We start from the raw sequence: 56,418 nt of genomic DNA on the forward strand, positions 1-56,418 counted from the left end.
GTGGACGGGCCGACGGAGACGACGACGATTTCAGTCGCAACACCCTTTTCTTTCAGGCGTACGGCTTCTTCCACTGCGATTTCGCAGAATGGGTTCATCGACATCTTGACGTTGGCGAGGTCAACGCCGGAATTGTCCGCCTTGACGCGAACCTTGACGTTGTAATCAACAACGCGTTTGACAGCTACAAGAACCTTCATGGATTCCTCGTTACTCTCCGGTGAAAAGAAAGCCGCCTAGGCGAACCTGGCGGTTGATACTCATCGGGCGCAAGGGCACCTCTAAAAACGCCGGCATAAGTGTCAAGTGACCATCGCTCATAATGTTGATGACCGTTGGTCAGGGGTGACCGACGAGTCATTCATTATCGCGGCGTGTAAACTGCGCGCCAAACCCGCGCTGCGCATCACCTTCTACTGCCATCGCCCTGTCTTTAGAGGTGCTCTTGAAACCAACAGCCAGCCTACGGCGAGCGCAAAACCGACCGTATCTTGACCGGAACACCTATTCCGGTCAATACGGCAAAATGGCCGTTCATAAGCCGCGTGACTTTGATTTCTCTGGGTTTGAGGCAATTCAAACAAACGTTTGTATTGGACGCTGAGAGTGGTGTAGATATAATGCGCCACCCAGAGAGAAAGGTGGTCAATCGATTGTCCTGTTCGGCGCATTGCGCAGAAATTCATGGATGCGACACCAAACCTCCAATTAGAAAAAAAACTGTTGAGCCTTGAGTAGGAGATAACCTGTGGAACGCGAATACATGGAATTCGACGTCGTCATCGTCGGTGCCGGCCCCGCTGGTCTTTCCGCCGCCTGCCGGTTGAAGCAGAAAGCCGCTGAAGCCGGTAAGGAAATCAGCGTCTGCGTGGTCGAAAAAGGCTCCGAGGTCGGTGCACACATTCTCTCTGGCGCGATTTTCGAACCCCGCGCCCTGAACGAATTGTTCCCGGACTGGAAAGAACTGGGTGCGCCGCTTAACACGCCTGTCACGCGCGACGACATTTTTGTCCTGAAGAACGCCGACAACGCGCAGAAAATTCCTGACTTCTTTGTGCCCAAGACCATGCACAACGAAGGCAACTACATCATCTCCCTGGGTAATCTGTGCCGCTGGTTGGCCCAGCAGGCCGAGAACCTTGGCGTGGAAATCTACCCGGGCTTCGCCGCACAGGAAGCGCTGTTCGACGAAAACGGCGTGGTTCGTGGGATCATCACTGGTGACCTGGGCGTTGACCGCGAAGGTCATCCGAAAGAAGGCCTGTACACCCCGGGCATGGAGCTGCGTGGCAAATACACGCTGTTCGCCGAAGGTTGCCGTGGCCACATCGGCAAGCAACTGATCAAGCGCTTCAACCTCGACAGCGAGGCAGACGCCCAGCACTACGGCATCGGCTTGAAAGAAATCTGGGAAATCGACCCGGCCAAGCATCAGCCAGGCCTGGTGGTCCATACTGCCGGTTGGCCGCTGGACATCATGGGCACTGAAAACACTGGTGGCTCGTTCCTGTATCACCTGGAAAACAACCAGGTGGTTGTCGGCCTGATCGTCGATCTCTCCTACAGCAACACCTATCTGTCGCCGTTCGACGAGTTCCAGCGCCTCAAGCATCACCCTGTGCTGAAGCAGTACCTGGAAGGCGGCAAGCGCATCAGCTACGGCGCTCGCGCCATTTGCAAAGGCGGCCTGAATTCGCTGCCGAAGATGGTCTTCAAGGGCGGCGCGCTGATCGGCTGCGACCTCGGCACCCTGAACTTCGCCAAGATCAAGGGCAGCCACACCGCGATGAAGTCCGGCATGCTCGCCGCTGAATCCGTGGCTGAAGCGCTGTTTGCCGAAAAAGACGGCACTGAGGAGCTGACCAGCTACGTCGATGCCTTCAAGCAGAGCTGGCTGCACGAAGAACTGTTCGCCAGCCGCAACTTCGGTCCGGCGATTCACAAGTTCGGCGCCATCGTGGGTGGTGGTTTCAACTGGCTGGACCAGAACATCTTCGGCGGCAAACTGCCGTTCACCTTGCACGACACCAAGCCGGACTATGCGTGCCTCAAGCTCGCGGCTGACTGCAAGAAGATCGATTATCCCAAGCCAGACGGCAAGATCAGCTTCGACAAGCTCAGCTCGGTGTTCATCTCCGGTACCAACCACGAAGAAGAGCAGCCTTGCCACCTGAAGCTGACCGACCCGAGCATCCCGATCGGCAAGAACCTGCCCCTGTACGACGAACCAGCCCAGCGCTACTGCCCGGCCGGCGTGTATGAAGTGGTGACCAGGGAAGACGGCGAGAAGCGCTTCCAGATCAACGCCCAGAACTGTGTGCACTGCAAGACCTGCGACATCAAGGACCCTGCGCAGAACATCACCTGGGTGGCGCCGGAAGGTGCCGGTGGCCCGACTTACCCGAACATGTAAGTCACGCGCCTGAACATCAAGGCTCCCGGAATGGGGGCCTTTTTGTTGCCTGCGATTTTCAACAACAACCTGTAGGGGGATCTATGGGGGTCAAGCGGCGCGTTCTTCGCCGGGATTGCGCTCGAAGTAGCGCTTGTACTCGCGGCTGAACTGCGAAGTGCTCTGGTAACCCACGCGATGCGCCACTTGCGCCACGCCCAACCCTTCGGCCATCAGCAAGGCCTGGGCCTTGAGCAAGCGCAAGCGCTTGAGATACTGCACCGGGGACAACAGCGTGCTGCGCTTGAAATGCTCGTGGAAGGTCGACGCACTCATGTTCGCGCAACTGGCCAGGGTCTCGACGTTCAGCGGTTCGGTGTAGTGCGCATGCAGATGACTGAGCGAGGCGGCAATTCGCGCGAATTGCCCCTGTTGTTCAACCAGCGCCCGCAGCACATCGGCCTGAGGCCCGCGCAATGCCACGTACAACAACTCACGCAACCGCGCCTGGCCCATGATCTGGCATTCCAGCGGATCGTGCAGGCAGCGCAACAGCCGCTCCACGCAACCGCGCATGGCATCGTCGAGCACCGCAGAGGTCATGGACTCTGGTGTCTGTGCCGGAATATGCCGCCCCGACGCCAACCCCATGGCCAGCACCAGCTCACCGAGCAGCACCCGGTCAATGGCGATGGAAACCCCCAGCATAGGCCCATTCGGCGCCGAAAATGTTTCGCACTCAAACGGCACCGGCAATGCCTGGATCAGATAATGCCCGGCACCGTATTCCAGCGTACGCGGCCCCAGGTACGCCAGTTTGCTGCCTTGGGCGATGATCACCAGGCTGGGCTCGTAGATCTGCGGACCGCGCGCGACGTCACAACTGGCCCTTAGAACCTGGACGCCCGGCAACGGCGTAGGGGCGAAACCATCGCGAGTGGTCAGGGGCTCAATCAGCGAAACCAGCGTGGCATTGGCATCGAGATGACGGGTTAACAGCATGGGCATTCTTCACCAAAAAAGTCGCGAAAAAAGGTATGAAACCATCATCGCAGGTCTGGTTGGCCAATTGATCACACGACCATTGATATCGGAGGAATAGGCATGACACACGGAGGAATCGCCATGGCCGGTGACAGGTTGGGCGGCCAAAATGCGTCGCCTCACTTGTCACTGCTTTGCGAGGTTCCTCATGTACACCGCTATCGGATATGCCGCCCAGTCGGCCTCCACTCCCCTCGCCCCGATGAAATTCGAACGTCGCAGCCCGCGCCCCGACGACGTGGCCATCGACATTCTCTACTGTGGCGTCTGCCACTCCGACATTCATCAGGCCCGCAACGAATGGGGCATCGCCGTTTACCCGTTGATGCCCGGCCACGAGATTGTCGGCAAGGTTACCGCCATCGGTGCGAACGTCACCCGGCATAAAGTCGGCGATCTGGTCGGCGTTGGCTGCATGGTCGATTCCTGCCGTAGCTGCGAAGCCTGCCGGGCGAATCTGGAGCAGTATTGCCTGGAAGGCCCGACCATGACCTACGCCACCCCTGACCGGGTCGATGGCAGCAATACCATGGGCGGCTATTCCGACAGTATCGTAGTCAGCGAGCACTTTGTGGTGCGCATCCCGCAAAAACTCGACCTTGCCAGCGCTGCGCCGATCCTCTGCGCCGGCATCACCACGTATTCACCGCTCAAACACTACGGGGTGAAGGCCGGCGACAAAGTCGGGATTCTGGGCATGGGCGGCCTGGGCCATATGGGCATCAAGTTCGCCAAGGCCATGGGCGCCGAAGTCACGCTGTTCACCCGTTCGGCGAGCAAGGCCGAAGAAGGTCGTCGCCAGGGTGCCGACCACGTGATCGTGTCCACAGATGCCGAACAGATGAAGGCGGCCGCAGGGCATTTCGACTTCCTGCTGGACACCATTCCGGTGCAGCACGACCTCAATCCCTACCTCGACACCCTGAGATTCGACGGCGTGCACATCCTGGTGGGCCTGATCGAACCGGTGGAACCGCCGGTCCACGCCGGCAAGCTGGTGATGAGTCGTCGGGTGCTGGCCGGCTCGCTGATTGGTGGCATCGCCGAAACCCAGGAAGTGCTGGATTTCTGCGCCGAACATGACATCACCTGCGACATCGAAATGCTCGACATCCGCCAGATCAATGAGGCTTACACCCGCATGATTGCCGGTGACGTGAAGTACCGCTTCGTGATCGACATGGCCACCCTGAAGGTGTAATCAGACCTTGGCACCCAGCTCGGCCGACAGCCGGGCTGTGACCCCTTTGATCAGGGGAATCAGCTCGGCCATTTTTTCCAGCGGCATGTACGGCACGGTGCTGGCGATGCTGATGCCGGCAACGATACGCTTGCTGGCATCACGAATCGGCGCCGCGACACAGCGGATCGATGGCTCGTTGTCCTCCAGATCGAAGGCATAACCGCCTGCCACGTATTCCATCATGCGCTGCTGAAACTGCTCCCAGGATTGCTCAGGGTGCTGCGGCCAGAACAGATTTTTCCCACCCACCGGCAAGCTGACTTCGTACAGCCGTTGCCATTCTTCCTGGCTGTCATCGAGCATCAGCGCCTTGCCGATGCCGGTGCGCGCCAACGGCATGCGATGGCCCACCCGCGAACGCATTTCCGGACCATTGCGGCCCGGATTCTTGTGCAGGTACAGCACCTCGTCGCCTTCGCGAATCGCCAGGTGAATGGTGTCGCCAGTCAACGCCGACAACTCGTCCAGATAAGGTCCGGCCAGGGTCACCAACGGCAGCTCTTCACGCGCCTGGAAACCCAGCTCGATCAGCTTGGGCCCCAACAGATAGCCGACTTGCGGCACCACGCGCAGATAACGCTCGTCCACCAGGCAGCTGGCCAGGCGATGAGTCGTGCTGCGCGTGGTCCCGATCAGCCGGGCAATTTCCTTGAGATCCCGGGCGCCACTGGCCACGGCCTGGACCACACCCAGGCCGCGAAGCAACGTCTGGGTGCCGGTCGGTGCGGCGTCCTTGGCGATTTTTGCGGAGTCTTCCTGCATATCCAGCCTTTACCGTTGAGCGAGTGACGGGCGGCATTATGGTCGCCCGATGGTGGTCACTACAACTTGATGCGCTCGACCTTGCCTACCAGCAGCACATAGGACAGTGCGCCGATCAGCGCCAGGACCGAGATATAGGTGATCGCTGGAGCAAAGGAATCTCCGGTAGCCAGGAAACCGATGACGATCGGCGTGGTAATCGCCGACAGGTTGCCGATGAAATTGAACACGCCACCGGTCAAGCCGAGCAACCGCGCCGGGGCCAGGGTCGAGACCAGGGACCAGGTGATCGACGCCAGCCCGTTTCCGAAAAATGCCAGCGCGAGGAAGGCGATAACCAGCGGCGTAGACTCGACGAAGTTGGCGCCAATGATCGAGGTGGAAATCAGCAGGCCGCCAATGATCGGCAACTTGCGCGCGAACCCGACGGTGTAGCCGCGCCGGATCAGCAAGTCCGAGAAGAACCCCGAACACAACACGCCGACGAACGCGGCAAGAAACGGCAGCGACGCCAGCAGGCCGGACTTGATGAAGTCCATTCCGCGATATTTCACCAGGTAGGTCGGGAACCACGTCAGGAAAAACCACAGGGTAGAGTTGAGGCAGAACTGACCGAGGTAGATGCCCCACAATTTGCGTTTGGTCAGAACGATGCCCAGGTCAGTCCAGCTGAATTTCGCCTTGACCCTGGCCTGCTCGGCCTGGATGTCCACCAGCCCGCCACCTTCGCGGATCAGCTCGATCTCGGCGGCGTTGGCACCCTTGAAGTCCCGTGGTTCGCGATACACCGCGTACCAGATCACCGCCCACAGAATGCCGACTGCACCCGTGCTGACGAACACCATGTGCCAGCCATACTGGTGTTGCAACCACGCCAGTACCGGTGTCAGGAAGGCCAGGCCAACGAACTGTCCAGAGGTGTAAAAGCCGATGGCCGTGGCACGCTCGCGCTCAGGAAACCAGGTGGTAACCACGCGGCTGTTAATGGGATAGGCCGGCGCCTCAAGCGCACCAACGGCCATGCGCAGGACGAACAGCGCGATGAAGCTGGCGGCGAAGCCGAGCATCACAGTGGCAATCGACCACAACAACAGGGCAACGCTGTAGAGAATGCGCGGCGGCACGCGATCCACCAGCCAGCCGCCGGGGATCTGCATGGCAGCGTAGGTCCAGCCGAAGGCGGAGAAAATCAGTCCGACGTGAATGGGGTCGATGCCCAGCTCGCTGGTCAGCGCCGGGGCGGCGATCGACAGGTTGCTGCGGTCCAGGTAGTTGATGACCACGGTGATGAACAGCAGCACCATGATGAAAAAACGCTTACGGCTGGGTGCCACCAACGACGCCTGCCCGGTGAGGGTTTGCGGTTGCATGGGGGATGCCTCTTTTTATGTTTATTGAGGTCGATGTGAAATCGGGGTTTGCCGCAAATCTCCCTGTCCATGGAGATCAAACTGTGGGAGCCAGCCTGCTGGCGATAGTGGTGAGTCAGTCACCAAAAATACCGGGGGTGCCGACCAAATCGCCAGCAGGCTGGCTCCCACAGGGATTTGCGGGGGATCAGAGAGCACTCACCACTCGGCAAAACTGCCATCGGCGTGGCGCCAGATCGGGTTGCGCCAGCGATGGCCGACGGCTGCGCGCTCGATCACGTACTCCTCGTTGATCTCGATCCCCAGGCCCGGGCCGTTGGGGATTTTCACGAAGCCTTTGTCATAGTCGAACACCCGCGGATCCTTGACGTAATCCAGCAGGTCGTTGCTCTCGTTGTAGTGGATGCCCAGGCTCTGCTCCTGGATGAACGCGTTGTAGCAAACCGCATCCAGCTGCAGGCAGGCGGCCAGTGCGATCGGGCCCAGCGGGCAATGCAGCGCCAGGGCGACATCGTAGGCTTCAGCCATGTTGGCGATCTTGCGGGTCTCGGTGATACCGCCGGCATGGGACGCATCCGGCTGGATGATGTCGACATAACCTTCGCTGAGCACGCGTTTGAAATCCCAGCGCGAAAACAGCCGCTCGCCGAGGGCAATCGGGGTGCTGGTCAGCGGCGCGAGCTCTTTGAGCGCTTCGTAGTTCTCACTGAGCACCGGTTCTTCGATGAACATCAACTTGTACGGATCCAGCTCCTTCATCAACACCTTGGCCATGGGCTTGTGCACCCGGCCATGGAAGTCCACCCCGATGCCGACGTTAGGCCCCACCGCGTCACGCACGGCAGCAACGTTGGCCAATGCCAGGTCGACTTTCTCGAAGGAGTCGAGGAACTGCAATTCTTCGGTGCCGTTCATTTTCACCGCAGTGAAACCACGTCCCACCGCTTCTTTGGCCGCACGGGCAGTGTCCGCCGGGCGGTCACCACCGATCCAGGAATACACTCGAATCTTGTCGCGAACCTGACCACCCAGCAAATCGCTGACAGACACGCCCAACGCCTTGCCCTTGATGTCCCACAGCGCCTGGTCGATACCCGCCAGTGCGCTCATGTGGATGGCACCGCCACGGTAGAAGCCGCCGCGATAGAGCACAGTCCAGATGTCCTCGATGTTGCGTGGGTCTTTGCCGATCAGGTAGTCGGACAGTTCTTCGACGGCTGCGGCGACGGTGTGGGCGCGGCCTTCGACCACGGGTTCGCCCCAACCGGTCACGCCCTCGTCAGTTTCGATCTTGAGGAAGCACCAGCGCGGCGGCACGATGAAGGTGGTGAGTTTGGTGATTTTCATCTGTATCTCTCTCTTATTGGATGCAGCGCTAGCAGCGCCAAGAAGTCTTAGCGAAGGGCTTTCCAGGCAGCCACATAGGCCTTGGCGTTGTTCGCCACCTGCTCTGGCGTCATGCCCGGCTTGAACAGCCCGGAACCCAGGCCGAAACCTTTGGCGCCGGCGTCGATAAACACCTGCATGTTGTCGGGCGTGATCCCGCCAACCGGCGCCAGGACAGTCCCTGCCGGCAGCACGGCGAGCCAGGCTTTCACCACGGCGGGGCCCATTTGCTCGGCGGGGAACATCTTGAGTACGTCTGCGCCTTCGGCCAGCGCGGCGAACGCTTCGGTCGGAGTGGCGACACCGGGCGACAGGAACAGGCCGGCCGCTTTGGCCGCACGCAGCACCTTGGGATCGCTGTGGGGCATGACGATCACCTGGCCGCCTGCGACTTTCACCTGTTCGACCTGTTCCGGCGTCAGCACTGTGCCTGCGCCGATCAGGCAATCGGCCGGCAAGGTGCTGCGCAGGATGCGAATGCTGTCGTACGGCTCGGGGGAATTGAGCGGCACTTCGATGACGCGAAATCCGGCGGCATACAGGACTTCGCCAATGGCGGCCGCTTCTTGCGGACGCAGGCCACGCAGGATCGCGATGAGACCGTTTTGCGCCAGGGCTTGCTTGAGCATGTCAGACCTCCAGTGGGGGGGTTAACGGGAAAGGGTTGGCGGGATGAGGCCGGCGGCAAGCGCCAGTTGCCACAACCCGCGCTCGGTGGCCTGCTCGGCCAGGGACACCCGGGCAAATCCACAGGCGTCCAGGGCCCTGCAGTAGCGACTGCAGAGTTGGGAATTGCCAATGAGGATGATTGAGGGCAGATGCACGCTGTTGCGTCGATGACGCTGGGCATGTGCCAACGCGCAAACTTCGTGGCCGATCAACAGCCCGGACAGGTAGTCCGGCTGGGCGCTGGCACTCAGTTCGCCGGTCAGGCCGAGGCTGCGGGCACTGAATAGCGTGGACAGCGGGCCGATCTCGCCATCGGACGATAGCGCCACTTGTACGCCACGGTCGAACGCATCGCCGTCAAAGGATCCGCCACGTTGCTGGGTACGGCCGAGAATGCTGTGCTCGCTGAGCACCGCGAAAATTTCACCGGTCATGAAGGTATCGAAATGCACGATGCAGCCTTCGGCCACTTCCACCCATTTCGAATGACTGCCGGGCAAGCCGATCAGCAGATCATCGCCACTGTTGCCTTCAAGATTGTGCAGAACGCCGAGCACCTGGGTTTCTTCGCCGCGCATCACATTGGGCAGGCGCGAGCGCTGGATGACGCCGGGCACGATGTGCACGTCGACTCCGCGAATGCTGCGCACAGCCTGCAGGGAGTTCCCGAGATCGGCGACGTTGGCCGGGGTCTCCCGGTAGGCCGCTTCGCGCCAGCCCTGGGCGCTGCCGACCATGCCACAGGCAATGACCGGCAAGCCTGGCTGTGCATCGAGCCAGTCGCCGCAGGCTTCATCAAAGGCCAGTTCAAAACCGTCAGCGCACGGCTGGCCGGCGATCACTCGGGGGGTGCGGGGCAGCTGCATGATGCCGGTCGACAGCGACCGCTGCTCCAGCACTTGACCACCTTCGGCGAGTTTGTAAGCACGTAATGAGGTTGTCCCCCAATCGAGCGCGATCAATTGCGCCAGCATCGCTTCACCTGTTCTGTTTGTTGGGCAGTGAGTGCGCTGGACTATAAACCCGGGAGGGGATAAATCTCAATATATAAATATCAATCCCACATATTGAAACAAAGTAGAAAAAATCGCAGCCTTCGGCAGCTACTACAGGGATTACAAAACTGTAGGAGCTGCCGAAGGCTGCGATCTTTCAAGAGGTAATCAATTACCCGCGGCGAAGTCCCGCAACACAGCCCCATCCATCCGATAGCGCACCCACTCTTCCTGCGGCTGCGCACCCAGGGATTGATAGAACTCGATCGCCGGCTTGTTCCAGTCCAGCACGCTCCACTCGAAGCGCCCGCAATCATTGGCGCAGGCAATCTTCGCCAGGTGCCGCAGCAGGGTCTTGCCCGCCCCGCCGCCGCGCTGTTCGGGGGTGATGTACAGGTCTTCGAGGTACAGGCAATTGCTGCCCAGCCAGGTGGAGTAACTGAAGAAGAACACCGCGAAGCCGATCGGCAGGCCATCGCGCAGGCAGATCAGGCCGTGGGCGGTGGCGCCTTCGCTGAACAGGCTGCGCTCGATGTCGGCCACGCTGGCGATGACTTCGTGCCGGGCCCGTTCGTAGTCGGCCAGCTCAGTGATGAACGCGAGGATTTGCGGCGCATCGCTGGGGGTCGCCGGGCGGATGTCGATCGTCATGGACGGGCCTTCATCAAAATTGAAAAAAACATACTAAGACGCCACGCGACGCTCGTCACATGGGAAATCGGTTTTTCCGCTCGCTGCCGTTGCGCAATCACTCCGGCCAGCACTAACCCTGAAATCGCGAACCTCGCACCTAACGCCGGCGTCCCCCGTGTTAGATAGACAGCCTGTGCATTTTTTATCAGGACAAGGACCCGCCTCATGCCCACCGCAATACCCGCCGTTTCGAACCGCCTGTTCGGTTTGTTCTGCTTCGCCAGCTACCTGCTGTCGTTGTCCTACGGTTCGACCTTCCTGCTGTCGCTGTTGATCAGTTCGCGAGGGGGCAATGAGCACGATGCCGGCAGCGTGATCTCCGCAGCGATGCTCAGCACCTTTGCGGCAGTGATTGTGTCCGGGCACTTGTCGGATGCGCTCGGTGCCGCCCGCTCGATCGCCCTGTTCGGCATTTTGCTGGCTGCTGCGAGTCTGGGATTTGCCATGGCACCAGGGTTTGGCGACCTGCTGCTGTTGTTCGGTTTGCTGCTGGGCCTGGGCTGGGGCGTCTTCTACACCTTGGGGCCGATCATTGTGGCAAGTCTGGTGACGCCCGCGCAACGAGCCCGCTATTTCGCCTTGCTGTCGGGCAGCATGCTCACAGGGATTGGCAGCGGGCCCCTGCTGGGGCGCCTGGCCAGTGCGCTGGGGTATCCCGTGACGGCGGCGTTTTACCTGGCCGCACTGGCCAGCCTGATCGGCGTGCTGTTGTTCTGGCGGCTCGATGTGCACCTGCGGCAAGTGCCTTCAGCGTCAATTGCAGGCGCTCGCATATCCTGGCGGGCGACGGCTCGGGTGCTGTCATCCAAAGCGGTGTTCCCGATCATCATGGTCGGCCTTGGCGGCAGCATATTTGGCGGTTTGTCGAGCTTTCAAACCAGCTACGCTGCCGCTCGCTCAGTCGACTACTCGCTGTTTTTCCTGGGTTTCATGGGTGCTGCGATCGCCGGGCGAATGGTGATTGCCGGGTGGGTGGTCAAGCGCGACCCGCTTCGCGCGTCCTGTCTGCTGTCCGGGCTGACCCTGGGCTCGATCCTGATGTTCGGCTACGGGGTGAACGACAGCGTCAGTTACCTGATGGCTGCAGTGATGCTGGGCATCGGCTACGGCCTGACCTATTCGGTGATCAATGGCCTGGCGGCCAACGAAGCACCCGCTGGCACTCTCTCGCAGGCGCTGCTGTTATTCAGCCTGGCGTACTTCATCGGCGTGTTTGGCTTTCCGTTCGTGGCCGGCAAGATCATCGTCGAATATGGAATGACGACACTTTTGCACACAGTTCTGATGATCAGTCTGCTGAACTGGCTGATCACCGCAGGCCGCCTGCTCTGGCGGAGAATCTTTGCCACCAGGGCGACGCAAAGCGCCTGAACCGTTCGTCGACCTTCAGGCACCAATTCAAAACAGGGGCGGACCAATATTCGGTAAGGACTTTAAATAAATGGAGACGACAAAATGATCCTGTCCAGATTGACTGCCCTGTCCCTCGCCACCTTGCTGTCCGCTAGCGCTTTCGCGGCGACCGTAGCCACCGGCACCGGTCCGACCAATCCTGTCGAAGCGCCCAAAGCTCCCGCCATCCAGAGCGCTCCAGGCATTAACACCAATGGTACGGGTGTCGACAGCAGTTTACCGCCGTCCACCGGTACCGACCCACGGACCCAAGGCAGCGATATGGGCCGTCAGGGTGGGATGAACGCGCCGGACACCCAGACTCCCGATAACGCAGAAACCGGCACCGGCTCGAAAACCACTACGGGTGGTTCGGGTTCCGAAGGTGGTGCCAGCAAATAGCTCGCCCACGCGAGCGTCCTTCTATCGCCATGAAGAGGTAAGCATGAACGTCGATGAAAACCTTGAGAAAGAAGTCCTGACCCGCCTGTTGCACGCCCACCCGAGTGGTTTGGGCAAGGAGGTCCTGGATAATTATCGCGGGGAGAAAGTCGTGGCCAGCACCCTCGCCACGTTGCAGGATCGCGGCCTGATCCAGCATGGGCATGTGACCTGTAACGAGGCCGGCGAGCATTCGCTGAATTTGCCGATCAAGCTCAGTGCTGCCGGGGTCGAAGCGGCGCGCAAGCTGGAAGTGTAAAGCCGTTTGACGCGAGGCTGGTGTCGCTGGCCTCGCCTTGTTGCCAATACCGCCATCGCGGGCAGGCTCATATCGGTCCCGCCACCCACCATGCCCCCTGTGGGTGCGAGTCTGCTCTCGATGACGGCCACTCAGGCACCCGCAGTCCTGCTGATCAAAGCATCAACCTCACTCGAGCCAGGCGAAGTCGCCGGCCCCCAGCGAGTCACCGCCAAAGCCGCCGCTGCATTGGCCCGCCGCGCGGCCTCGATCACCGTCAGACCCTGAGCCAAACCGGCGATGAATACTCCGGCATGCGCATCACCGGCGCCATTGCTGTCCACCGCTTCTACCTTGAAACCCGGCACGTGCTGAGGTTTACCACCCTGGCTGACCCAGCAGCCTTGCGGCCCATCGCGAACCACCAGCAGGACTTTGTCCGGCAGGTGATCAGCCAGCGTCACCAGAGCCTGGGCAATATCCGTCGCACCGGTAAAGTGCAGCGCCTCGACGCCATTGCTGGTCCACAGGTCTATGCGCGGCAACAGCGCCTGCATCAGCGGCGCATCCGGCGAGTCCACCAGCGGGCCCGGATCGAACACCACCTTGATCCTACCGGGTAGCGCCAGCACCCAATCCACCAGCGCCTGGGCCTTGCCGACATGCAGCAGGCTGTAGCCACTGACGTAGACATAGTCCCCCGCCTCGACTTTCACGCCGGCGAGGTCCTGGGCAGTCAGTTCGCCTTCGGCACCAATATAGGAAATGAACGTCCGCTCGGCCGATGCCTCGGTCACGGCTACGCACAAACCGGTATCTTGCCCGGCGCTGTGGGCGATGCCGATGTGAATGCCCTCGGCCGCCATCGCCTCCCGGGCCAGATCACCGAAACGACCGGTGCCGTGCCGCCCCAGGTACACCACGGGTAAACCATTGCGCTGGGCGGCGGCCATGACATTGAAGCCACCCCCGGCCTCGAAACTGGCCGACTGCGCCAATACGTCGCCACCCGATTGAGGCAGTTTGGCCACGGCCATGACCAGGTCGATGATGACCTGGCCGGTGTGCAGCAATCTAGGCATGAGTATTCTCGATCAGTCCCGGGCGACGATCCCTGGCGCCGCCCAGTAGCCCGTAAACACCGCCCGCCACGAGGAAGGTAACGATCCAGCCGAGGCCGTTATGCCCCAACCAGGAATCGGACAGGAACCCGCGGAACCACAGCGTCTGCTCGGTGGTACCAATGGTGGTGAAGCTGTAACCCAAAACGATTGCCAGCGCCCAGGCGCCGAATGCGCGCCACTCAATGCCGCCGCGATACCAGTACGCACTGCTCGGGCTGACGTCCAGCAGGTCTCGGGGGCTGTAGTAGTGACGGTGAAGCAGGTCCACCACAAAAATCCCCACCCAGGCCGTGATTGGCACTGCCAGCAGCGAAATAAAGGTAATGAAGGGACCGTAGAAGCTGTCGGCAATCAACATGAAGTAGATCGACCCGGCGAAGATCGCGACGATGTCGACCACCACGGCATACACCCGCTTGACCTTGAGGCCGAGGGTCAATGTGGTGAGGCCTGCGGAGTACACCGACAGGTTGTTCGACAGCAGCAGACCACCGAATGCCGTGATCAGGTAGGGCACCGCCATCCACGTGGGCAGCATGTCGCGGATCGCGACGATCGGGTCGGTGGCCGAGGCCAGGTCATCGTTGCCCACCGATAGCAGGCCGCCCAGGGTAATCAGCAACACCAGCGGAATACCCGCGCCAAAGGCCGCTGAGGCAACCAGGCGCACGGCCTTGACGCTGCGATGCTGGTAGCGCGACATGTCGGCGCCAGCATTCGCCCAGCCGATTCCGGTCCCCGCCGCCATGGTGCCGACCCCGATGATCATTGCGCTCAGCGGCGCCGGTGTCGCATTAAACACGGCGCTCCAGTCGATGGTGGCGCAGAGAAAACCGCCTACCAGAATGTTCAGCGCGCCAAATACGTAAGTCGCCCATTTTTGGATGACCAACAACGTAGCGTGGCCGAGGCCGGAGACCGACAACGTCAGCAGCACAAAAATCGCGATGAAGATCAGCGTCAGCACCGGCGCGCTCTTGGCTTCCACCGGCGAACCGAACAGGATCGAGCACAGCGACAGCAACACGAACGCGGCGGTGGTGGTGTTGACCGTCTCCCAACCCAGGCGCGACATCAGCGAAACAAGCGTCGGCCCAATGTTGCCGCGCACACCGAAGATGGCGCGGGACAAGGTCAGGCTCGGCGCCCGCCCCCGTCGTCCGGCGATGGAGATGATGCCCACCACCGCGAAGGAACCGGCAGCCCCGAGGACCGCCACGATGATCGCCTGCCAGATCGCGAGCCCGCGAAACGCCACGAGCGTGGCCCCCAGCGGCAGGCCAAGGATGGAAATGTTGGCGGCGAACCAGACCCAGAACAGTTGCAGCGGATGACCGTTGCACTCCGCTTCCGGCACCGGTTCGATGCCACGGGTCTCCAGTTGCCCGGCGGCCTGCCCGCTATTTGAAGAACTCATGAAAATGCTCCTGTTGCCATTTTTGTGATTGTCGGCAATGAAATTACGACGCGCCTGCAGGGTGTGGCGTTCTCGCCTTCAGCGCAAAGCCAAAAGGCCCTGCACCAACGGTTCCAGCGCCAGACCGTTAACCGTCTTGACCCTGTCGATCATCGCCACAGGCCAGCTCTCCAGTCCAAGGCAGGCACCGAGCATGGCACCGAGGATCGCCGCGATGGTGTCGGTGTCGCCACCCAGGCTCGCGGCCATGCACAGCGCCTCGAACGCGTTCATTTCGCCAATGGCCACCTGTTGCGCCAGGGCAAAGGACACCACTACCGATTCCTGGGATGCCACCGAGGTGCCGATCACGTCGTATAGCAGGTCGGCGAGCAACGCTTTGTCGCTGTCGACACTGATGGTCCGGGCCCAACTGATGCGCGAAGCGATTCGGCCACCGGCGACCCAATGTCCATGGCTCTCGGCTTGCTGGGCGATGTGTTGACCCAGGTTGAGTGCAGCGCCCAGGTCCATGCCGTTGATGCCGGCGGAGACCACCGCCGCCACCGCTGCCGCGCTGGAAATGCCCAAGGTGGTGTTGTGGGTGACCTGGCAGGCCTGCACGACGGACTGAATGAAACGTTCGGGGTCGGCGATGTCCGCCGCGATGCCCACCGGCGTAATGCGCATGGCCGCACCGTTGGTGGTGCCGTAGCGCCCGGCCTCTGCCGGCGAATGCCCGGCAAGGATCATTTCGATTGCTCGTTTGGTCGAGGGCCCCAGCAGATCCTGCGAGCCCTTGGCCTGCATCTCGGCTTCCCATTCGATCAGGCGCTGGGCGAGCACCGAAGGCTCGATCCGGCCCTGGCCCTCGATCAGTAACTGACCGACCAGAATCGCCTGTTCGGTGTCATCGGTGATCGAACCGGCGGGCATATTGGCCGCGATCGGCTGATCGGGGCCGGCGTCTTGCAGGTCGTTGATCTGACCGAAACGCGCCTTGATATCAGCGCGGCTGAGCGATTGCGTCGGCATGCCCAATGCATCGCCCAGGGCCAGTCCGTAGAACGCGCCGAGGGCACGATTGAGCGGGGTCATTGCGAGGTTCCAAATTGCAGGTGCAGGCGAAAGTGCACGGGATCAAGCAGGCTTTCGACCTGTTCCATGAAGCGGTTTCGCCGGTCGTAGGTGGTACGCATAGCCTTGAGAAAGACCGTGCCCACCGGACGTCCGAGCAGTTGTGCGTCTTCGGCATTCAGCGGCTCGGCGCCGATCCATTGATCGCCGCGCTCGCCGATAAAACCATAGGCCGCCAGGGTGATGGTCAGGGAGTTGTCGATCAGGCCGACCCGGGGCAGGCTTTCCAGGCCGCCGTTGGCGGGCATCAAAGAGCGTTCAAGAGACACCAGGGTGCCATCGTTGGAGCGCCGGCGGCGGTCCAGGGTGATGAATTTTTCAGTGCCAAAGCGCGACAGCAAATCGGGTCGATCCACTGCCTCCAGGCGCAGCACTTCGGTATTGACCAGCGCCCCGCTGTCGGCCAGGGCCTGGGCCCAACCGCTGCGCTGGTCGAGCACCACCCCGTCAAATGTGACGATGGAACCGACCCCCGTTTGCGTGGCGATGTAATGGCGCCGTTTCAACTCGGCCAGGGCTTCACGCAGCGTGCCTCGGCTGACTTTGAATTCCTGAGCCAACTGATGCTCGCCAGGCAACAGGAAACCGTCTTCCATGAGGCCGCTTTCGATGCGTCGGATAAGCTCGTCGACCACCCGTTTTTTCTTGTCAAATCGTACCTGTCTAATCATGTACAAATAGATACCCGAAACGGGCTGGAGCGGGCAAGGAATATTTCAGTGAGGTGACAGATGGAAGGTGACCGCTTCGCGGTCAATCGCGGGCAAGCGTTGCTCCCACAATGCCTTGCTCCCACAGGTGGTGTGCGCCCCCCATCAGGGAAGGGAGTCCAGCAAGTTACCTGCAAACCCTGTGGGAGCAAGGCTTGCCCGCGATGGCGTCAGAAATAACCACTCAGGGCTCAAGACCGATGGGGAAGAACTCACCACCACTCCACACGCCAAGCCAGTGCTGCCCGTCGATCTCCCGGGTGACCGCCAGCTCCACCAACTGGTAGAACACATTGCGATGAATCAGCGCCTCGAGATTGGTTCGCACGTGCACGTAGGGCGCCGGCTCCTGGGTGACCGGGTCGATCACCACGCGGATGGGGTGTTCGCCCCCCGCCTCGGCAGTCTCCTCAACGTTGGTGGTAAACCGCAGCAACTGGGCCTCACCCTCGCCCTCCACTTCCACGGCAATGGCCACGAACGGTGCGTCATCAACCTTGATGCCGACCTTCTCGACCGGGGTGATCAGAAAGTAATCATCTGCGTCGCGGCGGATGATGGTGGAGAACAGCTTGACCATCGGCTTGCGTCCGATCGGCGTGCCCAGGTAATACCAGGTACCGTCCCGGGCAATGCGCATATCAATGTCACCACAGAACTCGGGGTTCCACAGGTGGACCGGCGGCAGGCCTTTGGTCTTGGGGATTTGCCCCAGCAGGTCGTTGGCTTTTTGCGGTCCGCTCATGGTGTTCTCCTGGAAAATTATTGATCACTGATGCCCAGCAGGCTGCGCGCGTACTGTTCAAGCGGCGGACCCATCAGGTCTTCGGGCCGGGAGTCGTGGAACGTCAGCAAACCGCCGCGACTCTTGATGCGTGCAGTATCGATCAAATACTGGGTGCTGGTCTCGATCAACATGATCTGAATCACACCGGTATCGACGCCCAGCCGGTCCACAGCCTCCTGGTCCAGCCACTCATCGGAGTTGCCGATACGGTCATCCGCCTTGGCAAAGCGCGTGTATAGCAGGTAATGAGCGCCCACGGCGCGGGCCTCCCCCATCGCCTCGTCAAGCCCCTCAGGCGCGCGAGCGCGGCGCACCATGGGGAAATACTCGATGAATCCATCGAAGGCGACTTCGGCGATAACGTTGGGGCGCGGATAAGCAGTGCCGCCACGCGGCGCGAATGCGCCTTGGGCGATGTAGATGAAGGAGTCCGGCTGGATTCGCAGGTTACTGACCCGACGACTGTCGCTGTGGTCGAGCAGGCCGGCATCGCTCATGTGATAACGGGTGCCTTCGGCCATGTCACTGACGTTCATGCAGCCACCGAGCGCCAAAATGGCCAGCAGCAAAACCGGGTTACGCATCCTGTCCTCCAGAGGCCGGTGACGGAAAACCGGCGAATAGGCATTGGATGCAGCTTCCGCGCCAGCTCAAGCTCAAGCTCCTGCCACAGGGAAATGCATTGCACCTGTGAATGCAGGTCGACTGTGGGAGCGGGCGTGCTCGCGAAGGCAGATTTTCAGCCGCCGATGATCTTCATGATGGTCGCGCCGCCGGAGAACGCCACTTCCTGCTTGTCTCCCAGCGCTTTGACCAGAAGCCGTTGCAAGGCTGGCAACGCCTGGTGGCGCGGTTTATCCAGCAGATCGCCGACATAGTGGCGGTTGCTCGACGACAGGCAGCCATGCAGCCAGCCGGTGGACGACAGCCGCAGCCGCGAGCAGGTGCGGCAGAACGGCACGCTTTCGTTGGCAATGACCCCGAAGTGGCCCATTCCCGGAATTTCGTAACGCACCGCCGTGGCATCGACGGGCGCATCGGCCTGCAAGTACTCGTAGCGCTCGCCGATCAGGTCGAGCAATTGCTGGAGGCTGACGAATTGCTGCAGGAAGGCATTGGAGTCACTGGCCAGATGCCCCATGCGCATTAATTCGATGAAGCGCAGCTCATAGCCGCGCTCCAGGCAATAATCGAGCAGCGGCATCACCTGATCGAGGTTCTGCCCGCGCAACGGCACCATGTTCACCTTGATCTTCATGCCTGCCGCGCTGGCCTGGTCCATGCCATCGAGCACGGTCGCCAGGTCGCCGCCACGCGCGATACTACGGAAAGCGCCGGCATCCAGGGTATCGAGGGACACGTTGATGCGCCGAATGCCGGCACCGACCAGCAGCGGCAGCTTCTTCGCCAGCAACTGGCCATTAGTGGTCAGGCTGATGTCTTGAAGGCCCATCTTACCGACGGCGGTCATGAAGGCTTCGAGTTTCGGGCTGACCAGTGGCTCGCCACCGGTGATGCGCAAACGCTCGATGCCGGCCGCTTCGATGAGATAGGCCACGCCACGTGCCATGGCATCGGCCGACAGTTCATCCTGCGCAGCCACCAGCCGCTTGCCATCAGGCACGCAGTAGGTACAGGCGTAATTGCAGGCTGAAGTCAGGCTGATCCGCAAATTGCGAAAACGCCTGCCTTGACGGTCAACGATCATGGAGCACTCCGGCGAAAGGAAATGGAACTGCTAAAACTTGACTCACAAATCAAGTTTTAGCAAGTCCCATGCCTGAGTATATTCCTGCGGTATGCACCATGGGGTGAATATCATGGCGCAATCAGGCTGCTGAATGGCTCAGCTGCTTGGGGTGTCGGTGTCGCGCTTGCGCTTGTTGCCCATGCGCACGCCGATGTCCATCAGGAACTGGAAGAAGCCTTCCTGGTCTTCCAGCACATTGCTCCAGAACGGCGAGTGATACAGCGCCACGGCACCGTGCACCAACGCCCAGGATGCGCAGTAGTGGAAGTAAGGCGGGACATCTTCGAGCTTGCCTTCGCTGATACGCCCCTTGATCAGCAGGGTCAGCCGCTCGAAGTTCGAGGCGCGGATCTTGTGCAGTTCCTCGACCATCTCCGGCACCTGGTTGCCCTTGACCACCTTCTCTTCCAGGCGATCGAACAACCGGTAGCGTTGCGGATCGCGCATGCGGAATTCGAAGTAGGCGCGCGACAGCGCTTCCTTGTCCTTGTCGACGTCGGCGGAATGCAACAGCTCGTTCAGGTCACGCTCGTAGTCGAGCATCAGGCGCAGGTAGATCTCGGCCTTGGACTTGAAGTGCTTGTAGATCGTGCCTTTGCCGATACCGACGGCATCAGCAATCATCTCGACGGTGACACTGTCTTCACCTTGGTCGAGGAACAGCTTTAGCGCGGTATCGAGAATTTCCTGCTCGCGGCGACGAAACTCACGGACCTTACGAGGTTCTTTATGCATAAGAAAAGGTCTGTAGGGGTCAAAATTCGAAGCCGCGTATTATGCCTAACTTGCGCCAAAATGCACGGATCATCCGACCATATCTGTGTTTCATGAGGTTTTCATGCATGCTGGCCGGTTGATGAGAACTCTTCCGAAGCGCGCGTATTCCAAAATTGTTTAAAAACCTGACCGGCTAAACTGGACTCGGCGCAATACTGATCAATACTTCAACTGTCGACGGGACATCTCCCCCAAGTGTCTCGACGATAAAGGTACCAACGGACCGCGTATCTTTGTTTTACTCCTAATGGTCTTAACCCGGATTCACCCCCCAGAACCCGGGTTTTTTTTGCCTGCGATTCAGGGGCCAAAGCCCCGTAGGAGCTGCCGAAGGCTGCAATCTTTTGTACCTGCGTTACGCCGAGGCCCTGACGTGGGCCAATGGAAACAGCCGTTTGAAGTTCTCAGTGGTCTGGGCTGCAAATTGCTCGTAGGACTCCCCGCGCAACATTGCCAGAAATTCCGCTACCTCGCGCACATACTGCGGCAGGTTTGGCTTGCCGCGATGAGGAATGGGGGCCAGGTACGGCGAGTCGGTTTCCACCAGCAATCGATCGGCCGGGACCTTGCTGGCAACGTCGCGCAGGGCGTCGGCATTGCGGAAAGTGACAATCCCGGATAAGGAAATGTAATAACCCATGTCCAGCGCCGCTTTGGCCATGTCCCAGTCTTCGGTGAAGCAATGCAGCACCCCGGCCTGAGGCAGCGCGGCTTCGCGCAGCAGGTCCAGCGTATCGGCGCGGGCTCCGCGGGTGTGAATGATCACCGGTTTGCCGGTCTGCTGCGCCGCCTGCAGATGCAGACGAAAGGACGCCTGCTGCAACTCGGCCGCTTCCGGCTCGTAGTGATAGTCCAGGCCCGTCTCACCAATGGCTACCACGCGCGGATGGTTGAGCTCCTGCAGCAGCCAGTCCAGTGCTGGCGCAGCACCGGGCTGTACGTCCAGCGGATGCACGCCCACCGAGCAGTCGACGTCGTCGTAACGCTCGGCCAGGGCCTTGACGTCGGCGGCATTGTCGACGCTGACGCCAATGCACAGGAAGTGACCGACGCCCCGTTGGCGGGCCGCGTCCAGCGCGGCATCCAGTGAGCCGTTGTGCGCGGCAAGGTCGAGTCGATCAAGGTGACAATGGGAATCTACGAGCATAAAGAGGGCTGCAACTTACATCGTATGAGTGGGACGGTCGGACTTAAGGGCTCCGGCCAGATGGGTTTCGATTCGACTGCGGGCCGTGTTGTCGCCGTCATTGAACTGCACGCCGACCCCGGCGGCGCGATTGCCCTGGGCGCCTTTGGGCGTGATCCAGGTGACCTTGCCGGCGACCGGAATCTTTTCGGCTTCATCCATCAGGTTGAGCAGCATGAAGACTTCATCACCCAACCGGTAACTCTTGTTGGTCGGAATAAACAGGCCACCGTTCTTGATGAAGGGCATGTACGCCGCGTAAAGCACCGACTTGTCCTTGATGGTCAGGGACAGAATGCCGTTGCGCGGCCCGGAGTTGACGGGTTCATTCATGCTGGCCTCCTCGGCTGATGTTCAGAGTCTAGTCACTTCTGGCCGGGCAAAGACGCCCACTGCACCAACAAGGCCTCGAGCAGTAATACCCGATTGAGGTTGGCTTTGCTCATGACTTTCTGGCGCTGGGCGAGAATCCAGTCCTGGATATCGAGGACCTTGTCCTGGGCCGACTTCTGCGCCAGGTATTGAATCACTTTGCGCATGTCCGCCAGCCCCAGCCCTTCTTCATCCTGGGTCAACTGATAACGCAGGATAAGGCTCGACCAGTCGCAGAACCAGTCGAACAGCAGCAACAGCGGAATCGCGTTCCAGCCTTCTGCCAATTGTGTCGGCGACTGCTGCTGCTTGAGCAGCTTCTTGACCCCTTCGACCACCAGCGCCCTTTGCTCACGCACGCCCTGGGCCTGCAGCTTGACCGCCGCCAGCGGCGAGCCGGCCGCCAGGGTCAACAGTTCCACGCGCTCCTCGTCGGAGCAATCTGGCAAGGTCTGCGCCAGCCAGGCCAGGCTCATGGCCTCGCCAGGCAATGGGCAGGCCTGCTGCACGCAACGACTCTTGATGGTCGGCAACAGACGGCTGGTCTGGTGGCTGACCAGCAGCAATACGGTATCGCCGGAAGGTTCTTCAAGGCTTTTGAGCAAAGCGTTGGCGGCGTTGATGTTCATCGCTTCGACAGGCTCGATCAGCACGACTTTGCGCCCGCCCATCTGCGCGGTCTGCACCACGAAGCTGACCAGTTCGCGAACCTGATCGACCTTGATCGCCTTGTCCGCCTCTTCCGGTTCGAGGACGTAGTTGTCCGGGTGGCTGCCGGCCTTGAGCAGCAGGCAGGATTTACACTCGCCGCAGGCATCCTGGGCAGTCGGGCGCTGGCACAACAGGCTGGCCATCAAGCGCTCGGCCAATGCGCGCTTGCCAATCCCGGCCGGGCCATGCAACAGGTAGGCGTGGGCATGCTGCTTGCGACCGGCCAGTTGCTGCCAGAGCGAGTCCTGCCAGGGATAGGCTTCAGCCACGGGCCAGCTCCAGCAGACGCGGGAGCAACGCGTCCAGGGACTGCTGGACCTGCGCCAACGGTTGTGCGGCATCGACCAGCACATAGCGCGCAGGATCGGCTTCAGCGCGCTTGAGGAAGGCGCTGCGCACCGCGTCGAAGAAGGCCCTGCCTTCCAGCTCGAAGCGGTCGAGGCGACCACGGGCACTGGCACGCGCCAGACCGACTTCCACCGGCAGGTCGAAAATCAGCGTCAGGTCCGGACGCAGATCTCCCTGGACGAAGGTTTCCAGGGTGGCAATACGCTCCAGCGACAGGCCACGGCCGCCACCTTGGTAGGCATAAGTGGAATCGGTGAACCGGTCGCACAGCACCACCGCCCCCCGGGCCAATGCCGGGCGGATGACTTCGGCCAGGTGCTGGGCGCGAGCGGCGAATACCAGCAGCAGCTCGGTGTCCGGGTTCATGGCTTCTTCGACCGGCGCCAGCAGCACCTCACGAATTCGCTCGGCCAGCGCGGTGCCACCCGGCTCGCGGGTCAACACCACTTCGATACCGGCGGCGCGCAGGCGCTCGGCCAGGTATTCGCGATTGGTGCTCTTGCCAGCGCCCTCAGGGCCTTCCAGGGTAATAAACAAGCCAGTCACAGGCAGTCCTTAGTCAGGGTCATTGCGGGCTTTGCGGCGTGGTGGCGTCCGGTTCGGCTGCAGGCGCCGCTGGCGGCTCCTGCGGTGCGACCTGGGGCAAAGCCTCGGGATCGGGGTTGGGCGACGCGGCAGGAATCGGCGCTTCGTGGGCCGGGCTGTTGGTGTCAGGTGTTTGCGGCGCTGTTGCCTCAGGTGCAGTCGCCGGTGCCGGGCTGGAACGGTAATCGGCGCGACGCTTGAGCTGGTACTCGCGCACTGCGTTGTTGTGCGCATCCAGGTCATCGGAAAAAACATGACTGCCGTCGCCACGGGCAACGAAATACAGACTGCTGCCGGCCACCGGATTTAATGCCGCGTGAATCGCTTCGCGCCCGACCATGGCGATGGGCGTCGGTGGCAGGCCGGAAATCATGTAGGTGTTATACGGCGTCGCTTCCTTGAGGTGGGCGCGAGTCAATTTGCCGCTGTAGCGATCGCCCAGGCCGTAGATCACGGTTGGATCAGTCTGCAGGAGCATGCCCAACGCCATGCGTCGCACGAACACGCCGGCAATCTGCCCGCGCTCCTGTGGCACACCGGTTTCCTTCTCCACCAGGGAGGCCATGATCAGCGCCTGGTACGGATCGGCGTAGGGCAGATCAGCCGCTCGCTGATTCCATTCCCTGGCCAGCACTTCGTCGAGGCGCTCGTAAGCAGTCTTGAGCAATTCGATGTCGCTCATGCCGCGAACGAAACTATAGGTATCGGGGAAAAAACGCCCCTCCGGAAAAATCCCCGGGTGGCCGAGCTTTTCCATCACCTGGGAGTCGCTCAAACCTGCGAGGGTCTGCTGGAGTTTTTCGTCCCTGGCGAGGGCCGCGCGGACCTGATGGAAATTCCAGCCTTCGACCAGCGTGACGCTGTACTGCACCACGTCCCCGCGTTTCCACGAATCGATCAGGCCTTCGACGGTCATGCCGGGCTGCATGCGGTATTCGCCGCTGTGCAAGGGTTGTCCGGCGAGGTTGAAGCGCCAGTACACGCGAAGCCAGAACGCGTCCTTGATGACGCCATCGGCTTCGAGTCGGTAGAAAGTGCGGGTGGGTGTCGTACCCTTGGGTACTTCGAGCATTTCTTCCTGGGTGATGTTCAGCGACTGATCCAGCGCCGAATGAATTTTCCAGGCGGAAAAACCGAATAACAGCCCTGCCAGAACCAATCCGGTTTCCAGCAGCAGCAAGAATTTACGTCTCACGAATCAAGCATCCAATAGCGCACGGGCAATGGTTTGGAGTTTACGGGTGAGTGGCCCAACCGGCCAGCTCAGTGCAGCATACGCACGCACCGGCCAAATGCCATAAACACTATTACAGACAAAGACTTCATCGGCCCATTGCAGCTGTTCCAGGGTGATATCGATGATTTGTACAGGGATCGCTGAAGACTCAGCTTGAAACAATAATTCAGCGCGCATTACCCCGGCGACGCCGCAGCGACCGAGATCGGCGGTGATCAACACACCATCACGCACCAGGAACAGATTACTGAACACGCCCTCGACCACACGACCGGCCTGGTCCAGCATCAGGCCTTCGGCGTGCTCAGCGTCTTGCCACTCGGAACGGGCGATGACCTGCTCCAGGCGATTGAGGTGCTTGAGACCAGCCAACAAGGGTTGCAAGGACAGCCGGGTGACGCAAGGGAACAGGCGCACGCCCTGCTCCGCATGGGCTGGCGGGTAAATCGCAGGAGGATTGCCCTGCATGATGCGGCGCGCCGCAACGACAGGGTCCGGGGCATAGCCGCGAGCACTTTCGCCCCGGGTGACGATCAGCTTGAGTACGCCTTCACCGAGCGCGAGGGCATAGGCCAGCAGCTCGGTGCGCACCACCGCGCCATCAAGGTTGATTGCCAGGCGCTGGCAACCCTCAAGCAACCGCTCCAGGTGACGATCCAGCAATACCGGTGTGCCATTGCGCACGGCGATGGTCTCGAACAGACCATCGCCGTAGGCCAGGCCGCGATCCTTCAGCGACACAGCGTGCGCCGGCTGACCGTCGACCCAGCAGTCCATCAGCCAGCGAACCGGCGGAACACCAGGGAGCCGTTGGTACCGCCAAACCCGAAGGAGTTGGACAGCACCACGTCGATATCCATGTTGCGCGCAGTGTGCGGCACGAAGTCGAGGTCACAGCCTTCGTCCGGCTCGTCAAGGTTGATGGTCGGTGGCGCCACCTGGCTGTTAATTGCCAGCACACTGAAGATCGCTTCAACCGCACCCGCGGCACCCAGGAGGTGACCGGTCATGGACTTGGTCGAACTGACGGCCAGCTTGTAGGCGTGATCACCAAACACCGACCTGATCGCACAGGCTTCGGCAAGATCACCGGCCGAAGTCGAAGTGCCGTGGGCGTTGATGTACTGGACCTGGTCACTGTTGATCTTCGCATCGCGCAAGGCATTGGTGATGCAGCGTGCAGCACCCGCACCATCGGCAGGTGGCGAAGTCATGTGGAACGCATCGCCACTGGTGCCAAAACCGATCAACTCGGCGTAAATGGTCGCACCGCGAGCCTTGGCGTGCTCCAGTTCTTCAAGTACCAGCGCGCCAGCACCGTCGGACAGTACAAAGCCGTCACGCCCCTTGTCCCATGGACGACTGGCACGGGCAGGCTCGTCGTTGCGGGTCGACAGCGCCCGGGAGGCACCGAAGCCGCCCATGCCCAGGCCACAAGCGGCCATCTCGGCGCCACCGGCGATCATCACGTCGGCTTCGTCGTACATGATGTTGCGTGCCGCCATGCCAATACAATGCGTACCCGTGGTACAGGCCGTGGCGATGGCGTAGTTGGGCCCCTGTGCTCCAAGGTGGATGGACAGGAATCCGGAAATCATATTGATGATCGAGCCGGGCACGAAAAACGGCGAAATCCGTCGTGGGCCGGAATCATGCAGGGTACGGCTGGTTTCTTCGATGTTGGTCAGGCCGCCAATGCCTGAGCCCATGGCGACGCCGATGCGTTCACGGTTGGCATCGGTCACTTCCAGGCCTGCATTTTTTACTGCCTGAAACCCTGCGGCCAGACCGTATTGAATGAACAGGTCGAGCTTGCGCGCTTCCTTGACCGACAGGTATTCCTCGACATTGAAGCCCTTTACCGAGCCGCCAAAACGGGTGGAATAGGCAGAAAGGTCGGTGTGTTCGATCAGACCAATGCCACTGCGGCCGGCCAGAATGCCCTGCCAGCTGCTTGGCACATCCGTGCCCAGTGGCGACAACATACCCATACCGGTGACTACGACGCGTCTACGCGACACAGCACTCTCCTTTTTCAAATGACGACTTTGCATCAGGCCTAAAGAAAAAACCGCACGCCAGGAGGCAGTGCGGTTTTTCCATGACAGCAAACAACGACTACAAACGATTACGCCTGGTGGCTGGTAACGTAGTCGATTGCAGCTTGTACAGTAGTGATCTTCTCAGCTTCTTCGTCAGGGATTTCGGTCTCGAATTCCTCTTCCAGAGCCATCACCAGCTCAACGGTGTCAAGGGAGTCAGCACCCAGGTCTTCAACGAAGGAAGCGCTGTTAGTCACTTCTTCTTCCTTAACGCCCAGTTGCTCGGCAACGATTTTCTTGACGCGCTCTTCGATGGTGCTCATACCTTGTTTTCACTCCTAATGGACAAATTCAGGCAGCTGGCCAGTGGGTAAGTGTATAGAAAGACTTTTCAGTTTTTCAACTGAAAGCTTCACTCCTCTAACCCTGCAGCCCGATGCCTATAAATAGATTGCAGCTTTATAACGGATTTTAGACAGCTCGTATGACATTTTTTTGAAGCAGTCCGTCACATTTAACTCATGTACATCCCGCCGTTCACCGGGATTGTAGCCCCAGTAACGTAAGCCGCACCGTCGGATGCAAGAAAAGCGACCACAGACGCGATCTCTTGCGCTTGCCCCAGACGACCCAGCGGAATTTGTGTAACCAGGTTTTGACGCTGCGCTTCGGGCAGTTCACGAGTCATATCGGTGTCGATGAACCCTGGGGCCACCGAGTTTACCGTAATCGAACGCGATCCGACTTCACGCGCCAGCGCACGGCTGAAACCTTCCAGACCGGCCTTGGCGGCAGCGTAGTTTACTTGGCCTGCGTTGCCCATGGCACCCACAACCGAACCAATACTGATAATTCGTCCCCAACGCGCCTTGGTCATGCCACGCAAAACGCCCTTGGACAGGCGGAACAGACTGTTCAGGTTGGTATCGACGACGTCATGCCATTCGTCATCTTTCATCCGCATCATCAGGTTATCGCGGGTGATACCGGCATTGTTGACCAGGATCGCCGGCGCACCGAACTGCTCGGCGATGCTCGCCAACACAGCGGCGACGGACTCGTCACTGGTCACATTGAGTTCCAGGCCAGTGCCCTGGATACCGTTTTCCTTCAGGGTCGCGGCAATGCGCTCGGCGCCGGATGCGGAAGTCGCAGTACCCACGACGATGGCACCCTGACGACCCAGTTCCAGGGCGATGGCCTGGCCGATACCGCGGCTTGCACCGGTGACCAGTGCAACTTTACCTTGCAGACTCATGCAAGTTTCTCCTGATTCAGGCCAACGCTGCACGGGCGGCAGCGAAAGCGTCTGGGGTATTGAGGTTGGAGGTTGCTACGCCTTCGGCGCAACGCTTGTTCAGACCGGCCAGCACTTTGCCAGGACCGCATTCGACCAGCTGGGTCGCACCCTTGGCCGCCAGCGCCTGCACAGACTCGACCCAGCGCACAGGCTTGTAGAGCTGCTCGAGCAAATCGCGTTTGAGGGTTTCCAGATCAGCCGGCACTGCTGCGCTGACGTTCTGCACAACTGGAATCTGCGGGGCCTGCCAGTCGATCGCAGCGATCGATTCAGCGAAACGCTCGGCCGCCGGGCGCATCAGCTCGCAATGGGACGGCACGCTCACCGGCAATGGCATGGCGCGCTTGGCACCACGAGCCTTGCAGCCTTCAATGGCGCGCTCAACCGCCGCCTTGGCACCGGCGATGACGACCTGGCCCGGGGAATTGAAGTTGACGGCACTGACCACTTCACCTTGCGCTGCTTCAGCGCAGGCTGCCAGCACGTCAGCATCGTCGAGACCGAGTATGGCGGCCATGCCGCCCTGCCCGGCCGGAACCGCTTCCTGCATCAACTGGCCACGGCGCTCGACGAGCTTGACCGCGTCAGCCAGGCTCAGGCTGCCGGCAGCAACCAGAGCGCTGTACTCACCCAGGCTGTGACCGGCCACGTAGGCCGGACGCGCGCCGCCTTCTGCCAGCCACAGACGCCACAGGGCGATCGAGGCGGTCAGGATGGCCGGCTGGGTCTTGTCGGTTTGATTGAGTTGCTCTTCCGGCCCTTGCTGGGTCAGCGCCCACAGGTCGTAACCGAGGGCATCGGAAGCTTCTTTGAACGTTTCAAGGACAACCGGATGTTGCGCGCCCAACTCGGCCAGCATGCCGAGGGACTGCGAACCCTGTCCTGGAAAGACGAATGCGAGGGAAGCAGACATGTAACAAGCCCCTAATGATCTTGTCGTCGGAGAATTGACGTCCCCCCAGGGGGACGCAAGAAACTGACAGTTGGATGGCAAATTGAACTGAGCGGTCACATTTAAGCATTGTCCGACGAAAACGCCTAAAGCAACAAATCCTCCAGACGACCGCGGATGCGTTCCGGCAGGTTTTCCTGGATCTCGATCAACGCGCGGGATATAGCACTCTGAAATCCCTGCACCCCGGCCGAGCCGTGGCTCTTCACCACAATCCCCTGCAGGCCGAGAAAGCTCGCACCATTGTGTCGCGCAGGGGCCAGATCGGCCTGCAGGCGCTTCATCAACGGCAACGCCAGGGCACCCACCATGCGCGAAGCGAGATTCTTCTTGAACAACGCTTCAATACGCCCGGCAATCATGGTGGCCAAGCCCTCGCTGGACTTGAGCAGGATATTGCCGACGAAGCCGTCACAGACCACCACATCCGCTTCACCGCGATACAGGCCATCGCCCTCGACAAAACCGATGTAGTTGATGCCCCGCGCCTCCTGCAACAAGGTGGCGGCCAGCTTGACCTGCTGATTACCCTTGATGTGTTCGGTGCCGATGTTCAACAAAGCGACTCGCGGGCGGACGATACCCAGCGTCTCGGCCGCCACCGAGCCCATGACCGCAAACTGCAGCAGGTGTTCGGCGCTGCAATCGACGTTGGCCCCGAGGTCGAGCAGCTGGCAATAGCCCGTCTGCGTCGGAATCGCCGCCACCATCGCCGGCCGATCAATGCCCGGCAAGGTCTTGAGCACGAATCGTGACAACGCCATCAACGCCCCGGTATTGCCGGCACTGACACAGGCCTGGACCTTGCCATCGCGCAACAGCTCCAGCGCAACGCGCATCGACGAATCCGGCTTGCCACGCAATGCCTGGGCCGGTTTCTCGTCCATGGTAATGACTTCGCTGGCGGGCACGATAGACAGGCGCGCGCGATCCGCAGCCGATTGGCCTGCAAGCAATTCTTCAAGGAGAGAGGGTTGACCAACGAGGGTCAGGTGCAGCGAGGGTGTAGCATTCAGACAAGCGAGGCTGGCCTGAACAATGCTGCGGGGACCGAAGTCCCCGCCCATTGCGTCAATCGCGATGACTTGAGCAGACAAGTGATTACTCGTCAGCGCCCTTGTCGATCACTTTACGGCCACGGTATACGCCTTCTGGCGATACGTGGTGACGCAGGTGAATTTCACCGGTGGTTTTTTCTACAGACAGAGTGCTTGCCGTCAGGGCGTCGTGCGAACGACGCATGTCACGGGCAGAGCGGGATTTTTTGTTCTGCTGAACAGCCATAATTGATTAACTCCTAAACGTTTGGGTCACGCTTTAACTGCGCCAATACACTGAACGGGTTGGACCGCGTTACCTCGTCCTCGCTCGGTTCGGGCTCATCGAGACCCGCCGGCTGCTGGCATTCTTCCGGATGATGAGCAGGCACAATGGGCAAGGCGAGCAGAAGCTCCTCCTCGATCAGTGACTGCAGATCCAATGGATCTTCGCCCAGTTCCAGCACGTCATAACCTTTCGGCAACGACTGGGTATTCGCACCCTCCTTCACCACAGCATAACTGCATTCGCTATGGATCGGCAGGGTGACCAGCTCAAGACAACGCTGGCAAACCATTTTGACTTCGGTGTCGATAAAGCTGTGGATTACCACAGACTTACGTTCATCTCGTTCAAAAACGAATTTCGCCTGCACCGTACCGACAGTGTCGGAAAGCGGGTCGCAGAGTCTCTCCAAATCGGCCAGCAGCAGTTCACCTTGAAGGGTGGTGCCACGGTCAGCCAATTTGCGCGGGTCAACGTGAGGTGGAATCGGGTCATTCAACATAGGCGCAGCATTATAGGGATGCACCCAGCCATGTCAAAGGAAATTCAGCCCTGTGCGTCACTTGGAAGCCTCGCTAGAATTCGCAACTCACTTCTGGAGTTGCGCATGCTGCCTTTATTACTCGCTTCAAGCTCGGTTTACCGCCGGGAATTGCTGGCCCGCCTGCGGTTGCCGTTCGTCTGCAGCTCGCCAGATATCGATGAAAGTCATCGCCCACAAGAGCCGGCCATTGAACTGGTCAAGCGCCTGGCCAGGGAAAAAGCCCAGGCGCTGGCTGGCATTTTTCCCGACCACCTGATCATTGGTTCCGACCAGGTCGCGGTGCTCGGCGAGCGCATCATCGGCAAACCGCACACGTTCGAGAAGGCGCGGGATCAGTTACTCGCCGCCAGCGGCGCCAGCGTGACCTTCCTCACGGGCCTGGCCCTGCTCAACAGCCAGACCGGGCATTGCCAGGTGGATTGCGTGCCGTTCACGGTGCACATGCGCACCCTCGACCAGGCAAGCATCGAGCGTTACCTGCATGCAGAGCAGCCCTACGACTGCGCAGGAAGCTTCAAGGCCGAAGGATTGGGGGTGAGCCTGTTTCAACGCACCGAAGGCCCTGACGCCACCAGCCTGATCGGCCTGCCGCTGATTCGGCTGATCGATATGCTGCTGGTCGAGGGCGTGCAAGTCCCTTGAAAGCAAAAGATCTTTTAAACGGCTTAACGCAACGACGGGCCGTTGAAACCCATCCACATCGCCAATTGCTCAGCCACGCTGGCGCCGAGCTTCTTCGAGAAGCGGTCGAACGTCGACTCCTGAACGGTAAAATCCACCAGTTCTTTCTCGCCAATGACATCGCGGGCTACCGAGCTGGCACTGCCCAGACCATCGATCAACCCCAGCGGCAGCGCCTGCTCACCCGACCAGACCAAGCCAGAGAACAGCTCCGGGTGCTCCTTGTCTTTCAGGCGATCGCCACGACCCTTCTTCACACTATTGATGAATTGCTGATGGGTGGTATCGAGCACGCCCTGCCAGAACCGAGTCTCATCAGGCTTCTGCGGCTGGAACGGATCGAGGAAGGACTTGTGCTCGCCAGACGTATAGGTCCGACGCTCCACGCCCAGTTTCTCCATGGTGCCGACAAAACCATAACCGGCCGCAGTAACCCCGATGGACCCCACCAGGCTGGCCTTGTCCGCGTAGATCTGATCGGCCGCACTGGCAATGTAGTAAGCGCCGGACGCCCCCAGGTCGGAGATGACTGCATACACCTTGGTATCAGGATGCAGCGCGCGCAGGCGAACAATCTCGTCGTACACATAGCCTGATTGCACCGGGCTGCCGCCCGGGCTGTTGATCCGCAGGACCACGCCCTTGACCTTGTCATCCTCGAAGGCCGCTCGCAGGCTGCCAACGATGTTATCGGCGCTGGCCTGCTCCTTGTCGGCGATCACACCAGTGACCTCGATCAGCGCGGTGTAGTTGGCACCGCGAGTGGCGGCTTTTTCCATGTCCATCAGCGGCGTGAACAGCATCAAGGCGCCAAACAGATACACAAAGGTCAGCAGCTTGAAGAAAATCCCCCAGCGACGGGACCGGCGTTGCTCCTGCACGCTGGCCAACAGGGTCTTTTCCAGCAATTTCCAGCTTTTCTCGTCACCGCTCTGCGCATCCGCCTTGGCGGGCGCCTTCCATTCGTCGGTCATGCCATCTACCCCAAAAAACCTGTTAAGCCTGCTGATTCAGCCAGGCATGCAATTCTGAAAAACGATCAATCGCCAGTCGCGGCTCGAACAGCTTCAGCGCCTCGATCGATTGCGCGCCGTAACTGACGGCAACCGACGCCATACCGGCGTTGCGGGCCATCTGCAGATCGAAAGAGGAGTCGCCAACCATCAGCGCCTGCTCCGGGCGAACCTCGCAGTACGCGAGGATCTGCTCCAGCATCAGAGGATGAGGCTTGCTGGCAGTTTCATCCGCCGCACGGGTGATATCGAAATACTTTTCCCAGCCGTGGGCCTTCAATACCCGGTCGAGCCCGCGACGAGCCTTGCCGGTCGCAACGGCCAAATGATAACCCTCGGCGCGAAAGGCCTCCATTGACTCGAGCACACCCTCGAACAACGGCGAAGGCACGGCTTCGGCGGCGATATAGTGATCGGCGTAATACCCGCGAAAGGCGATAAGTTGCCCTTCACTTATGTCCGGGTACAGGGTACGAATCGCCTCCGGCAAGCCGAGACCGATGATGCCCTTGACGGCAAAATCATCGCGCAGCTCGAATCCGGAGCGCTCTGAGGCCACATGCATGGCCTCGACAATCCGCCCGATGGAGTCCGCGAGGGTCCCGTCCCAGTCAAATATCAGCAGTTTGCAATCAGAGGGGTGCACTCAGGCGCTCCACAGTCTTGGCCCACATTTCATCCACCGGCGCCTGCAACTTCAGCTCGCCACCATCAGGCAGCGGCACGGTCAGCAGATAAGCGTGCAGGAACAGTCGCTTGCCACCCAGGTCGCGGATTTCCTTGCTGAAACCCTCATCCCCGTATTTCGGGTCGCCAGCGATGCAGTGCCCGGCATGCAGGGTGTGCACGCGGATCTGGTGGGTGCGGCCAGTGATTGGCCTGGCTTCGACCATGGTCGCAAAGTCTCCGAAGCGCCGTAGCACCTTGAACACGGTCACAGACTCCTTGCCCTCCTCCTCGTCGACCTCGACCATGCGCTCGCCGGAACGCAGGTTGCTCTTGCCCAGCGAGGCACGGACTTGCTTGATCGAGGCGGCCCAGTTGCCACGAACCAGCGCCATGTAGCGCTTGTCCACGCCATCACCGCGCAACGCCGTGTGCAAGTGACGCAGCATGCTGCGTTTCTTGGCAATCATCAGCAGGCCAGAGGTGTCTCGGTCCAGTCGGTGAACGAGCTCGAGCTCCTTGCAATCGGGGCGCAACTGACGGAAGGCTTCGATCACGCCGTAGGTCAGACCGCTACCGCCGTGAACCGCAATGCCACAAGGCTTGTTGATCACGATCAGGGCCTTGTCCTCGAAGATAATCGAGGCTTCGAGGCGCTGCAGCAGGCCTTGCGCCAGGGGCACCGGCTCGTCGCGCTCGGGCACGCGCACAGGCGGCACGCGCACGATATCGCCCGCCTGCAGCTTGTATTCGGGCTTGATCCGACCTTTGTTCACTCGCACTTCGCCTTTACGCAAAATGCGATAGATCAAGGTCTTGGGCACGCCTTTGAGCCGAGCGAGAAGGAAGTTATCAATACGTTGGCCGGCATATTCCGGCGAGACCTCAAGCAGTTGTACGCTTGGGGTCGAGGGGGCAGTAGTCGTCATGGCGCAGATGATATCAATTTTTTATGGAATTGAAGCACTTAATCATTGCTGCTATAGTCGCGAACGCCGCCAAAAGCGGCCTGGACAGCGGACCAACGGTCTAAAACCGGCCCTGACCAATGCAATTCACCAGGACGCGAGGCCGTCCTACGGGGCTTTCGCTACTTAACGGTGGAGTTTGCAGCTGTAACGAGCGCAGGTGACATGAGGCCTGAATCAAGCCGCAGGGCAGAGTTTTCACTCGCTTTGCGAGCCAATATTCATGGCCAGTTCACAAAGTGCAGTCAGTTGCGAATGACCCCGAGCGAAGGTTTCGGAAACAACGCCTAAATTAGCCATGATGCGTGACCTCCCCTTTTGGAGCTCACGGTAAATGCCAACCCGCTGCGGATTCTGCGCGCGGCAGCACCCGAATTATCAGGGATACGTGTAGGGTGGAGATGCACAACCGCTGGACTGTGTAGCAATAGGCTTTTTCAAGACGCTTCATCTCGTCCACAGCCACTGGTTGATTCCTCCTCCTGACTGAGTGCTTAAGTAGCCACAGCAAGCAGGACGCGTACGTCGCGACGAAGGCCCACATTGGCCGGACATCGCTGGACACGGGAATGGCCAACCACTCCCGACGCACCTGACACCGACCATGAGAAGTCGTGTGTGCCGAACGCCGTTTCCGGCAGCCCGGAAACCGACGGTACTACATGAAAAGAATGCTGATTAACGCAACTCAACCCGAAGAGTTGCGTGTTGCACTGGTAGATGGCCAGCGCCTCTACGACCTGGACATCGAATCCGGTGCACGCGAGCAGAAGAAGGCCAACATCTATAAAGGCCGGATTACTCGCATCGAACCAAGCCTTGAGGCTGCCTTTGTCGATTTCGGCTCTGAGCGCCACGGCTTCCTGCCCCTCAAAGAAATCTCCCGCGAATACTTCAAGAAAGCCCCGGAAGGCCGCGTCAACATCAAGGACGTCCTGAGCGAAGGCCAGGAAGTCATTGTCCAGGTCGAAAAAGAAGAACGTGGCAACAAGGGCGCCGCCCTGACCACCTTCATCAGCCTGGCCGGTCGTTACCTGGTACTGATGCCGAACAACCCGCGTGCTGGCGGCATCTCCCGTCGCATCGAAGGCGAAGAGCGCAACGAACTGCGTGAAGCCCTGAACGGCCTGGTTGCCCCGGCTGACATGGGTCTGATCGTGCGCACTGCCGGCCTTGGTCGCAGCAGTGAAGAAATGCAGTGGGACCTCGATTACCTGCTGCAACTCTGGACCGCCATCAAAGAAGCCTCGCTCGATCGCTCCGCGCCGTTCCTGATCTACCAGGAAAGCAACGTGATCATCCGCGCCATCCGCGATTACCTGCGCCAGGACATCGGCGAAGTGCTGATCGACAGCGTTGAAGCCCAGGACGAAGCCCTGACCTTCATCCGCCAGGTGATGCCGCAGTACGCCAGCAAGATCAAGCTTTACGAAGACAGCGTTCCGCTGTTCAACCGTTTCCAGATCGAAAGCCAGATCGAAACCGCTTTCCAGCGGGTCGTCGAACTGCCTTCCGGCGGTTCCATCGTCATCGATCCGACCGAAGCCCTGGTGTCCATCGACATCAACTCGGCGCGCGCCACCAAAGGCAGCGACATCGAAGAAACCGCGCTGCAGACCAACCTTGAAGCTGCTGAAGAAATCGCCCGTCAGTTGCGCTTGCGCGACATCGGCGGCCTGATCGTCATCGACTTCATCGACATGACCCCTGCCAAGAACCAGCGCGCCGTGGAAGAGAAAGTCCGCGAATGCCTGGAAGCCGACCGCGCTCGCGTGCAAGTCGGTCGCATCTCGCGCTTCGGCCTGCTGGAAATGTCCCGTCAGCGCCTGCGTCCATCGTTGGGCGAAAGCAGCGGCATCGTTTGCCCACGTTGCAACGGCACCGGCATCATCCGTGACGTTGAATCGCTGTCGCTGGCGATCCTGCGCCTGATCGAAGAAGAGGCCCTGAAAGACCGTACCGCCGAAGTTCGTGCACAAGTGCCGATCCCGGTGGCCGCGTTCCTGCTCAACGAAAAACGCAACTCGATCACCAAGATCGAACTGCGCACCCGAGCCCGCATCGTCATTCTGCCGAACGATCATCTCGAAACGCCGCACTTCGAAGTTCAGCGTCTGCGCGATGACAGCCCGGAAGCCCACATCAACCAGTCCAGCTACGAAATCGCTGCTGCCGCTGCCGAAGTGGAAGAAGTCCAGCCAGCCGCTGCGACCCGCACCCTGGTCCGCCAGGAAGCTGCAGTCAAGACGGCCCCTGCCCGCGCCAATGCGCCGGTTCCTGCCGAAGTGGTTGCTGCCGCGCCTGTGGCTGCACCGGCCGCCGTGCCAGAGCCAAGCCTGTTCAAGGGCCTGGTGAAGTCGCTGGTCAGCCTGTTTGCAACCAAGGAAGAGCCCGCCGCACCGGTTGTGGTTGAAAAGCCTGCGACCACCGAGCGTCCGGCTCGTAACGAAGAGCGTCGCAACGGTCGTCAGCAGAGCCGCAACCGTAACGGTCGCCGCGACGAAGAGCGCAAGCCTCGCGAAGAACGTGCACCGCGTGAAGAACGCGCGCCACGGGAAGCTCGTGAACCACGCGAAGCTCGTGAAGAAACGCCGGCAGTAGCCCGCGAAGAACGCGCGCCACGTGAAGAGCGTGCACCACGCGCACCGCGTGAGGAACGTGCACCGCGCGCTCCACGTGAAGACCGCAAGCCACGTGGCGAGCGTGAAGAACGTGTACGCGAATTGCGCGAACCCCTGGACGCTGTTGCTCCAGCCGCTGCCGCTGTCGCTGTCGCTACCACTGAAGAGCGTCCGGCTCGCCAGCCACGCGAAGAACGTGCTCCACGCCCACCGCGTGAAGAACGTCAGCCACGTGCCGAGCAAGCAGCAGCTCCAGTAGCCGAAGAAGAACTGCTGTCCAACGAAGAGCAACTGCAGGAAGACGGACAGGAAGGCGCCGAAGGCGATCGTCCACGTCGTCGCTCCCGCGGCCAGCGTCGTCGCAGCAACCGTCGCGAGCGTCAGCGTGATGCCAACGGCAATGTGATCGAAGGTTCGGAAGAGTCTGACTCCGCTGAAGGCGAAGTGGCGGCCACTGCCGACGCACCAAGCGCTAACGACCTGGCCGCTGGCCTGGCTGTTACCGCAGCCGTTGCCAGCTCGGTGATCAGCGCTCCAGCTGAAGCACAGGCCAACGAGCAAGCCGAACGCGCTACTGCTGCTACCCTGGACACTGCTCCAGTCGAAGCGCCAGTGGTTGAAGCGACCTCGCCTGTCGAAGCCACCGCCTCGCCGGAAATCGAAGTGGCGCCGGTTCGTGAAGCGCAGCCTGAAGTAGAAGCGGCACCGCAACCTGCGGCATTCATCGAAGCTCCAGCAGTCATTGCAGAACCTGCTGCCGAGACAGTCAGCGAAACCGTGACCGAATCGATTCGTGAAGTTCGCGAAGAGCAAACCGCTTTCAACTGGGTTGCCGAGCCAGCTGTTGCAGAAACACCCGCCCCGGCAGCTGAAACTCCGGCTTACGAGCCAGAGCCAGTAGTTGCGGCTGCAGAGCCTGCTCCAGTGGTTGAAGCGCCGGTTGAAGCCCCGGTTGTAGCCGAAGTGGCTGCACCTGTGGTCGAAGCCGCGCCGGCAAGCGCCCTGACTGAAAATGGCCGCGCGCCAAACGACCCGCGTGAAGTGCGTCGTCGCAAGCGTGAAGCCGAGCGTCTGCAGAAGGAAGCTGAATTGGCTGCCGCTGCTGCTCCAGCCGTGGTCGAGGCTGCACCGGTGGTCGCTGAAGCCCCTGTTGAAGTTGCCGCTGAGCCTGTAGCGTCAGTGATTGATGAAGCACCACGCTCCGTTCAGGACGCGGTAGAGCAACACGAAAAAGCCCAGGAAAAAGAGCACGAGCCTAAACCCCTCGTCTGATTCCGACGGCTGACAAAAAGCCCCGCCTGGTGATCCAGAGCGGGGCTTTTTTATACCTTGAAGATCAAAAGATCTTTTACACAAACACCAGGGCGCCGGGCACATCCACATCCCACAACACCCCAGGATCATCCACCTCTACTTCAACCACCCTGGCCGTAGCAAACAGCGGCCTGGCCCCGCCGTCCCCCGAGAGCGCGATCAACGCCGGTCCGAAAGAATCCGCGAACGCCACCGGGTGCCCATACTCGCCGTCATGCACTGGCACACTGATAGTGTCAGCCGCCCTCCCTGCTATCACCCGCTCAATGCTCGAAGGCAGGATGAACGGCATATCCCCCAGCACAATCAACCAACCACCGGGCTGCGGACACGACGCCACGCCGGCAGCAATGCTGTCCCCCATGCCCGTGGACTCAATCAGGACCACCTCGAACCCATAGGCCTGGGCCATGCGAATCACCTGGGGACGATCTGCAGTGGTAACCACAACCCGTTTGCCCGCCTTAACCGGCAGGTTCACAAGGACATGCTCGATGACCGACCGCACAGCACCGTCGCGCCCGGTACAGTCCGCCAGCAACTTGTCCTTGTCGGCGCCCGCCACCTGGCGAAAGCGCTCGCCCTGTCCCGCTGCCAGCACGATGACGGCGATGGGTTCGCTCATGGCGCCTCCTGCAAGGGTTTCTTCTGTTTGAGTTCGACACCGTTCTTGATTGCGACAATTTCAGCCATCAGCGACAAAGCGATTTCCGCTGGCGAATGGCTACCAATGTGCAAGCCGATCGGGCCGTGCAGCCGTTCAATGGCCGCGGCCGACAAGCCTAGCTGAGCCAGATTGTCCCGGCGCTTCAGGCTGTTGACCCGAGACCCCAGCGCGCCCACGTAGAATGCATCGGAGTCCAGCGCCGTCAGCAGCGCCATGTCATCCAGGCGCGGGTCATGGGTGAGCGCAACAATGGCGGTGCGCTCGTCGGTCTGGATAGTCAGTACCGCTTCGTCGGGCATGCCCGGGACGAAGCGTCCATGCTGCTCTTCCCAGCCATGGACGAATTCGCTGCGCGGATCGCAGATCAGCACCTCGAAATCCAGCAGCCGCGCCATCTCGGCGACATATCGCGACAGTTGACCTGCGCCGATCAGCAGCAGACGCCAGCGCGGACCATAAATGGCCCGCAGCGTCCTGCCGTCAAAGGTCAGCGTTTGCAACTTGTCTGCGGGCTCCAGCAACACCTCACCGGTTTCAATCGACAGCGAGCGCGCCACAATCTCGTGCGCCTCGCAACGCGCCAGCAATTGTGCCACCCAGGCCGGATCGTCGACGCGCTCCTCAGTCAGGCGCAAGGTGCCGCCACAAGGCAAGCCAAAGCGCGCCGCCTCCTCGCGAGTCACGCCGTAGGTGATCAACTGCACGGGCGGTCCGTCAACCGGGATGCGCCCATCGTGCAGGCGGGCAATCAGATCATCCTCGACACAGCCGCCGGAAACAGACCCTATCACCACGCCATCTTCACGCAACGCCAGCATGGCGCCAGGTGCCCGGGGCGCAGTGCCCCATGTCTGGACCACGCTGTACAGCACCACCCGCTGGCCCGCATTGCGCCATTCCAGCACGCTGCGCAGGACATTCAGATCGACGCTGTCCATCAGGCTTGCGCCTTCTGCCAACCCTGTAACTGGAAGCGCACCGGCAGGTTGCGAATACGCTGGCCCGTGGCAGCAAAAATCGCATTACATAGCGCCGGCGCAATCGGTGGAACGCCAGGTTCGCCGACGCCCCCAAGCGGCACGTCTCCCGGCGGAGTGACCATGTGCACCGCCACCTCCTTCGGCGCCAGGGACATGCGTGCTACTTCGTACATGTGGAAGTTATCCTGTTGGACCTTGCCGTCCTTGAAGCTGATTTCGCCGAGCACCGCATTACCCAGGCCCATCACACAGGCACCTTCAAATTGCGAGCGGATGCGCTCGGGGTTGATCTGCGGACCGCAGTCCACTGCGATATCCGCCTTATGCACGATCAACGTGCCGTCATCCTTGACCTCAACCTCGATCACCGCCGCGACATAGGTGACAAAACTGTAGTGCACTGCCAGGCCCAGGCCACGCCCCTTGGGCAAGTCACGACCCCACCCCGCCGCCTTCGCCGCAGTTTCCAGAACCTTGCGCATACGGCCGGTATCAATCGGATAGCGTTCCGGTGACTCGCCATAGTTCCACTCTTCGCTCAAGGTGCGCGGATCGATCTGGCGGTCCGGACCGAGCAGTTTGATCTGGTACTCCAGCGGATCGCGGCCGGCCTTGTGGGCCAACTCATCGACGAAACTCTGGATCGCAAAGCCGTGGGGAATGTTCGACACCGAACGGTACCAACCCACCCGGGTATGCACCTTGGCCTCGGGGTTTTCCAGGCGCACGTTGGGGATCGCATAGGCCATGTTGGTGAAGCCCATGCCCAGCTCGAAAGCCGCTTCATGGTTCATGCCCGGTGCGAACAGCGCAGTGATACTGGGCGCGACTGTGCGGTGCAGCCAGCCGGACGGCAGGCCGTCCTTGTTCAGGCTGGCTTTGAGGTACTCGGCCGACACGGTATGAAAGTACGAACAATGGATATCGTCTTCACGCGTCCATTGCACCCGCACTGCCTTGCCGGGAAATTCCTTGGCGAGGATCGCCGCTTCGATGACAAAATCCGGCTTGGACTTGCGCCCGAAGCCGCCGCCGAGCAGGGTCACGTTGACCGTGACGTTATCGAACGGGACGCCGAGGCGTTCGGCAATTCGCTCTCGCGTCACCTGGGGTGCCTGGCTCGGTGCCCAGGCCTCGCAGACGCCGTCCTTGAAGCGCGCAATGGCAACCATCGGTTCCATCGGGGACTGTGCCAGGTGCGGCAGATAGTAAGACGCTTCCAGCGTGGTTTCGGCGTTGCCCATGGCCTCGTCGATGTTGCCGGTGTTGCGCACGACCTTGCCGGGCTTGAGCGATGCGGCTTGCAGCTCCTTGCGGTAGGCGATCGAGTCATAGCTGGCATTCGGGCCATCGTCCCACTCGATCTTCAGCGCTTCGCGCCCTTTGATCGCCGCCCAGGTATTGCTGGCGATCACTGCCACGCCACCCAGGGGCTGGAACTCCGACGGCATTGGCCGCCCTTCGATATTGATGACCTTGAGCACGCCAGGCACTTTCAGCGCCGCACTCGAGTCAACGGATTTGACCTTGCCGCCGTAAACCGCCGGGCGCGCAATGGTTGCGTAGAGCATGCCCTCAATGTGCACATCGGCGCCGTAGACTGCACGACCATTGACGATGTCGGCACCATCAATCGCCTTGATGCCTTCCTTGCCGATGTATCGAAACTGCGCAGGCTCCTTGAGCCGCAGGCTGTCGCGGGCCGGCACTGCCAGTGCAGCAGCGGCAGCCGCCAGGGCGCCGTAACCCAGTTCACGCTTGGTGGGCTGGTGAATGACTTTGTGCAACTGTGCCCGACACTCGCCTACCGGCACTTTCCACTGCTCGGCAGCCGCTTGCTCAAGCATCGTGCGCGCAGCGGCGCCACAACGACGCATCGGCTCGTACCAATGGCGCATGCTGCGCGAGCCGTCAGTGTCCTGGTTGCCATAGCGAACTTCATCACCGGGCGCCTGCTGCACCTTGACCATCGCCCAGTCGGCATCCAGCTCGTCCGCCACCACCATGCTCAGGCTGGTGCGCACGCCCTGGCCCATTTCCGAGCGGTTGCACACCACGGTCACGGTGCCATCGGCGGCAATGCTGACATACACTTTTGGATCGTCGATCCAGCCATTGGGCATACCGTCTGCGCCGAATTTCTGCTTTTTGTCGGCGGCAAGTGCGTCCTGCCAACCCCAACTGGCGGCGAGCACCAGCGCGCTGGTAGCGCCTACGCCCTTGAGGAAACCACGGCGGCTGAGATTGCTCAGCGCAAAATCATTCGGTAGCCCGCTCATGCCTTGGCCTCCTTCAGGTGGGTGGAGGCTTGGCGTATGGCGGTCTTGATACGGTTGTAGGTGCCGCAACGGCAAATGTTGCCCACCATCGCTTCTTCGATTTGCTCGTCGCTGGGGTTGGGGTTGACCTTGAGCAATGCCGTCGCCGACATGATCTGCCCGCCCTGGCAGAACCCGCACTGAGCCACTGCTGTGTCGAGCCAGGCTTGCTGGACGACTTGCCCAACCGGGTCACTGTGCAAATTGTCGATGGTGCTGACGTCCTGGCCGATCACCGACCCGATCGGCGTGATGCAACTGCGTGCCGGGGAGCCGTCGATGTGAATGGTGCAGGCACCACACAGGCCCATGCCGCAGCCAAACTTGGTGCCGTTGTAACCGGCCACGTCGCGAATTGCCCAGAGCAGGGGCATGTCCTCGGTGACATCGAGTTGATGGTCTTGACCGTTGAGTTTCAGGGTAATCATGGGCACGCCCGCATATCTAAAGACGGTTATGGGGTCGAGCAATCTGCCGCCAGAGGCTGGCGGTTGGCATCACGCAGATCGACTCAGGCTAGGGAGGCTCTCTCATGCCGACGGCGACGTCTGCATCGGGCCTTTGGTGCAGCAAAATGGCTTGTATCGTTAGGCGGCTAAGTTAACCCAGGATTAACAAAAAAGCCCTGCACATCGACGAATGTGCAGGGCCTCCAGGGCAGTGCTGAAAGCGTAGCCTCAATATCTGTTGGGCTCCATTTCCAGCTCGACCTGGAATCGTTGCCAAATGTCTTTCTGGATCCGTTGCGCCAGGTCCAGCAACTGCAGGCCCGTGGCAGCGCCATAGTTGACCAGCACCAGCGCCTGCAACTTGTGCACGCCGGCGTCGGCTTCGCGAAAGCCCTTCCAGCCTGCGCGCTCGATCAGCCATCCAGCCGCCAGCTTCATCTGCCCGTCGGGTTGCGCGTAGGCCACCAGATCCGGGAATTCAGCCTTGAGCCGGGTCACCAGCGCTGCCGGTACCAGAGGGTTCTTGAAGAAACTGCCAGCATTGCCCAGCACCGCAGGGTCAGGCAGTTTTTCGCTACGAATGCTGCAGATCGCCTGGCTGACGTCGCTGGCGGTCGGACGGTCGATACCCTGCTCGGTCAGGCGCTGACGCACCGGGCCGTATTCCAGATGCAGGTGTTCAGTGCGGTTCAGGTTGAAGCGCACCCGCAAGATCAACCAGCGCCCCGGCTCCTGCTTGAACAGGCTGTCGCGGTAGGCGAACTTGCACTCGTCCAGGCTGAAGTCGCGCAGTTCGCCAGTCTGGCGATCAAGCGCGGTCAGGCCGGCAAACACGTCCTTGATCTCCACGCCATAAGCGCCGATGTTCTGCATCGGTGCCGCGCCAACCGTACCGGGGATCAGGCTGAGGTTTTCCAGGCCAGACAAACCCTGGGCCAGGGTGTGTTGCACAAACGGATGCCAAGGCTCGCCGGCTTCGGCTTCGATCACCACCTGCTGGCCGTTGTCGCTGAGCAGGCGAATCCCGCGGGTGGCCATGCGCAGCACCAGCGCCTGGATATCGGCGGTGAGCAGCAAGTTGCTGCCCCCACCGATTACCAGCAATGGCACCTCGTGCTGCGTGGCATACGCCAAGGCGTCGCGCACGTCGTCGTCACTGTGGGCCTGGGCAAACAGGCGGGCCTGCACATCCACGCCAAAGCTGTTGTACGGTTTGAGCGATACCCGGGCTTGCACCTGCAGACTCATAACCGCCCCTTCAATTCGATCACCAGCAGGTCACTGGCGCGCTCGATCAGGTCCAGTACCTGCTCGAAGCCCTGGTCACCGTCGTAGTACGGGTCTGGAACTTCATCGAGTTCCGACTGATAGCGGCGCAGGAACAGGTCAAGCTCCGCCTTGCCCTTCGCAGGCTGCAATGCCTTGAGATTGCGCAGGTTGCTGTTATCCATCGCCAGGATCAGGTCATACATTGAGAAATCGGCACGACTGACTTGCTGCGCGCGCTGGGCAGACAAATCGTAACCGCGCAGGCGGGCGGCGGCCTGGCTGCGTTTATCCGGGGCCTTGCCGACATGCCAGTCGCCCGTACCGGCGGAGGCGACCTCGACTTGCCCCAACAGCCCGGCCTCGCGCAGTTTATGGCGCAGCACGCCTTCGGCGGTCGGCGAGCGGCAGATGTTGCCCAGGCAGACGAACAGAACCCGCATCAGGCCTCCAACAGGCGACGAACCCGCTCCAGGTCTTCAGCGGTATCGACGCCGGTCGGTGGCGCGATCAAAGCGTCAGCCACGTGGATACGCACGCCGTGCCACAAGGCCCGTAGTTGTTCCAGGGATTCAGTGTTTTCCAGCCAGCAAGGGCCCCAGCTGACGAAGTCATGCAGGAACCCGGCGCGGTAAGCATAAATGCCGATGTGGCGACGGTACGGTACGCCTTCCGGCAATTGCTCGCGACTCCTGGCAAAGTCATCGCGGGCCCACGGCAAGGTCGCCCGGCTGAAGGTCAGCGCCAGACCGTTGAGGTCACTGACCACCTTGACCACATTAGTGTTGAACAGGGTTTCCACATCTTCGATCGGCTCAGCCAGAGTGGCCATGCGCGCTTCGGTGTGGGCTGCCAGGTTGGCCGCGACCTGATCGATCACATCAGGTGGAATCAGCGGTTCGTCACCTTGCACGTTGACCACGATGGCGTCGGGCGCCAGGCCCAGCTTCGTCGCCACTTCGGCCAGGCGATCGGTACCGGAGTTGTGATCTTCACGCGTCAGCACCACTTCAGCGCCAAAGCCTTTGCAGGCTTCGACGATGCGCAGGTCGTCGGTGGCCACCACCACGCGCTCGGCGCTGCTTTTGCTCGCCTGTTCCCAGACGTGCTGGATCATCGGTTTGCCGGCGATCAGCAACAACGGCTTGCCTGGCAAACGGGTGGAGGCGTAACGCGACGGGATGACGACAGTAAAGGCTGCGGTCATTTATCCAGGCGCTCGTCGGTGGTCAGGGTGCGCGCTTCGGATTCGAGCATGACCGGGATGCCGTCGCGAATCGGATAAGCGAGGCCGGCGCCCTTGCTGATCAGCTCGGTCTTGTCAGCGCTGAGCTTGAGCGGGCCTTTGCAGACCGGGCAAGCGAGGATATCGAGCAATTTGGTGTCCATGAGCATTCCCTGGATAAAACGGAGTTAAGGCAAAAGACGGTCCGGCACCAGGCGCATCAGCTGCGTATCGAACCAGGCGACAAAGGCCGGGGATGGCGCAGCATCGACCGTCAGGTACCACCAATCGGTGGCGGCGAAGGCACGGCACTTCACCGCGTCCTTTTCAGTCATTACCAAAGGCAATGACGGAGCGAAATTCAGTGCCTGCACGCTGTACTCGGCGTGGTCGGCGAACGCGTGCGGTACAGGCTTCCAGTGTAGCGTTTCGAGGGTCGTGAAGAAACGCTGTGGATTACCGATGCCGGCCACGGCATGCAGTGCCTGACCCGCAGGAAAATGATCGAGCGACCGCCGTTCACCGCTACGCAGATTGACCAGCGCGGTAGGTTGCAGCTGGAACGCAAACCCGTCATGGCGATCGTCCGCAGCGCCGTTGTAGAGCACCGCATCGACGCTCTCAAGGCGCTCGACCGGCTCACGCAGGGGCCCGGCGGGCAGGCAGCGCCGGTTACCCAGGCCACGGGCGGCGTCGATCAGCACCAGCTCAAGGTCACGGGCCAGGCGATAATGCTGCATGCCGTCGTCCGACAGGATCAGGTCCAGCGGTTCACTCTCGAGCAAGGCCCTGACCGCCTGACTGCGGTCCGGGTCGATCATCAAGGGTACGCCGGTGCGCTGGACGATCAACAGAGGCTCGTCGCCCGCAGTATCGGCGCCCTGATCCGCCGCGACTCGCCATGGCAGTTGCGGTGGTTTGGCGCCGTAACCCCGACTGACCACCCCGACGCGCAGCCCGCTACGCTGGCAGTGCTCGATCATCCAGAGAATCAGCGGAGTCTTGCCCGTGCCGCCAACGGTGATATTACCGACGACGATCAACGGCACTGGCGGCTGATAGATCTCGCCCTCGCCCGCCAGGAAACGCTTGCGCTTGTTCGTGACCACACGGCGATAGAGCCACTCCAGCGGCTGCAAGAGCTTCAGGGCCGGATGTCCCTGGTACCACGCGGCGAGCAAGCGATCGGACATGGCCATCAGGGCGCGGGCGGCGCCGCCTCGACAGTGGTCATGCGCAGGTGGCTGAAACCGAGCTTGCCGGCAGCATCCATGGCGATGATGACCGACTGATGCTGGGTCTTGCCGTCGGCGCTGATGGACAGCGGCAGGCTGGTGTCGCCGTTGGATTCTTTCTGCAGGGCGTCCATCAGGGTCGCCAGGTCGTTCTTGGGCAAGACCTGGTTATTCACCGAAAACGCGCCTTCAGCATTGATCGCCACGTCCAGGTGCTTGACCTGCTGATCTTCGGCGGGCGTTCCGCTGACGGCTTCCGGCAGGTCGACGCGCAGCTGGGTTTCACGGGTGAAAGTGGTGGTCACGACAAAAAACAGCAGCAGGATAAACACCACGTCGATCAGCGAAGCGAGGTTTATATCGACCGTTTCCCGAGGCTTGCGGCGGAATTTCACGCTCTGCCCTCGGCCAGGTCAACATCACGGTCGCCCTGTACGACCTCAACCAGCTTGATCGCTTCCTGTTCCATGCCCACCACCAGTTCGTCGATCCGGCGTTGCAGGAAACGGTGGAAGAACACCGCCGGGATACCGACCATCAGGCCTGCGGCCGTGGTGATCAGGGCTTTGGAAATACCACCGGCGAGTACCGCCGCGTTGGTGCCCATGCCGGTGCCCATGAACGCACTGAAGATATCGATCATGCCCAGCACGGTGCCGAGCAAGCCCAGCAACGGCGCCATGGCGGCAATCGTGCCCAGGGCGTTGATGTAGCGTTCGAGTTCGTGAATGACTCGCGCCGCGGCTTCCTCGATGCACTCTTTCATGATTTCGCGACCATGCCGGGAGTTGGCCAGGCCAGCCGCGAGTATTTCGCCCAGAGGGGAATTGGCGCGCAATTCCTTGAGCTTTTCCTTATTGAGCTGTTTGTCTTTGATCCAGACCCAGACCTGGCCGAGCAAATGCTCCGGAGTCACACGACTGGCACGCAGGGTCCACAGGCGCTCGACGACGATCGCCATGGCCACGATGGAACTCAGAATGATCGGCAGCATCATCCAGCCGCCGGATTTGACCAATTCCCACACAGTGACAGTCCCCTCGAAAAAGTCCGCCACTCTACCATAGGGGCTCCTCGCACCGAAGACCACGATGGCGCAACCGGTCGGGGCCCGCTGCCCGCCAGTCATTCTGCCAGCGGTGCCGGATCACGCCAGAAGCGCCGTTGTTGACGCATCGTCGCCGGTGCCGAGAAGGTCCCCAGTTGCAGATGAACGGCGCCCTGCTGCGCACTGTCGTAGATCCCCATTGCCAATTTTCGATAGCGTGCAATCACCGTCGGGTGCGGATGGCCGAACGAATTGCCGTTGCCGCGGGAGATCAGCACCGCCTTGGGCTGGAGCACGCTGAGCAGGGGCATCGTGGATGAAGTGCGACTGCCATGGTGCGGAGCCTGCAACCAGTCAGTGGCGACGGCCAGCGGGCTGCCGAGCAATGCCTGCTCGGCGGCCCGTTCGATATCACCGGTCAGCAGCAACCGCTCGCCTGAGGCCTCGATTTGCAACACGCAGGATCGGGAGTTGCTGTCCTGCGCCGACGCCCACTGCCAGAGCCGGAAGCTCACCCCGTCCCAATTCCAGTGCCCGCCACTCTCGCAGGCATCTGCGAGCAGGCCGTCTGCCGGGGGAAAGGGTTCGCCGCCCATTATCCTGCGGACCGGTATTGCGTCGACCACTGCCTTGGCGCCTCCGGCATGATCGGCGTGAGCATGGCTGATCAGCATCAGGTCAAGCTGTTCCACTCCCAGCTTGCGCAACGTCGGCAGCACCACTCGCGCGCCCATGTCCATGCCCGCGGAACGCGGCCCGGCGTCATACAACAGGTTGTGATGACGAGTGCGCACCAGGATCGCCAGGCCCTGGCCGACGTCCAGAAGCCAGACCTCGGCAATGCCTTCGGCGATTGTGGGACGCGGTGGCAAGACCAGTAACAGCAACATCGGCCAGCCCAGCCATCGCAGCGGCACCCCCGCCGGCATTAGCAGCAGCAGGGCGCCGGCGGCGGCCAGCGCCCAGGTCCAAAACGCAATCGCCATAGGGTCCCAGGCGGGCACCTGCCCCGCCGCTTGCGCCAGGCCCTTGAACAGCCAGTCGAGCAGCCCCCCGGCGAGCCACAGCAACCCCTCGCCCACATAAGGCATTGGCAGCAGCAAGGTGCCAAGCAATGCAGGCGGCAGGACCAACAGACTGATCCAGGGCACCGCGAGTAAATTGACCAGCGGCCCACTGAGGCTGATCGGCAGGCCGAGGATGAGTAAAAGCGGACTCAAACCAATGGCGATCATCCACTGGGCGCGAGTCCAGGTTTGCCACCAGGGCAATGAGCCAAGCCGACCGCCGAAAGTGAAGATCAACACCCCCACCGCCGCAAAGGACAGCCAGAAACCGGGTTGCAGGCTCGTCAGCGGGTCCATCAACAGGACCCCGTTCAGCGCCAGCAGCAGCGGCCACCAGGCGCCGAGATGGCGCAAACGCAGGCGCCACAGCAGCACCAGGCCGATCATCACACAGGCCCGGCGCACCGGTACGTCGAAGCCGGCAAGCAAGCCATAACCAAGAGCCGCCGCAAATGCCAATCCGCACGCCCAAGGCAGCCAGGGCAAACGGCGCGGCCATAAGCCATAACGAGCCAGCCCCGCGATCAGCAAGTACATCACGCCTGCCAGCAAACCGATGTGCTGCCCGGAAATCACCAGCAAATGTACGGTGCCGGTGTCTTGCAGCACCTGCCAGTCCTCGCGGCTCAGGCCGCTGCCGTCGCCCAGCACCAAGGCCGCCAGCGCGCCGCTGCGGCCCTGCGCATCTACACTCAGCAAGCGCTGGCGCAGGCTATCGCGCCAGGCTCCCCGGGCATCTGCGAGTATTTCGCCAGCCTTCACCGTGCCGGTGGCGCCGATGCGTTGCGCCAGCAGCCAGGCGTCGTAGTCGAATGCATGGGGATTGAGCAGCCCGATGGGTCGTTTCAGCTTGACCGCCAGGCGCCAGCGTTCCCCGCTATTCACCGCAGGGCCGTCGTACCAGGCCAGGCGCATCCGCTGCGGGAGCCTTGTACGGCGGGAATGGCTGTCCGACAGCTCGAACCGCACGACACCTTCGCCGTTCTGCGGCAGTCCCGTGACCGTCCCCTCCACCCAACGGGTTTCACCCTCGAGCTGAATCGGCAAGCGATCGTTTAGCGCCCATTGCGCCTGGGTACAGGCCCAAGTGAAGCCAAACAGGAAAAACGCCAGCGGATAGGCGCGAAACGGCAGCACCATCAAGCCCACTATCGGCATCAGTATCAACGACCAGACCGGCGGTAATGCCGGTAAGAAACGCAGGGTCAGCAAACCCAGCGCCAGCGCTATCATCCCTGTGCGCATTCGCCCGTCCTTGGAGTCCACCCACTAGGCATAGTCGGGGAATGGCACGGCCGTCGTTATTAATTGTCACAAAGTCTGAATGGGCGGTTCACAGAATCGAGACATACTTGCCGCCTTAACCGACCGAGAAGCCTTATGCCCCGGCGCTTATTCAAACGCTACATGCCAGATCCGACGAGCATCAGGGAACATAAGTCCTTACGCTTCCTTGGCACCCTGCTGCATGACCCGAACCTGTGGCACCTCAACCGCCATTCCGTTGCCCGGGCGATGGCCGTGGGTTTGTTCGCCGCCTTCCTGCCCATTCCCTTGCAGATGCTGGTAGCCGCGGCGTTGGCCATCATGGTGCGCGGCAATATCCCCATCGCCGTCAGCCTGGTCTGGCTGACCAATCCAATCACCATGCCGGTCGTGTTCTTTTGTACCTACCAGACGGGCGCCTGGTTGATGGACATTCCTGCCCGGCACTTGCCGGACGAACTGACGTGGGAATGGATCAGCGGCGAGCTGTCCACGATGTGGCAGCCATTCCTGCTGGGTTCGGTGGTCACGGGACTGGTGCTGGGAGCCTTGGCCTACTGCCTGACGATGCTGTACTGGCGCTGGTGGGTTGCGCGGCAGTGGCGGCGGCGCAAGAAAAACCGGATGTCGTGATGCAAAACGGCCTCCGCATGGGAGGCCGTTTGTCTATCCAGGATTACTTTAAGTACGCATCCCGCGGCCACTCACCAGCAACCGCGCGCAACCGATATACAGCACCACAGTCGCCACCAGCATGAAGGTAATCGCTACGCTGATGCGGATGTCCGAGACCCCGAGGATGCCGTAACGGAACGCATTGACCATGTGCAGCACCGGGTTCGCCAGGGACACGGTTTGCCAGAACGGCGGCAACAGGGAAATCGAGTAGAACACCCCGCCCAGGTACGTCAGCGGCGTCAGCACAAAGGTCGGGATGATCGAAATGTCATCAAAGTTGCGCGCAAACACGGCGTTGATGAAGCCCAGCAACGAGAAGATCGTTGCCGTCAGCACCACCACCAGGATGGTCACGCCCAGGTGGTGCACCTGCAAATGGGTAAAGAACAGCGACAACAGGGTCACGATCACCCCCACCATCAACCCGCGCAGCACGCCCCCGAGGGTGTAGCCGATCAGAATTGTGTGCGGCGACACCGGCGACACCATCAATTCCTCGATGGAGCGCTGGAACTTGCTGCCAAAAAAACTCGACACCACGTTGCCGTAGGAGTTGGTGATCACCGACATCATGATCAGGCCCGGCACGATGTACTCCATATAGGTGAAGCCACCCATGTCACCAATTTGCCGACCGATCAGGTTCCCGAAAATCACGAAGTACAGCACCATGGTGATCGCTGGCGGCAGCAAGGTCTGCGGCCAGATTCGGGTGAAGCGCCTGACCTCGCGGTAGACGATAGTGTTCAGGGCAACGAGGTTGGGTTGCAGCTCGGAACTCATACCGCCACCTTCGACAGATTTTTCTCCACCAGGGACACGAACAACTCCTCAAGGCGATTGGTTTTGTTGCGCAGGCTCAACACTTCGATGTTCTGCTGCGCAAGCTGGGTGAACAGCGCGGTGATGCCCATGGCCTTGTCGACATGGACCTCAAGGGTATGACCGTCGACCAGTCTGGCCGGGTAACCAAGCAACTGCGGCGCAACGCTCAAGGTGTTCTTGAGATCGAGCAGGAAGGTCTCCACATGCAACTGCCCCAGCAATTGCTTCATGCTGGTGTTCTCGACGATGGTGCCGTGGTCAATGATGCCGATGTTGCGGCACAGCTGCTCAGCCTCTTCCAGATAATGGGTGGTGAGGATGATGGTGATGCCTTTCTGGTTCAGCTCGGTGAGGAAGGTCCACATCGAACGCCGCAACTCGATGTCCACCCCCGCCGTCGGCTCGTCGAGGATCAGCAAGCGCGGTTCGTGAACCAGCGCGCGGGCAATCATCAACCGGCGCTTCATCCCGCCAGACAGGGATCGCGATGGCGTATCGCGCTTGTCCCACAACCCCAGTTGGGTCAGGTACTGCTCGGCGCGCTCCTTGGCGATTTTCGGCGGGATGCCGTAGTAGCCGGCCTGGGTCACGACGATGTCGAAAGTCTTTTCGAACTGGTTGAAGTTGAATTCCTGGGGCACGACGCCGATGGAGCGCTTGAGCGCCGCCGGGTTCTTGTCCAAATCATGACCGAAGATGTTCACCGTGCCGCTGGTCTTGTTCACCAGGGTCGAGAGAATGCCGATGGTCGTGGACTTGCCCGCACCGTTAGGGCCGAGCAAGGCGAAAAAATCACCTTCGGCGACATCCAGATCGATACCACTCAGGGCCTGGAAACCGTTGCCGTAGGTTTTGGTTAGCTGCCGGATGGACAGAGCGGAACTCATATCGGATTACGCACCAAGAAGGGAAAGGAAGGAATAGATAAGGGCGGGCGGTGACTAACACAACCGCAGCGCATGAGCGCAATGGTGCTTGTCCCCGCCACACAAGTACAGTCAAGCGTGTCGATAGTGAGTATTAAGTCAACGCGGTCATGACGGCTTTCTGATACGCCGGACGCTGCTTGAGCCGTGCGTACCAGGCCTCAAGATGGGGCTGGGGTGCGCGCTCGATGGGCATTTCAAACCAGGCATAAATAAAACTGCCCAGGGGGATGTCACCCATGCCGATCTCGTCACCCGACAGGTAGGGTTGGGCCGTCAACGCCTGATCGACTACCGCCAGCAGCGCGTCGCACTCCTTGATCGCAGCGTGGATGGCCGGCCAGTCCTGTTGATCGGCCGAGGTGCGCAGCACACCCCAGAACACGGTGCGGAACGGGCCTGCAAAGTTCGAAGTGGTCCAGTCCATCCACTTGTCGGCGCTGGCGCGGGCTTGCGGATCCGCCGGGTACCAGGCGCTGTTGCTGGCGTGGCGGGCCAGGAGATAACGCACGATGGCATTGGATTCCCACAGCACGAAGCCGTCGTCTTCAATCACCGGCACACGACCATTAGGGTTCATCGCCCGGTAATGCGCGGTGTCCACGACGCCAAAGGCACCGCCGGCATCTATTGCCTCGTAAACCAGGCCCAGCTCCTCGGCGGCCCACAACGGTTTCCTGACATTCGACGAGTTCTTGCGACCCCAGATCTTCAGCATGAGCGCCTCTTTATGGATGAATGCGCAGGCAGCATACGCCGGATCAGGCGCGACTCAAATCGTTCTGCATATCCCCCAGCAGCGCCGGCAACTGCCCGGCAAACAGGTGCGGGTAACATTTTTCCAGGTGCTCGAAAAAGAACGCTTCAGGCACATCAGTGAACTGGCCATGGTCGACCAGGTACTCCATCAACGGCTCGCCATCGCGATTGAAAGGGTGGAACACGCTGTCGTTGATCCCGTCGAACTCCAATGGCGCGACTTTGAACAATTCGCACAGGCCTTGATTGAATGCCGGCGTGGCCTTGACCCAGCGTCCGTTCAGGAACAGCTCGGTATAACCGTGCATGGCGAACACGTCGCTCCTGAGCAGTTCGAGCAGCCGCGGGGTCGACAGGTGATTGCGCACATCAGCCAGGCCGATACGTGCCGGGATTGCGCAATGCCGCGCCGCGCCAGCCAGCAATGTGGCCTTGGGCACGCAATAGCTTTCCCCTGCCGCCAGCGCGTAACTGCCGCGCAGGGTCTGCGGGTCGCGGCTGAAGGTATAAGGGTTGTAACGCACAGCTTCGCGCACGGCGTAATAGAGATTGATCGCCTGCTCGAGCGGATCGCGACTGGCACCACGGTGTTTTTCAGCGAACTCCACTACTGTCGGGTGGTCACTATCGATGAAGCGGCCGGGGCTCAAATACTCGTGCATGAGATCAATCTCCTGGGGAAGACCCGAGTCTAGCGACAGGATAAGCACAGAGATAACGGCATTTCGGCCAAACATGGGCGCATTGTCGCGCGAGCAGCGAACGATTTGCGCAGCCTGTTGCCAACCGTGCCTGCAAAACTTTTACAAGGTTTCTCACAATTCAACACCTTGCCCTGATCACCCTGCTACGGATGCCGTCTAAGCTCTGAGGGTTGGTTTTGCCCTGGTTCACGGAGGATTAAATATGCTGTTGTTGTGGATACTGGTTCTGATCGTCGGCATTGCCTATCTGGCGCATCGCCGCTCCGCCCCACTCCCCGCCTTGTGCATCGTTGGCGTTTTTGTGGTGGCAATGGGCGCCTTCAGTCACGCGCCAGGCTGGTTGTTGCTGCTGCTATGGGTGTTGATCGCCGCCGTGGCGGCGCCCTTGTTGCTGCCGGACCTGCGCCGCAAGTTTTTCAGCGCGCCACTGTTCAGCTGGTTCCAGAAAACCCTGCCGCCGATGTCGCAGACCGAGCGCGATGCGATCGACGCCGGCACGGTGTGGTGGGACGGTGAATTGTTCAGTGGCCGTCCGGACTGGGATAAGTTGCTGGCCTACCCGAAAGTGCAGTTGAGCGAAGAGGAACAGGCCTTTATCGATGGCCCGACCGAAGAGCTCTGCGCCATGGTCAGTGACTGGCAGATCGGCCAGGACATGGACCTGCCACCGCAAGCCTGGGCCCACATCAAGGACAACGGCTTTTTCGCCCTGATCATCCCCAAGGAATTCGGCGGCAAGGGCTTTTCCGCCTATGCCCACTCCCAGGTGGCGATGAAACTGGCGACTCGCAGCGGCGACCTCGCCTCTACCGTGATGGTCCCCAACTCCCTCGGCCCTGCCGAGCTGCTGCTGCACTATGGCACCGACGAACAACGCAACCACTACTTGCCACGCCTGGCGCGCGGTGACGATATTCCGTGCTTCGCCCTGACCGGCCCGCTTGCCGGCTCCGATGCTGGCGCGATGCCCGACACCGGGATCATCTGCAAGGGTCAATGGGAAGGCCAGGAAACCCTTGGCCTGCGCCTGAACTGGGAAAAACGCTACATCACCCTGGGCCCCGTCGCGACCCTCCTCGGCCTGGCGTTCAAGGCCTATGACCCGGACCATCTGCTGGGTGACAAGGAAGACCTGGGCATCAGCCTGGCGCTGATTCCAACTGACACCCCTGGCGTCGAGATCGGACGTCGCCACCTGCCACTGGGCGCGGCGTTCATGAACGGCCCCAATTCCGGCAGGGACGTGTTCATCCCCCTGGACTACCTGATAGGCGGCCAGGAGATGCTCGGCAAGGGCTGGATGATGTTGATGAACTGCCTGTCCGTCGGCCGTTCGATTTCCCTGCCGGCAGTTGGCACCGGCGCCGCCAAGTTCACCAGCCTGGTGACCGGCCAGTACGCCCAGGTCCGCGAGCAGTTCAACGTGCCACTTTCGGCGTTCGAGGGTATCCAGGAAGCCATGGCGCGTATCGGCGGCAATGCCTGGATGATGGATGCAGCGCGGATGCTTACCGCCAATGCCGTAGACCTGGGCGAGAAACCTTCGGTGCTGTCGGCGATCCTCAAGTACCACCTGACCGAACGTGGACGCGAATGCATCAGCCACGCCATGGATGTACACGGCGGCAAGGCCATCATCATGGGCCCGAACAATTACCTGGGACGCAGCTGGAACGGCGCGCCGATCTTCATCACCGTGGAAGGCGCCAACATCCTTTCGCGCAACCTGATGATCTTCGGCCAAGGCGCGATTCGCTGCCATCCGTTCGTACTCAAGGAAATGGCCCTGGCGGGGCGCGAGGACAAGGATCAGGCCCTGGTCGAGTTCGATGCGTTGCTGCTCAAGCACATCGGATTTGCCGTTAGCAACGCCGCCAGCACCCTGGTGCTGAACCTCGGCTTTGGTCACTTTGAACGAGCGCCAGGCAATGCCCTGAGTCAAGGGTACTTCCGCGCGCTCAACCGCCAGGCCGCCGCGTTCGCCATGCTCGCCGACCTCAGCATGATGCTGCTGGGTGGCGAACTTAAACGTCGCGAACGCCTGTCGGCACGCCTGGGTGATGTACTCAGCAACATGTACCTGGCCTCTGCGGCACTCAAGCGTTACCACGATCTCGATTCGCCTGAACATATGGCGCCGCTGTTTAACTGGGCGATGGAAGAAAGCCTCGGTCAGTCGGAAAAGGCCCTCGACGAATTGCTGACCAACTTCCCGAACAAAGTACTGGGCTGCCTGCTGCGGGTGATCGTGTTTCCATTCGGTCGCCGTCACAAAGGTCCGTCGGATAAGCTCGGTGCCGAGGTCGCTGCTGTCATCGGTCGCGCCAAAGGTGATCCGACCCTGGAAGAGTTGCTCGGTGGTTGCTACCGCCCGCAGGCGGCAGATGACGCGGTCGGCGCGTTGCAGCACGCGTGCAACCTGTTGAACGCCGCGCAGCCTTTGCAGAAGAAGCTGCATGTGGCGCTCAAGAGTGGCCAGGTCAAGCCGGCTGCCGGGGAACACGCGATTGATGCGGCACTGGAAGCGGGCGTGTTGCAGCCAGTGGAAGCGCTGACTTTGCGTGATGCCGAGGCGGCACGACGCAAGGTGATCGATGTTGATGACTTCGACAAGGAAGAGCTGGCACTGGCCGACGGAAAGGTCCGCTGATTCCGTTCTACCTGTAAAAACGGGCGCAGGAGCTTTATACTCCCGCGCCCGTTTTGCTCTTGAGGACTTATCTCGTGTCCAACATCGTTGCCGATCATCTCGTCCTGCTGGACCACTTGCGCAGCATCCTGGTCGCCGTGGGCGAGGCCGAGCAGGTTCCCGAAGAAAGCCATGCCTTGTTCCTGG

58 protein-coding genes (1 of these 58 only partly in view) are annotated in these 56,418 nt (G+C 60.9%); 10 read left to right on the forward strand and 48 right to left on the reverse strand.

The window, feature by feature from the left end:
• The coding region (locus HYI44_RS25455) for an electron transfer flavoprotein subunit beta/FixA family protein (RefSeq protein ID WP_412548512.1) at positions 1-200 on the reverse strand (200 nt) is incomplete at its 3' end.
• A gap of 548 nt (positions 201-748) precedes the next feature.
• Here HYI44_RS25455 and HYI44_RS25460 point away from each other — a divergent pair.
• Positions 749-2,413 (forward strand): electron transfer flavoprotein-ubiquinone oxidoreductase, encoded by a 1,665-nt coding sequence (locus HYI44_RS25460; RefSeq protein WP_122839158.1) that lies wholly within the window; start codon positions 749-751, stop codon positions 2,411-2,413.
• Positions 2,414-2,503: 90 nt separating this feature from the next.
• Here the strand turns inward: HYI44_RS25460 and HYI44_RS25465 are convergent, their stop codons facing one another.
• Complete coding sequence (locus HYI44_RS25465; protein WP_122839157.1) at positions 2,504-3,394, reverse strand: AraC family transcriptional regulator; 891 nt, start codon at positions 3,392-3,394, stop codon at positions 2,504-2,506.
• A gap of 190 nt (positions 3,395-3,584) precedes the next feature.
• Here HYI44_RS25465 and HYI44_RS25470 point away from each other — a divergent pair, with 190 nt between their 5' ends.
• A complete protein-coding gene (locus tag HYI44_RS25470; protein WP_225570837.1) occupies positions 3,585-4,637 on the forward strand; it encodes an NAD(P)-dependent alcohol dehydrogenase in 1,053 nt (350 codons plus the stop codon).
• Here the strand turns inward: HYI44_RS25470 and HYI44_RS25475 are convergent, their stop codons facing one another.
• The 6 genes from HYI44_RS25475 to HYI44_RS25500 all read right to left on the reverse strand — a co-directional run bounded on the left by HYI44_RS25475 (position 4,638) and on the right by HYI44_RS25500 (position 10,512).
• A complete protein-coding gene (locus HYI44_RS25475; protein ID WP_045061700.1) occupies positions 4,638-5,441 on the reverse strand; it encodes an IclR family transcriptional regulator in 804 nt (267 codons plus the stop codon).
• Between the two features lie 59 nt (positions 5,442-5,500).
• Positions 5,501-6,811 (reverse strand): MFS transporter, encoded by a 1,311-nt coding sequence (locus tag HYI44_RS25480; protein WP_122839155.1) that lies wholly within the window; start codon positions 6,809-6,811, stop codon positions 5,501-5,503.
• A 198-nt stretch (positions 6,812-7,009) separates the two neighbouring features.
• Positions 7,010-8,158 (reverse strand): galactonate dehydratase, encoded by a 1,149-nt coding sequence (gene dgoD, locus HYI44_RS25485; RefSeq protein WP_122839154.1) that lies wholly within the window; start codon positions 8,156-8,158, stop codon positions 7,010-7,012.
• Positions 8,159-8,205: 47 nt separating this feature from the next.
• Entirely contained in the window at positions 8,206-8,826 is a 621-nt protein-coding gene (locus tag HYI44_RS25490; protein ID WP_122839153.1) for a 2-dehydro-3-deoxy-6-phosphogalactonate aldolase, read from the reverse strand.
• A gap of 21 nt (positions 8,827-8,847) precedes the next feature.
• Positions 8,848-9,840 carry a 2-dehydro-3-deoxygalactonokinase gene (locus HYI44_RS25495; RefSeq protein WP_122839152.1) on the reverse strand — a complete coding sequence of 331 codons (993 nt, stop codon included), beginning with the start codon at positions 9,838-9,840 and terminating at the stop codon, positions 8,848-8,850.
• Between the two features lie 189 nt (positions 9,841-10,029).
• A complete protein-coding gene (locus tag HYI44_RS25500) occupies positions 10,030-10,512 on the reverse strand; it encodes a GNAT family N-acetyltransferase (RefSeq protein WP_045061705.1) in 483 nt (160 codons plus the stop codon).
• A gap of 207 nt (positions 10,513-10,719) precedes the next feature.
• Between HYI44_RS25500 and HYI44_RS25505 the strand changes: the two genes are divergently transcribed.
• From HYI44_RS25505 to HYI44_RS25515, 3 genes are all read left to right on the forward strand, one after another.
• Positions 10,720-11,925: an MFS transporter gene (locus HYI44_RS25505; protein WP_225570838.1), complete on the forward strand. Its 1,206-nt coding sequence runs from the start codon at positions 10,720-10,722 to the stop codon at positions 11,923-11,925.
• 84 nt (positions 11,926-12,009) lie between these two features.
• Entirely contained in the window at positions 12,010-12,348 is a 339-nt protein-coding gene (locus HYI44_RS25510) for a hypothetical protein (RefSeq protein WP_122839150.1), read from the forward strand.
• Positions 12,349-12,391: 43 nt separating this feature from the next.
• Entirely contained in the window at positions 12,392-12,646 is a 255-nt protein-coding gene (locus tag HYI44_RS25515) for a hypothetical protein (RefSeq protein ID WP_122839149.1), read from the forward strand.
• A gap of 131 nt (positions 12,647-12,777) precedes the next feature.
• On the opposite strand, the gene HYI44_RS25520 is transcribed toward HYI44_RS25515, so the two are convergent.
• The 21 genes from HYI44_RS25520 to HYI44_RS25620 all read right to left on the reverse strand — a co-directional run bounded on the left by HYI44_RS25520 (position 12,778) and on the right by HYI44_RS25620 (position 30,864).
• Complete coding sequence (locus HYI44_RS25520) at positions 12,778-13,707, reverse strand: PfkB family carbohydrate kinase (protein ID WP_122839148.1); 930 nt, start codon at positions 13,705-13,707, stop codon at positions 12,778-12,780.
• The gene (locus tag HYI44_RS25525) at positions 13,700-15,166 is read right to left on the reverse strand and encodes a purine-cytosine permease family protein (protein ID WP_225570839.1); all 1,467 of its coding nucleotides are present in this window, start codon (positions 15,164-15,166) and stop codon (positions 13,700-13,702) included. Before HYI44_RS25525 ends, HYI44_RS25520 begins: the two co-directional genes overlap by 8 nt.
• A gap of 78 nt (positions 15,167-15,244) precedes the next feature.
• Positions 15,245-16,243 carry an ADP-ribosylglycohydrolase family protein gene (locus tag HYI44_RS25530; protein WP_122839146.1) on the reverse strand — a complete coding sequence of 333 codons (999 nt, stop codon included), beginning with the start codon at positions 16,241-16,243 and terminating at the stop codon, positions 15,245-15,247.
• Positions 16,240-16,953 (reverse strand): GntR family transcriptional regulator, encoded by a 714-nt coding sequence (locus HYI44_RS25535; RefSeq protein ID WP_225570840.1) that lies wholly within the window; start codon positions 16,951-16,953, stop codon positions 16,240-16,242. Before HYI44_RS25535 ends, HYI44_RS25530 begins: the two co-directional genes overlap by 4 nt.
• Positions 16,954-17,176: 223 nt before the next feature.
• Positions 17,177-17,737, reverse strand: a complete 561-nt coding sequence (locus tag HYI44_RS25540; protein ID WP_122839144.1) for a DUF1285 domain-containing protein — start codon at positions 17,735-17,737, stop codon at positions 17,177-17,179.
• Positions 17,738-17,754: 17 nt separating this feature from the next.
• Positions 17,755-18,363 (reverse strand): DUF4823 domain-containing protein, encoded by a 609-nt coding sequence (locus HYI44_RS25545; RefSeq protein ID WP_122839143.1) that lies wholly within the window; start codon positions 18,361-18,363, stop codon positions 17,755-17,757.
• Between the two features lie 155 nt (positions 18,364-18,518).
• Positions 18,519-19,487 (reverse strand): GTP 3',8-cyclase MoaA, encoded by a 969-nt coding sequence (locus HYI44_RS25550; RefSeq protein ID WP_225570841.1) that lies wholly within the window; start codon positions 19,485-19,487, stop codon positions 18,519-18,521.
• Positions 19,488-19,625: 138 nt separating this feature from the next.
• Positions 19,626-20,264, reverse strand: a complete 639-nt coding sequence (locus HYI44_RS25555) for a TetR/AcrR family transcriptional regulator (protein ID WP_008152317.1) — start codon at positions 20,262-20,264, stop codon at positions 19,626-19,628.
• Between the two features lie 397 nt (positions 20,265-20,661).
• Positions 20,662-21,453: a TatD family hydrolase gene (locus HYI44_RS25560; RefSeq protein WP_122839141.1), complete on the reverse strand. Its 792-nt coding sequence runs from the start codon at positions 21,451-21,453 to the stop codon at positions 20,662-20,664.
• Between the two features lie 15 nt (positions 21,454-21,468).
• Positions 21,469-21,825: a PilZ domain-containing protein gene (locus HYI44_RS25565; protein WP_045061717.1), complete on the reverse strand. Its 357-nt coding sequence runs from the start codon at positions 21,823-21,825 to the stop codon at positions 21,469-21,471.
• 32 nt (positions 21,826-21,857) lie between these two features.
• Entirely contained in the window at positions 21,858-22,844 is a 987-nt protein-coding gene (locus tag HYI44_RS25570; RefSeq protein ID WP_225570842.1) for a DNA polymerase III subunit delta', read from the reverse strand.
• Complete coding sequence (gene tmk, locus HYI44_RS25575; RefSeq protein ID WP_122839140.1) at positions 22,837-23,469, reverse strand: dTMP kinase; 633 nt, start codon at positions 23,467-23,469, stop codon at positions 22,837-22,839. The genes HYI44_RS25570 and tmk overlap by 8 nt, the downstream gene beginning before the upstream one ends.
• Positions 23,470-23,488: 19 nt before the next feature.
• Positions 23,489-24,703, reverse strand: a complete 1,215-nt coding sequence (mltG, locus tag HYI44_RS25580; protein ID WP_122839139.1) for an endolytic transglycosylase MltG — start codon at positions 24,701-24,703, stop codon at positions 23,489-23,491.
• A 3-nt stretch (positions 24,704-24,706) separates the two neighbouring features.
• Positions 24,707-25,522 carry an aminodeoxychorismate lyase gene (gene pabC, locus HYI44_RS25585; RefSeq protein ID WP_225570843.1) on the reverse strand — a complete coding sequence of 272 codons (816 nt, stop codon included), beginning with the start codon at positions 25,520-25,522 and terminating at the stop codon, positions 24,707-24,709.
• Complete coding sequence (gene fabF, locus HYI44_RS25590) at positions 25,522-26,766, reverse strand: beta-ketoacyl-ACP synthase II (protein ID WP_122839137.1); 1,245 nt, start codon at positions 26,764-26,766, stop codon at positions 25,522-25,524. The genes pabC and fabF overlap by 1 nt, the downstream gene beginning before the upstream one ends.
• Positions 26,767-26,873: 107 nt before the next feature.
• Entirely contained in the window at positions 26,874-27,110 is a 237-nt protein-coding gene (gene acpP, locus HYI44_RS25595) for an acyl carrier protein (RefSeq protein WP_004371293.1), read from the reverse strand.
• 191 nt (positions 27,111-27,301) lie between these two features.
• Complete coding sequence (gene fabG / locus HYI44_RS25600; RefSeq protein WP_045061723.1) at positions 27,302-28,045, reverse strand: 3-oxoacyl-ACP reductase FabG; 744 nt, start codon at positions 28,043-28,045, stop codon at positions 27,302-27,304.
• A gap of 16 nt (positions 28,046-28,061) precedes the next feature.
• Positions 28,062-29,000, reverse strand: a complete 939-nt coding sequence (fabD, locus tag HYI44_RS25605) for an ACP S-malonyltransferase (protein ID WP_122839136.1) — start codon at positions 28,998-29,000, stop codon at positions 28,062-28,064.
• A gap of 125 nt (positions 29,001-29,125) precedes the next feature.
• The gene (plsX, locus tag HYI44_RS25610; RefSeq protein WP_225570844.1) at positions 29,126-30,136 is read right to left on the reverse strand and encodes a phosphate acyltransferase PlsX; all 1,011 of its coding nucleotides are present in this window, start codon (positions 30,134-30,136) and stop codon (positions 29,126-29,128) included.
• A gap of 4 nt (positions 30,137-30,140) precedes the next feature.
• Positions 30,141-30,323, reverse strand: coding sequence for a 50S ribosomal protein L32 (gene rpmF / locus HYI44_RS25615; RefSeq protein WP_008152339.1), 183 nt, complete (start codon positions 30,321-30,323; stop codon positions 30,141-30,143).
• 13 nt (positions 30,324-30,336) lie between these two features.
• Entirely contained in the window at positions 30,337-30,864 is a 528-nt protein-coding gene (locus tag HYI44_RS25620) for a YceD family protein (protein ID WP_004371317.1), read from the reverse strand.
• A 105-nt stretch (positions 30,865-30,969) separates the two neighbouring features.
• Between HYI44_RS25620 and HYI44_RS25625 the strand changes: the two genes are divergently transcribed.
• Positions 30,970-31,548 carry a Maf family protein gene (locus HYI44_RS25625; protein ID WP_122839134.1) on the forward strand — a complete coding sequence of 193 codons (579 nt, stop codon included), beginning with the start codon at positions 30,970-30,972 and terminating at the stop codon, positions 31,546-31,548.
• Positions 31,549-31,571: 23 nt separating this feature from the next.
• Here HYI44_RS25625 and sppA read toward each other — a convergent pair whose 3' ends face one another.
• Genes sppA through rluC form a run of 3 tightly spaced genes read right to left on the reverse strand, consistent with a single transcriptional unit; the run spans position 31,572 to position 34,195 of the window.
• Positions 31,572-32,561, reverse strand: a complete 990-nt coding sequence (gene sppA, locus HYI44_RS25630) for a signal peptide peptidase SppA (protein WP_122839133.1) — start codon at positions 32,559-32,561, stop codon at positions 31,572-31,574.
• 22 nt (positions 32,562-32,583) lie between these two features.
• Positions 32,584-33,246 carry an HAD-IA family hydrolase gene (locus HYI44_RS25635; protein ID WP_122839132.1) on the reverse strand — a complete coding sequence of 221 codons (663 nt, stop codon included), beginning with the start codon at positions 33,244-33,246 and terminating at the stop codon, positions 32,584-32,586.
• Positions 33,233-34,195 carry a 23S rRNA pseudouridine(955/2504/2580) synthase RluC gene (rluC, locus tag HYI44_RS25640; RefSeq protein WP_045061729.1) on the reverse strand — a complete coding sequence of 321 codons (963 nt, stop codon included), beginning with the start codon at positions 34,193-34,195 and terminating at the stop codon, positions 33,233-33,235. The genes HYI44_RS25635 and rluC overlap by 14 nt, the downstream gene beginning before the upstream one ends.
• 701 nt (positions 34,196-34,896) lie before the next feature.
• On the opposite strand from rluC, the gene rne reads away from it, so the two are divergent.
• Positions 34,897-38,127, forward strand: coding sequence for a ribonuclease E (gene rne / locus HYI44_RS25645; protein ID WP_225570845.1), 3,231 nt, complete (start codon positions 34,897-34,899; stop codon positions 38,125-38,127).
• Positions 38,128-38,203: 76 nt separating this feature from the next.
• Here rne and HYI44_RS25650 read toward each other — a convergent pair whose 3' ends face one another.
• From HYI44_RS25650 to HYI44_RS25705, 12 genes are all read right to left on the reverse strand, one after another.
• Positions 38,204-38,794: an NTP transferase domain-containing protein gene (locus HYI44_RS25650; RefSeq protein WP_225570846.1), complete on the reverse strand. Its 591-nt coding sequence runs from the start codon at positions 38,792-38,794 to the stop codon at positions 38,204-38,206.
• Positions 38,791-39,774 carry an XdhC family protein gene (locus HYI44_RS25655; protein WP_225570847.1) on the reverse strand — a complete coding sequence of 328 codons (984 nt, stop codon included), beginning with the start codon at positions 39,772-39,774 and terminating at the stop codon, positions 38,791-38,793. The genes HYI44_RS25650 and HYI44_RS25655 overlap by 4 nt, the downstream gene beginning before the upstream one ends.
• Positions 39,774-42,095, reverse strand: coding sequence for a xanthine dehydrogenase family protein molybdopterin-binding subunit (locus HYI44_RS25660; RefSeq protein WP_225570848.1), 2,322 nt, complete (start codon positions 42,093-42,095; stop codon positions 39,774-39,776). Before HYI44_RS25660 ends, HYI44_RS25655 begins: the two co-directional genes overlap by 1 nt.
• Positions 42,092-42,562 (reverse strand): (2Fe-2S)-binding protein, encoded by a 471-nt coding sequence (locus tag HYI44_RS25665; RefSeq protein WP_045061734.1) that lies wholly within the window; start codon positions 42,560-42,562, stop codon positions 42,092-42,094. The genes HYI44_RS25660 and HYI44_RS25665 overlap by 4 nt, the downstream gene beginning before the upstream one ends.
• Positions 42,563-42,811: 249 nt before the next feature.
• On the reverse strand, positions 42,812-43,831 hold the full coding sequence (gene murB / locus HYI44_RS25670) for a UDP-N-acetylmuramate dehydrogenase (RefSeq protein ID WP_122839126.1): 1,020 nt from the start codon (positions 43,829-43,831) through the stop codon (positions 42,812-42,814).
• Complete coding sequence (locus HYI44_RS25675; RefSeq protein ID WP_225570849.1) at positions 43,828-44,292, reverse strand: low molecular weight protein-tyrosine-phosphatase; 465 nt, start codon at positions 44,290-44,292, stop codon at positions 43,828-43,830. The genes murB and HYI44_RS25675 overlap by 4 nt, the downstream gene beginning before the upstream one ends.
• Positions 44,292-45,056 (reverse strand): 3-deoxy-manno-octulosonate cytidylyltransferase, encoded by a 765-nt coding sequence (gene kdsB / locus HYI44_RS25680; protein WP_045061737.1) that lies wholly within the window; start codon positions 45,054-45,056, stop codon positions 44,292-44,294. Before kdsB ends, HYI44_RS25675 begins: the two co-directional genes overlap by 1 nt.
• A complete protein-coding gene (locus tag HYI44_RS25685) occupies positions 45,053-45,238 on the reverse strand; it encodes a Trm112 family protein (RefSeq protein WP_003179363.1) in 186 nt (61 codons plus the stop codon). The genes kdsB and HYI44_RS25685 overlap by 4 nt, the downstream gene beginning before the upstream one ends.
• Positions 45,239-45,262: 24 nt before the next feature.
• The gene (lpxK, locus tag HYI44_RS25690; RefSeq protein WP_122839124.1) at positions 45,263-46,273 is read right to left on the reverse strand and encodes a tetraacyldisaccharide 4'-kinase; all 1,011 of its coding nucleotides are present in this window, start codon (positions 46,271-46,273) and stop codon (positions 45,263-45,265) included.
• Complete coding sequence (locus tag HYI44_RS25695; protein ID WP_045061739.1) at positions 46,273-46,704, reverse strand: ExbD/TolR family protein; 432 nt, start codon at positions 46,702-46,704, stop codon at positions 46,273-46,275. The genes lpxK and HYI44_RS25695 overlap by 1 nt, the downstream gene beginning before the upstream one ends.
• On the reverse strand, positions 46,701-47,336 hold the full coding sequence (locus tag HYI44_RS25700) for a MotA/TolQ/ExbB proton channel family protein (protein WP_163019410.1): 636 nt from the start codon (positions 47,334-47,336) through the stop codon (positions 46,701-46,703). The genes HYI44_RS25695 and HYI44_RS25700 overlap by 4 nt, the downstream gene beginning before the upstream one ends.
• Positions 47,337-47,434: 98 nt before the next feature.
• Entirely contained in the window at positions 47,435-49,669 is a 2,235-nt protein-coding gene (locus tag HYI44_RS25705; RefSeq protein ID WP_225570850.1) for a DNA internalization-related competence protein ComEC/Rec2, read from the reverse strand.
• A 135-nt stretch (positions 49,670-49,804) separates the two neighbouring features.
• Here HYI44_RS25705 and HYI44_RS25710 point away from each other — a divergent pair, with 135 nt between their 5' ends.
• Positions 49,805-50,323 (forward strand): DUF2062 domain-containing protein, encoded by a 519-nt coding sequence (locus HYI44_RS25710; protein WP_122839121.1) that lies wholly within the window; start codon positions 49,805-49,807, stop codon positions 50,321-50,323.
• A gap of 48 nt (positions 50,324-50,371) precedes the next feature.
• Here HYI44_RS25710 and HYI44_RS25715 read toward each other — a convergent pair whose 3' ends face one another.
• The 4 genes from HYI44_RS25715 to HYI44_RS25730 all read right to left on the reverse strand — a co-directional run bounded on the left by HYI44_RS25715 (position 50,372) and on the right by HYI44_RS25730 (position 53,540).
• The gene (locus HYI44_RS25715) at positions 50,372-51,151 is read right to left on the reverse strand and encodes an ABC transporter permease (protein ID WP_122839120.1); all 780 of its coding nucleotides are present in this window, start codon (positions 51,149-51,151) and stop codon (positions 50,372-50,374) included.
• Complete coding sequence (locus HYI44_RS25720) at positions 51,148-52,080, reverse strand: ABC transporter ATP-binding protein (protein WP_225570851.1); 933 nt, start codon at positions 52,078-52,080, stop codon at positions 51,148-51,150. Before HYI44_RS25720 ends, HYI44_RS25715 begins: the two co-directional genes overlap by 4 nt.
• A gap of 133 nt (positions 52,081-52,213) precedes the next feature.
• Positions 52,214-52,837 (reverse strand): glutathione S-transferase family protein, encoded by a 624-nt coding sequence (locus tag HYI44_RS25725; protein WP_122839119.1) that lies wholly within the window; start codon positions 52,835-52,837, stop codon positions 52,214-52,216.
• Positions 52,838-52,880: 43 nt separating this feature from the next.
• Positions 52,881-53,540 carry a transglutaminase-like domain-containing protein gene (locus HYI44_RS25730; RefSeq protein ID WP_225570852.1) on the reverse strand — a complete coding sequence of 220 codons (660 nt, stop codon included), beginning with the start codon at positions 53,538-53,540 and terminating at the stop codon, positions 52,881-52,883.
• A gap of 244 nt (positions 53,541-53,784) precedes the next feature.
• Here HYI44_RS25730 and HYI44_RS25735 point away from each other — a divergent pair, with 244 nt between their 5' ends.
• The gene (locus HYI44_RS25735; RefSeq protein ID WP_225570853.1) at positions 53,785-56,232 is read left to right on the forward strand and encodes an acyl-CoA dehydrogenase; all 2,448 of its coding nucleotides are present in this window, start codon (positions 53,785-53,787) and stop codon (positions 56,230-56,232) included.
• A gap of 74 nt (positions 56,233-56,306) precedes the next feature.
• On the forward strand, positions 56,307-56,418 hold the 5' portion of the coding sequence (locus HYI44_RS25740) for a PA2817 family protein (RefSeq protein ID WP_225570854.1). Its footprint extends 296 nt past the window's final position; only the first 112 of its 408 coding nucleotides appear in the window; the start codon lies at positions 56,307-56,309; its stop codon lies beyond the right edge, outside the window.

It is taken from the genome of Pseudomonas sp. Y24-6 (assembly GCF_020295325.1).
In the GTDB taxonomy this organism is placed as follows: domain Bacteria; phylum Pseudomonadota; class Gammaproteobacteria; order Pseudomonadales; family Pseudomonadaceae; genus Aquipseudomonas; species Aquipseudomonas gregormendelii.

Bases quoted from the DNA above. Each gene is read 5' to 3' on its own strand.
- HYI44_RS25490 (WP_122839153.1), bottom strand. From the start codon at position 8,826: ATGCTCAAGCAAGCCCTGGCGCAAAACGGTCTCATCGCGATCCTGCGT.
- acpP (WP_004371293.1), bottom strand. From the start codon at position 27,110: ATGAGCACCATCGAAGAGCGCGTCAAGAAAATCGTTGCCGAGCAACTG.
- HYI44_RS25720 (WP_225570851.1), bottom strand. From the start codon at position 52,080: ATGAGTTCCGCTCTGTCCATCCGGCAGCTAACCAAAACCTACGGCAAC.
- dgoD (WP_122839154.1), bottom strand. From the start codon at position 8,158: ATGAAAATCACCAAACTCACCACCTTCATCGTGCCGCCGCGCTGGTGC.
- HYI44_RS25505 (WP_225570838.1), top strand. From the start codon at position 10,720: ATGCCCACCGCAATACCCGCCGTTTCGAACCGCCTGTTCGGTTTGTTC.
- fabG (WP_045061723.1), bottom strand. From the start codon at position 28,045: ATGAGTCTGCAAGGTAAAGTTGCACTGGTCACCGGTGCAAGCCGCGGT.
- HYI44_RS25500 (WP_045061705.1), bottom strand. From the start codon at position 10,512: ATGACGATCGACATCCGCCCGGCGACCCCCAGCGATGCGCCGCAAATC.
- rluC (WP_045061729.1), bottom strand. From the start codon at position 34,195: ATGACGACTACTGCCCCCTCGACCCCAAGCGTACAACTGCTTGAGGTC.
- HYI44_RS25625 (WP_122839134.1), top strand. From the start codon at position 30,970: ATGCTGCCTTTATTACTCGCTTCAAGCTCGGTTTACCGCCGGGAATTG.
- HYI44_RS25510 (WP_122839150.1), top strand. From the start codon at position 12,010: ATGATCCTGTCCAGATTGACTGCCCTGTCCCTCGCCACCTTGCTGTCC.
- HYI44_RS25535 (WP_225570840.1), bottom strand. From the start codon at position 16,953: ATGATTAGACAGGTACGATTTGACAAGAAAAAACGGGTGGTCGACGAG.
- HYI44_RS25475 (WP_045061700.1), bottom strand. From the start codon at position 5,441: ATGCAGGAAGACTCCGCAAAAATCGCCAAGGACGCCGCACCGACCGGC.
- HYI44_RS25725 (WP_122839119.1), bottom strand. From the start codon at position 52,837: ATGCTGAAGATCTGGGGTCGCAAGAACTCGTCGAATGTCAGGAAACCG.
- pabC (WP_225570843.1), bottom strand. From the start codon at position 25,522: ATGGACTGCTGGGTCGACGGTCAGCCGGCGCACGCTGTGTCGCTGAAG.
- HYI44_RS25730 (WP_225570852.1), bottom strand. From the start codon at position 53,540: ATGCACGAGTATTTGAGCCCCGGCCGCTTCATCGATAGTGACCACCCG.
- rpmF (WP_008152339.1), bottom strand. From the start codon at position 30,323: ATGGCTGTTCAGCAGAACAAAAAATCCCGCTCTGCCCGTGACATGCGT.
- HYI44_RS25660 (WP_225570848.1), bottom strand. From the start codon at position 42,095: ATGAGCGGGCTACCGAATGATTTTGCGCTGAGCAATCTCAGCCGCCGT.
- HYI44_RS25525 (WP_225570839.1), bottom strand. From the start codon at position 15,166: ATGAGTTCTTCAAATAGCGGGCAGGCCGCCGGGCAACTGGAGACCCGT.
- HYI44_RS25565 (WP_045061717.1), bottom strand. From the start codon at position 21,825: ATGAATGAACCCGTCAACTCCGGGCCGCGCAACGGCATTCTGTCCCTG.
- HYI44_RS25675 (WP_225570849.1), bottom strand. From the start codon at position 44,292: ATGCGGGTTCTGTTCGTCTGCCTGGGCAACATCTGCCGCTCGCCGACC.
- fabD (WP_122839136.1), bottom strand. From the start codon at position 29,000: ATGTCTGCTTCCCTCGCATTCGTCTTTCCAGGACAGGGTTCGCAGTCC.
- HYI44_RS25560 (WP_122839141.1), bottom strand. From the start codon at position 21,453: ATGCTCGTAGATTCCCATTGTCACCTTGATCGACTCGACCTTGCCGCG.
- murB (WP_122839126.1), bottom strand. From the start codon at position 43,831: ATGAGTCTGCAGGTGCAAGCCCGGGTATCGCTCAAACCGTACAACAGC.
- HYI44_RS25655 (WP_225570847.1), bottom strand. From the start codon at position 39,774: ATGGACAGCGTCGATCTGAATGTCCTGCGCAGCGTGCTGGAATGGCGC.
- rne (WP_225570845.1), top strand. From the start codon at position 34,897: ATGAAAAGAATGCTGATTAACGCAACTCAACCCGAAGAGTTGCGTGTT.
- HYI44_RS25735 (WP_225570853.1), top strand. From the start codon at position 53,785: ATGCTGTTGTTGTGGATACTGGTTCTGATCGTCGGCATTGCCTATCTG.
- HYI44_RS25515 (WP_122839149.1), top strand. From the start codon at position 12,392: ATGAACGTCGATGAAAACCTTGAGAAAGAAGTCCTGACCCGCCTGTTG.
- HYI44_RS25650 (WP_225570846.1), bottom strand. From the start codon at position 38,794: ATGAGCGAACCCATCGCCGTCATCGTGCTGGCAGCGGGACAGGGCGAG.
- HYI44_RS25710 (WP_122839121.1), top strand. From the start codon at position 49,805: ATGCCCCGGCGCTTATTCAAACGCTACATGCCAGATCCGACGAGCATC.
- HYI44_RS25550 (WP_225570841.1), bottom strand. From the start codon at position 19,487: ATGATCGTTGACCGTCAAGGCAGGCGTTTTCGCAATTTGCGGATCAGC.
- HYI44_RS25715 (WP_122839120.1), bottom strand. From the start codon at position 51,151: ATGAGTTCCGAGCTGCAACCCAACCTCGTTGCCCTGAACACTATCGTC.
- HYI44_RS25480 (WP_122839155.1), bottom strand. From the start codon at position 6,811: ATGCAACCGCAAACCCTCACCGGGCAGGCGTCGTTGGTGGCACCCAGC.
- HYI44_RS25530 (WP_122839146.1), bottom strand. From the start codon at position 16,243: ATGACCCCGCTCAATCGTGCCCTCGGCGCGTTCTACGGACTGGCCCTG.
- HYI44_RS25555 (WP_008152317.1), bottom strand. From the start codon at position 20,264: ATGCATAAAGAACCTCGTAAGGTCCGTGAGTTTCGTCGCCGCGAGCAG.
- HYI44_RS25705 (WP_225570850.1), bottom strand. From the start codon at position 49,669: ATGCGCACAGGGATGATAGCGCTGGCGCTGGGTTTGCTGACCCTGCGT.
- HYI44_RS25685 (WP_003179363.1), bottom strand. From the start codon at position 45,238: ATGGACACCAAATTGCTCGATATCCTCGCTTGCCCGGTCTGCAAAGGC.
- HYI44_RS25620 (WP_004371317.1), bottom strand. From the start codon at position 30,864: ATGTTGAATGACCCGATTCCACCTCACGTTGACCCGCGCAAATTGGCT.
- HYI44_RS25495 (WP_122839152.1), bottom strand. From the start codon at position 9,840: ATGCTGGCGCAATTGATCGCGCTCGATTGGGGGACAACCTCATTACGT.
- HYI44_RS25545 (WP_122839143.1), bottom strand. From the start codon at position 18,363: ATGCGTAACCCGGTTTTGCTGCTGGCCATTTTGGCGCTCGGTGGCTGC.
- HYI44_RS25520 (WP_122839148.1), bottom strand. From the start codon at position 13,707: ATGCCTAGATTGCTGCACACCGGCCAGGTCATCATCGACCTGGTCATG.
- kdsB (WP_045061737.1), bottom strand. From the start codon at position 45,056: ATGACCGCAGCCTTTACTGTCGTCATCCCGTCGCGTTACGCCTCCACC.
- HYI44_RS25465 (WP_122839157.1), bottom strand. From the start codon at position 3,394: ATGCTGTTAACCCGTCATCTCGATGCCAATGCCACGCTGGTTTCGCTG.
- HYI44_RS25665 (WP_045061734.1), bottom strand. From the start codon at position 42,562: ATGATTACCCTGAAACTCAACGGTCAAGACCATCAACTCGATGTCACC.
- HYI44_RS25540 (WP_122839144.1), bottom strand. From the start codon at position 17,737: ATGAGCGGACCGCAAAAAGCCAACGACCTGCTGGGGCAAATCCCCAAG.
- sppA (WP_122839133.1), bottom strand. From the start codon at position 32,561: ATGACCGACGAATGGAAGGCGCCCGCCAAGGCGGATGCGCAGAGCGGT.
- lpxK (WP_122839124.1), bottom strand. From the start codon at position 46,273: ATGGCCATGTCCGATCGCTTGCTCGCCGCGTGGTACCAGGGACATCCG.
- HYI44_RS25470 (WP_225570837.1), top strand. From the start codon at position 3,585: ATGTACACCGCTATCGGATATGCCGCCCAGTCGGCCTCCACTCCCCTC.